The organism is Paracoccus panacisoli (assembly GCF_042435015.1).
GTDB lineage: Bacteria > Pseudomonadota > Alphaproteobacteria > Rhodobacterales > Rhodobacteraceae > Paracoccus > Paracoccus panacisoli.
Genome location: NZ_JBHMQU010000033.1, coordinates 1 through 40,690, shown reverse-complemented (window position 1 = coordinate 40,690; position 40,690 = coordinate 1). Strand labels below are relative to the sequence as shown.

The window sequence follows — 40,690 nt, the reverse complement described above, 5'->3', positions numbered from 1 at the left end:
CCGGCCGCGCCCCGGCCGCTGGCGCCCGCCCCGCTCGCGCCCGAACCCGTGGCCGCGCCGGGGGCCGAGGCGCCCATCCCGGTTGCCCCGCCCGGTCAGGTCGTGGTCCCGAGCCTCGACCGCCTGCCCGAGCGCAGCGCCGCGGCCGAGCAGCTGCCCGCGCCCGTCGCGCGGGACGCCTCGCCCGATCCGGGTGCCCCTGCGGACGTCGCCCTTGAGAGCCGCACGCCGGACTCGTCCACCGACCGCTCCGCCGCCGTGACCGATACCGCGCCGACCCCCTCGGCCGCGTCACCGGCGCCCGATGCGGCCCCGCAGGCCGACCCGACCGCCACGGACCCGGCCGCGCGCCCCGACGTCACCGCCCCGCGCCCGCTCACCGCGCCCGCGACCCCCGGCGCCACCCCGGTCCCGCTGCCACGCGACGTGCCGCGCCCGGCACCAGACCTGTCACTCCCGTCTCTGCCGCTGACCGCCACCACGCGGAAGGCGCCGACTCTGGCCCGGCCCTCGGGCGAGACCCCCGCCCAACCCGACCTGACCGACCTCGCCCCCCTCGCTGCGCCCGGAGCCTCGAACTGATGCTGCCCCTGAACCCCGCCCTCGCCGCCACCTTCCGCCCCCCGGTGATGGAGGCGCGGCGCTGGCTCGAGGGGGTCAGCTTCCCGCCCGACCGCCCGCTCATCAACGTGAGCCAGGCCGCCCCCGTCGATCCCCCGCCCGAGGCGCTGCGCGCCGCCATCGCCGAGGCAGCGCTGAACCAGGCCGCGGCGCATCTCTATGGCCCCGTCCTCGGCAACACCGACCTGCGCGAGGCGGTCGCCGCCGAATGGTCCCGCGCCTACGGCGGCCGGATCGAGGCCGGGAACGTCGCCATCACCCAGGGCTGCAACCAGGCCTTCTGCGCCGCCATCGCCACACTCGCCGGGCCGGGGGATGAGGTCATCATCCCGGTGCCGTGGTATTTCAACCACAAGATGTGGCTCGACATGCAGGGCGTCCGCGCCGTGCCGCTCGGCTGCGGGCGGGGGATGGTGCCCGACCCCGAGGCGGCGGCCGCGCTGATCTCGCCCCGGACCCGCGCCATCGTGCTGGTCAGCCCCAACAACCCCTCGGGTGCCGAGTATCCGGCCGAGGTGCTCGCGGGCTTCCGCGACCTCGCCCGCGCGCACGGGCTGGCGCTGGTGGTGGACGAGACCTACCGCGACTTCGACTCGCGCGAGGGCGCCCCGCACGGGCTCTTCGCCGACCCGGATTGGGACGACACGCTGATCCAGCTCTACAGCTTCTCCAAGGCGTTCCGGCTGACCGGGCACCGGGTCGGCGCGCTGGTGGCCAGCCCCGCGCGGCTGGTCGAAGTCGAGAAGTTCCTCGACACCGTGGCGATCTGCCCCGGGCAGCTGGGCCAGATCGGCGCGGTCTGGGGGATGGCGCATCTGCGCGACTGGCTGGCCGGCGAGCGGGCCGAGATCCTGCGCCGCCGCGACGCGATGGCGCAGGTCATGGCCGGCCTGCCGGGCTGGCGGGTCAAGGGCTGCGGCGCCTATTTCGCCTGGGTCGAGCATCCGTTCGCGGAAAGCTCGGCCACGCTCGCCCGGCGGCTGGTGGCCGAGGCGGGGGTGCTGCTCTTGCCGGGGACGATGTTCATGCCCGAGGGCGACCCCGACGGGCCGCGCCATGTCCGCATCGCCTTTGCCAACGCCGACGCAGACGGCATCGCCGCGCTGGGCCAGCGGTTGGCCGCGGTGACGCCCCCGGCAAGCGGCCTTGCCGGCCCGGCGGGCTGCGCCTAAACACGCCGGGCCGGGCGCAGGGCGTCCCGGGTCGGGCCGCCACAGACGCGGCCGGCAGGAACACGGGGGCACGGGGGCGACCGAATGACCAGTTTGCGAACCAAGGGCAAATCCACCATCGTCTGGATCCTGCTGGGGATGCTGCTGCTGGGCCTCGGCGGCTTCGGCGTGCGCAACTTCTCGGGCGGGGCGGTGGGCAGCATCGGCTCGGTCGGGGATACCGACATCGGCACCGACGACTACCTGCGCGGCATCCGGTCCGAGATGCAGGGCTTCGCCGCCCAGACCGGGCAGAACATCACCGCCGAGCAGGCGCGCACCATGGGCCTGCCGCAGACCGTGCAGGCGCGGCTCTTCACCGCCGCGGCGCTCGAGGACGAGGCGCGGCGGGTCGGCCTGTCGGTCGGCGACGAGGCGGTGCTGCGCCAGCTGACGCAGGCCCCGGGGTTCCAGGGGCAGGGCGGCAACTTCGACAACGCCCGCTATACCGACGTGCTGCGCCGCGAGGGGCTGACCCCGGCGGCGTTCGAAGAGCAGGTGCGGATGGACGAGGCGCGGATGATCCTACAGCGCGCCGTGATCGGCGGGCTGGGCGCGCCGATCACGCTGCGCGATCGGACCGCCGGCTGGCTGCTCGAGACCCGCGACCTGTCCTGGGCCGAGCTGACGCCCGCGCAGCTCAAGAGCCCGGTGACCCAGCCGGACGAGGCGACGCTCGAGGCCTGGCACCAGGCCAATGCGGCCGAGTTCACCGCCCCCGAGGTCCGCAAGATCACCTATGCCTGGCTCACGCCCGAGATGCTGGCCGACACCGTGCAGCTGGATGAGGCCGCGCTGCGCGAAATCTATCAGCAGCGCATCGCCGAGTTTCAGCAGCCCGAGCGGCGGATGGTCGAGCAGCTCGTCTATCCCGACGCCGCCGCCGCCACGGCCGCCAAGGCGCGGCTCGACGCAGGGCAGGCGAACTTCGAGCAGCTGGCGGCCGAGCGCGGCCTGCAGCTCTCGGACATCGACCTGGGCGAGATGACCGAGGCGGCGCTGGGCGCCGCCGGGCCGGCGGTCTTCGCGCTCGACCAGCCGGGCGTGGTGGGCCCGGTCGAGACGGCGCTCGGCCCGGCGCTGATCTCGATGAACGCCATCCTCGAGCCGGTGAATATCCCCTTCGAGCAGGCCCAGGCCGACCTGCGCGCCGAGGCCGCGGCCGACCGCGCCAAGCGGCTGATCGAGGATCAGGCCGCGCAGCTCGAGGACCTGATCGCCGGGGGGGCGACGCTCGAGGATCTGGCCAAGGACACGCCGATGGAGGTGGGGAGCATCGACTTTTCCGCCGACACCCCGGCGGGCGGGATCGCTGCCTATCAGAGCTTCCGCGAGCGCGCCGCGCAGCTCACCGACAAGGATTTCCCGCAGATCTACCCGCTCGATGATGGCGGCGTGTTCGCGCTGCGGCTCGACGCGGTGGTACCGCCGACGCTGCGGCCGTTTGCCGAGGTCCGCACCGCGGTGCTCGACGACTGGACCGCGGCCGAGACGCGGCGCCAGCTCAAGGCGCTCGCGCAAGAGGAAGAGATGCAGCTGAGCATGGCGCCCGCCGCCGACGGCGCCGCTGCGCCGGGCCTGCCGGTGACCCTGACCCCGGCCCCCGCGGTCGAGCGCGACACCGGGATCGAGGGCGTGCCGGGCGATGTGACCGCCGCCGCCTTTCGCCTCAAGGCGCCGGGCGACACCGGCGTGGTCGAGGCCGACGGGCGGGTGTTCGTGATCCGGCTCGACGCGGTGCACCCGGCCGACCTCGGGACGGTCGAGGCCGCGCCGGTGCTCGACGGCGTCTCGCGCCGGCTGGGCGAGTCGCTGCAGGGCGACGTGTTCGAGGCCTATGCCCGCGCGCTGCAGACGACGCTGGGGGTGACGATCAACACGCCCGCCATCGCCGCGGCCAACGCCCGGATCCAGTGATGGACCTCGCGCCGGATTTCGACGCCTTCGCGCAGGGCTGGGCGGCGGGGCAGAACCAGCTGGTGACGATCCGGCTGGCCGCCGATCTCGACACGCCGGTGAGCCTGATGCTCAAGCTGGCCGAGGCGCAGCCGCTGTCCTTCATGCTGGAAAGCGTGACCGGCGGCGAGGTGCGGGGGCGCTATTCCATCGTGGGGATGAAGCCGGACCTCGTGTGGGACTGCCGCGACGGGCGCGCCCGGATCAACCGGCAGGCCCGCTATGCCGAAAGCTTCGAGGACGATCCGCGCCCGCCGCTCGAGAGCCTGCGCGCGTTGATCGCGGAAAGCCGGATCGAGATGCCCGAGGGCATCCCGCCGGTCGCGGCGGGGCTCTTCGGCTATCTCGGCTATGACATGATCCGGCTGGTCGAGCATCTGCCGGACGTGAACCCGGACCCGCTGGGGGTGCCGGATGCGATGCTGATGCGGCCCTCGGTGGTCGCGGTGCTGGACGGGGTGAAGGGCGAGGTGACGCTCTGCGCGCCGGCCTGGCACGACCCTGCGGTGCCGGCACGGGCCGCCTATGCCCAGGCTGCCGAGCGTGTGATGGAGGCGCTGCGCTCGCTCGACCGCCAGCCCGCTGAGCCGCGCGCACTGGGGCAGGGGGGCGCGGTGGGCGAGCCGCGCTCGAACTTCTCCCGCGCGGGCTATGTCGCCGCGGTCGAGGCCGCCAAGGACTACATCCGCGCCGGCGACATCTTCCAGGTGGTGCCCTCGCAGCGCTGGGCCATCGACTTTCCGCTGCCGCCCTTCGCGCTCTACCGCTCGCTCCGGCGCACCAACCCCTCGCCGTTCATGTTCTTCCTCAACATGGGGGGGTTCCAGATCGTCGGTGCGTCGCCTGAGATCCTCGTGCGGGTCCGCGACGGCGAGGTGACCATCCGCCCTATCGCCGGCACCCGCCCGCGTGGGGCGACGCCGGAAGAGGACCGCGCCAACGAGGCGAGCCTGCTCGCCGACGAAAAGGAGTTGGCCGAGCACCTGATGCTGCTCGATCTGGGCCGGAACGACGTGGGCCGGGTGGCGCGCATCGGCACGGTGCGTCCGACCGAAGAGTTCATCATCGAGCGCTATTCCCACGTCATGCACATCGTCTCGAACGTGGTGGGCGAGCTGAACGAGGGCGAGGACGCGCTGTCGGCGCTGCTCGCGGGGCTGCCGGCGGGCACCGTCTCGGGCGCGCCCAAGGTCCGGGCGATGGAGATCATCGACCAACTCGAGCCTGAAAAGCGCGGCATCTACGGCGGCGCAATCGGCTATTTCGCGGCGAACGGCGAGATGGACATGTGCATCGCGCTGCGGACCGGGGTGGTCAAGGACGAGACTTTGTATGTGCAGGCCGGAGGTGGGGTCGTCTACGACAGCGACCCCGAAGCCGAGTTCATGGAGTGCGTGCACAAGTCCAAGGCGATGATCCGGGCCGCCGAAGGGGCGGCGCGGTTCGTGCGGGGGAACTGAGGGGCCGCGGCCCGGGCTCACTCGGGCTTCGGTGCCTTGGCGGCGGCGGCCTGGTTCTGGCGACGCAGGCGCTGCGCCTCCTCGATGCGCATCTGCTGCTTCATCTTGCCGGCCTCGTCCTCGTCGGTGCCCTCGACCAGCTCGTGGCTGCGAATGTCCTTGGTCATCGGATCTCTCCCTCGGGAATGGCATCCTGCCGAGGTAGAACCGATCATCCGGCGGTCGGGTTCCGGTCGGAACCGTGGCGGTCCCGGGGCGGTTGACCCGGCATCAGCGACGTTCGTGGCCCGTGAGGCCCCGTCGCGCCCCATTCAAACGGAGCGATGCCATGAGCATGAAGCACAACCCGGCCGTCTATAACCCCGTCGAGCACGTCACCCCCGACGAGGCCGAGCGTAACAAGCGCATCATGGGCAAGAACCAGGCCCATCAGGACGGCAAGCAGGAAGACGACATTCCCGGCACCGACAAGTCGGTGAAGACGCCGGATACGGGCAAGGCGACCGCCTGAGCCCACTTCGAGACGATCATGACGGCCGCCGCTCGCCCGGCGGCCGTTCGCATGGCGGCCCGCCGTCAGGCCCGGCCGGACCGATGCCGCAGCTTGCCGGCGCCGGCCAGCCGCCACTCGCGCCAGGTCAGCGCGATCACCACCGCGTCCAGCGCCGACAGCGCCAGCATCGCGGGCGAGCCGCTGATCTGCCAGCGATGCATCTGGTAGACCACGAACCCGCCGAACACGGCGAGCGCCAGCGGATAGGCAAAGGCCACCCCGCGCGCGAGCAGCGTCACCACCGCCAGCTTCACCAGCCCATGCGTGAGCAGGTAGAGTGCATAGAACTGCTGGCTGCCCGGGTCGATGTGGCTCGCCGCGGCGAGGATGCGGCGCACCAGCGGGTCCGAGGGATCCTCGATCAGCTCGGCATGGGTCAGCCAGATCATCCCGCGATGCAGCGCCGCGTTCGGGACGAAGATCAGCGCTGCGCCCGCCATCGCCTCGATGGCCGCGAACACCGCCTTGGCGCCGAGGCTCAGCTCGAACAGTCGATGCAGCAGACCGTCGTCGTGGGGCAGGTGGCGGACCAAGGCGCGCGCGGCGTCAGTCGGTGCCGCGATAGGGCTCGACATACTGCAGCGCCATGTCCCACGGGAAGAAGATCCAGGTGTCCTGGCTGACCTCGGTGATGTAGGTCTCGACCATCGGCTGGCCCTTGGGCTTGGCGTAGACGGTGGCGAAATGCGCCTTGGGATACATCTGCCGCACCAGCTCAAGCGTGCGGCCGCTGTCCACGAGGTCATCGACGACCAGCACGCCCTCGCCGTCGCCCATCATGCCCGCGTCGGGGGACTTGAGCACCTGAAGCTCGCCCTGCACGCCCTTGGCGCCGTCGCCCTTGTAGGACTTGATCGAGATCGTGTCGATCGTGCGGATGTCGAGTTCGCGCGCGACGATCATCGCCGGCACCATGCCGCCGCGGGTGATCGCCACCACGGCGCGCCATTCGCCGCCCCCCGCCGGGGCCTTGTCCTGCAACCGCCAGGCCAGCGCGCGGGCATCGCGGTGCAGCTGGTCCCAGCTGACGTGAAAGCCGCGCTCGTGCGGCAGGCGGTCGGTGGCGGGGGTGCGGGCCATGGTCTCCTCGGGGGCGGGGTCGGGGGCGGGGGCAGAAGCGGGGGCGTCTAGTGACGCAGGATCAGCGACACCCCTAGCGCACCAATCAGCCCCCCCGCAATGCGGTCGATCCACGGCTTGGCCGCGATATATCGCCGCCGCACCGGCCCCGTGGCCATGAGCGTGGTCACCGCGACGTAGAAACTCAGCTCGACCGACAGCGCGACGAGATAGATCACCGCCGGCGCCGCCCCGTGCAGGGCGGGAAAGATCGACATGATGACGCTGGCGTAGAAGAGCGCCGGCTTGGGGTTCGAGAGGTTGAGCGCGATCCCCTGCCAGAAGCCGGGGCCGCTCACCGTCTCGCCGCCCATCGCCAGCGGATCGGCCGCGTGGCGCCACATCTGCACCGCGATCCAGATCAGGTAGACGCCGCCCGCAAGCTTCATCGCCACGAAGAGCTGCGGCATGGCACGGAACAGCACCGTCAGCCCGAAGAGCGCGAAGAGACACCAGAGCGAGGCGCCCGTGGCGAGCCCCAGCGCATAGGGCATCGACGCCTGCCGCCCGCGCGCCGCCGCCGATCGGCTGGCCGCGATGATCGCCGGTCCGGGCGACAGGATCGCCACCGCCAGCGTGCTGACGAACAGCGCCAGCTGCGGCAGGGTGACCCCGTCGAGGGCCAGCGCCTCGAAGGCCGAGCCGGCCAAGGCGGGTTACTCGGCCGCCTTGCGGTTGGCGGTGGCGTCGATGTCGGGGGCGTCCACGGCCTTCATGCCGACGACGTGATAGCCCGCGTCGACGTGATGCGTCTCACCCGTGACGCCCGAGCCGAGGTCCGACAGCAGATAGAGCGCGGACTTGCCCACGTCCTCGGTGGTCACGTTGCGGCGCAGGGGCGAGTTCAGCTCGTTCCAGCGCATGATGTAGCGGAAATCGCCGATCCCCGAGGCGGCGAGCGTCTTGATGGGCCCGGCCGAGATGGCGTTGACTCGGATGCCGTCCTTGCCGAGGTCCTCGGCGAGATAGCGCACCGACGCCTCGAGCGCGGCCTTGGCGACGCCCATCACGTTGTAATGCGGCATGACCCGCTCGGCGCCGTAGTAGGTCAGCGTCAGAAGGCTGCCGCCCTCGGGCATCATCGCGGCGGCGCGCTGCGCCACGGCGGTGAATGAATAGACGGAGATGTCCATCGTCATCAGGAAGTTGTCGCGGCTGGTGTCGACGTAGCGGCCGCGCAGCTCCTCCTTGTCCGAGAAGACGATGGCGTGGACGAGGAAGTCGAGCTTGCCCCAGCGCTCACCCAGTTCGGCGAACAGCGCATCGACCGAGGCCATGTCGGCCACGTCGCAGGGCAGCACGATGTCGGACCCGAGCTGCTGGGCGAGGGGTGCCACCCGCTTCTTCAGCGCCTCGCCCTGGTACGAGAAGGCGAGTTCCGCCCCCTGGTCAGCCAGCGCGCGGGCGATGCCCCAGGCGATGGATTTGTCGTTCGCCAGCCCCATGATGAGGCCGCGCCGGCCTGCCATCAGCCCGCCCGCAGTCCGCTCGCTTGACATGAGTCATTCCCCGCGCTCTCAACTCACGCGAGGATTATGCCAAACCCGTGAGGGCGTCAAGATGAGCGACCGCAACGGAATTTTTGCCGGGGACGACCCGTTCGCCATCGCCCGGGCGTGGCTGGACGAGGCAGCGGCGACCGAGATCAACGATCCCAACGCGATGGCGCTGGCGACGGTGGATGCGGACGGGATGCCGGACGCGCGGATGGTGCTGCTCAAGGACATCGAGACGGGGCCCGCGGGTGGGTTCGTGTTCTACACCAACTACGACAGCGCCAAGGGCCGCCAGATCGCCGCGACGGGCAACGCGGCCTTCGTGATGCACTGGAAATCGCTGCGCCGGCAGGTGCGCGCCCGCGGCACCGTGACCCGCGAGGAAGGGCCGCAGGCCGACGCCTACTACGCCAGCCGGGCGCTGCAATCGCGGATCGGTGCCTGGGCGAGCCGGCAGAGCCAGCCGCTCGACAGCCGCGCCACGCTGATGGCCGAGGTCGCTCGCCAGGGGCTGCGGCACGGGGTGAACCCGGCCCGTCCGCCGTTCTGGGGCGGGTTCCGGATCACCCCGCTCGAGATCGAGTTCTGGGCTGACGGGGCGTTCCGCTTGCACGACCGCTTCCGTTGGGCGAGACGCTCCGTTCACGCCGAATGGGATGTGACCCGCTTGCAACCCTAAGGCGAATTTGCCGGGCAAAGGAACTCTCCACCTCGACTGAACGTACTTTTGCGTGAAGTCTGGACAGGCGAGTTGACGTTAGGTCAGGTATCCTGCAGTATTTGCAATCCGGCGCAGGATTATTCTGGTTTGCATCTCTGAGGAGAGCGAAGGGACGACGATGGACGCAGATTCGACCCAGGCTTTGGTGGTCGTACAGGGACCGATCAAGTGGTTCGATCCGATCAAGGGCTTCGGGTTTCTTGCCGATTCGGCCGGAGGCGCCGACGTGCTGATACATGCCAATGTCCTGCGGAACTTTGGTCAAAGCTCGGTCGCCGAGGCCGCGATGGTGGTCGTGCGCGCGATGAGTACGGCTAGGGGGCGTCAGGCCACCGAGGTGCTCTCGATCCAGCCGCCCCCATCGGATGGGCAGGCACCGATTGCCGATCTGGCCATGCTGCCCCCCCACCAGCTGGACCAACTGCCGTTATTGCCGGCGCGGGTGAAGTGGTTCGACAAGGCCAAGGGATTCGGCTTTGCAAACGTCTTTGGGCAGCGCGGCGACGTCTTCCTCCACATCGAGGTGCTGCGGCATTGGGGATTTGCCGACCTCGTGCCGGGTGAGGCTGTGGGCCTGCGGATAGTGCCCGGTCCGCGCGGGGCAATCGCCGCTCAGATCCTCGCATGGGACCGCGCCATCGCGATCTTGGAGCCGGGTGGAAACGGCAGCGCACCTGCGACTGGCAGCAATGGAAGCAACGGCAAGGCGTCCTGTGATCATGGCCCGGGCTTTGCACCCGGCCGCCTGTTCGGCCCGGGGTTTGCTGCCTCTCTTTCTGCATCGGTTTCACCCTCGCTCGTCGCCACGCTGGCTGCGGCTGGATGATGGGCCGCGCCGCTGCGCCTGCGCGGGGTCTGATGGCTTCGGCAGCGGTTGCTTTGCTGCTGATCGATCCTGCGGCGGCGAATGCCGCGTCCTGCTCGCCGGGCACGGCGCTTCTCACCACCGCCGAAGGCCGCGCCATCCCGGTTACCGTCGAGATCGCTGACGACGCCGCCGAGCGGGCGCAGGGGCTGATGGGCCGCCGGACGCTGCCCCCAGGTCACGGGATGCTCTTCGTCTATGAGACCCCGCGGCCGGCGAGCTTCTGGATGAAGGACACGCTGATCCCGCTGGACATGCTGTTCTTCGACGCCGCCGGGCGTCTGCGCCACGTCCACCCGCAGGCCACGCCGCGGGACCTGACCCCCATTTCCGGCGCCGCCCCCGGCGATCCCGACCCCGACCGGCTGCTCGTGCTCGAACTCGGCGGCGGCGAGGCGGCGCGCCTCGGCCTCGCGCCCGGTGCGGTGCTGACCCACCCGGCGGTGCCGCAGGCCGGGGCCGCCGCCCCGTGCCGCTGACCCCCCGTCCCGCCGCTCAGCCTGCGCGGTTTCGTCTTTCGCCCCGCCGCATTGCGGGATAAGAGACCGGCGGTCCGGGGCGTGGCGCAGCCTGGTAGCGCGACGGTTTTGGGTACCGTAGGCCGGAGGTTCAAATCCTCTCGCCCCGACCACATACTTTCCCCGCTGGGCAGAGGCCCGCGCAGTCCGGCCGGACAGGCCCCTGCCGCGCCGGTGCCTGTGCCCCACCCGCGGTGCGCGGGGCCGGGCCGAGGGGCCGCTCCGCCAGGCATGGCGGGCCGCGCGGCCCCGACGCCTGCCCGCCACCCCCCATGTGGCGGATGACCCGCCAGCCAGAGGACCACGATGGCCGCCGAACCGCGCATCATCACCACCACCGAAGAGCTCGCCGACATCTGCGCGCGGGCCAAGTCCCAGCCCTACGTCACGCTCGACACCGAGTTCCTGCGCGAGCGCACCTATTACTCCAAGCTCTGCCTCGTGCAGATGGCGCTGCCGCCGGCCTCGGGGCCGAAGGCGCCGGGGGGCGAGGCGGTGCTGATCGACCCGCTCGCCGAGGGGCTGTCGCTCGAGCCGCTCTACGACCTCTTCCGCCACGAGGCGACGGTGAAGGTCTTCCACGCCGCGCGCCAGGACCTCGAGATATTCTTCCACGACGCGGGCGTGTTCCCGACGCCGCTGTTCGACACCCAGGTCGCGGCGATGGTCTGCGGCTTCGGCGAGCAGGCGGGCTACGAGACGCTGGTCAAGCGCATCGCCAAGGCGCCGCTCGACAAGTCCTCGCGCTTCACCGACTGGTCGCGCCGGCCGCTGACCGCGGCGCAGGCGGATTACGCGCTGGCCGACGTGACCCATCTGCGGGCGATCTACGAATACCTGCGCGCGCAGCTCGACAAGACCGGCCGCGCCCCCTGGGTGGCCGAGGAAGCCGCGGTGCTGGTCGATCCCGAGACCTACATCGTGCGCCCCGACGAGGCGTGGGAGCGGGTGCGGACACGCTCGGGCTCGCCGCGGTTCCTGGCCGTGGTGCGCGAGCTGGCGAAGTTCCGCGAGAGCTACGCCCAGTCCCGCGACGTGCCGCGCTCGCGGGTGTTCAAGGACGACGCGCTGATCGAGCTCGCCTCGACCAAGCCCCTGACCGACGACGACCTGTCCAAGTCACGGCTTCTGCTGCGCGAGGCGCGGCGGGGCGAGATCGCGCAGGGAATCCTTGCCGCGGTCAAGGCGGGGGTCGAGGCGACCGACCTGCCGAAGCCCGCCCCCGACGAGCCGGGGCGGCAGGGCAACGGCGCGCTGTCCGAGCTGCTCAGGGTGCTGCTCAAGGCCAAGGCCGACGCCGAGGGGGTCGCGCCGCGGCTGATCGCGTCCTCGGCCGAGCTGGACGCCATCGCCTCGGGCGGGCGCGACCTGCCGGCGCTGACCGGCTGGCGGGCCGAGGTGTTCGGCAACGACGCGCTGCGCCTCGCGCAGGGGCGGATCGCGCTGTCGGCGTCGGGTGGGGCGATCAAGGTGGTGCCGGTTGGCTGACTCCTTCCGGCTCGTCACGCCGCGCACGCTGATCCGCAGCGTCGCGGCGGCGGACCTGGCCACGCTTTACGCCATCGCCACCCGCCCCGAAGTGGCGCGGATGCTGTTCGTCTTTGCCCCGGACATGGGGCGGGCGGCGTTCGACGCGATGTTTCCGCCCGGCGCGCAGATGCCGCCCTTCCGGGCGGCGATCGAGCGCGACGGGCGGGTGATCGGCTCGATCGGGATCGGCGCGGGCGCCGCGCCGCCCGTCTACTACTTCCTCGCCCCCGAGGCCGCCGGGCAGGGGCTTGCCACCGAAATCGTGGGCGCCTTTGCCGCCGAGATGGTCGCCCGCCACGCGCCGGCGGGGCTGACGGCCGAGGTCTTTGCCGACAACCCCGCCTCGGCCCGGGTGCTCGAGAAATGCGGCTTCGCGCGGGTCGAGGCGCGCAGCCTCTCGTCCGCCGCGCGGCCCGGGCCGGCGCCGGGGTGGCTGTTCCGGCGGTCGGGCGCGCCCGGGCTCTAGTCGTCCGCGCGGGTGTCGTCCTGCATCCGCTCGGCCACCGGGCTCACCAGATGGTGGATCAGCCACAGCACGACCATTGCCAGCACCGTGACCAGCACCGCCAGCTTGATGTCGCCCACCCCGCAGCAGAGCCCGATCGCCCCGCAGAGCCACATCGAGGCCCCCGTCGTCACCCCCCGCACGTTCGCCCCGTTGATGACGATCGACCCGGCGGCGAGGAACGCCACGCCCGACGTCACCGCCTCGATCAGGCGCAGGGGATCGGTGTTGAGCTGGGTGCCGGGGGCGCCCTCGAAGCTCGTCAGCTCCATCGCCACCAGCGCGAAGACGGCGGCGGCGAGCGCGATCAGCATATGGGTACGCAGCCCGGCGGCGCGGGCGTTCACCTCGCGCTCCCACCCGATGATGCCGCCGAGCAGCATCGCGGTGACGAGCCGCAGCACCGCGACGCCCAGAGGCACCGAGGTCATCGGATCGGTGAAGTCCTGCAGCAGGTTCATGGGCCGGCCCCTCGTCGGTGTCGGACCGTGTTAGCCCGTCGCGGCGCGGGTGTCATGGGGCTGTCACACGCGCGTCAGCGCGGGCGCGCGGCCTTCTCCTCGACGCCCGAGCGGCCCTCGCGGCGGTCGAGTTCGGCCAGCACGTCGGCCAGCGGCACCTCGCGCGCACTCAGCATGACGAGCAGGTGATAGAGGACGTCGGCGGCCTCGGACGTGAGGCGGGCGCGGTCGCCGCGGACCGCCTCGATGATCGCCTCGACGGCCTCCTCGCCGAACTTCTCGGCGCATTTCTCGGGGCCTTTGGCCAGCAGCTGCGCTGTCCAGCTCGACGCGGGGTCGGCGCCGCGGCGGGCGTCGATGGTGGCGGCGAGGCGGGTCAGCGTGTCGGTCATCGGCGGGCCTCAGCTCAGGCGGACGGGGATGCCGGCGGCCGCCATGTGGGCCTTGGCCTCGCCGACGGTGAAGGTGCCGAAGTGGAAGATCGAAGCGGCGAGGACGGCGCTCGCGTGGCCCTCGGTCACGCCCTCGACGAAGTGATCGAGCGTGCCGACCCCGCCCGAGGCGATCACCGGGATGTCGACCGCGTCGGCGATGGCGCGGGTCAGAGGAATGTTGAAGCCCGCCTTGGTCCCGTCGCGGTCCATCGAGGTGAGCAGGATCTCGCCCGCGCCCTGGGCGGCCACGGTCCGGGCGAAGCCCACGGCGTCGATGCCGGTCGGCTTGCGGCCGCCGTGGGTGAAGATCTCCCACCGGCCGGGGGCGACGGTTTTGGCGTCGATGGCGCAGACGATGCACTGGCTGCCGAAGCGGTCGGCGGCGGCGGCGATCACCGTGGGGTCGGCGACGGCGGCCGAGTTGAACGAGACCTTGTCGGCCCCCGCGAGCAGCAGGTCGCGCACGTCCTGCGGGGTCCGCACCCCGCCGCCCACGGTCAGCGGGATGAAGCACTGCTCGGCGGTGCGTGTCACGAGGTCGTACATCGTGCCGCGATTTTCGTGCGTGGCGTGGATGTCGAGGAAGCACAGCTCGTCGGCGCCCGCCGCGTCATAGGCGGCGGCCGCCGCCACCGGGTCGCCCGCGTCGATCAGGTCGACGAAGTTGACGCCCTTGACCACGCGCCCGTCGGCGACGTCGAGGCAGGGAATGATGCGGGTCTTGAGCATGGCGCCTGATTAGCCGCGCGGGCTGCGGGGGGGAAGGGGGGACAGGAGGGGCGTTGCCCCTCGGCGCGTGCCGCGCCTCACCCCAGGATATTTGCGCAAGGGAGAGGGGGGAGGGGGGCGCGTGCCTTTGTCCTGCAAGCAAGCGGGGCTCGGTCGCGGGTGTGGGCGACGGGAGCGGCGCGGCTTCGCAGGAGGGGGTAGCACGCGGGCGACGCCTGTGCGGGGCGGTCTCGGGAGCGCGTGGTCAGCCCGTGAGGCCGACCGGCGCCGGCGTCACCAGCGCAGGAGGACGCTGCCCCAGCTCATCCCGCCGCCGATCGCCTCGAGCACCAGCACGTCGCCCTCGGCGAAGCGCCCCTCGCCGTCGGCGACCGACAGCGCGAGCGGGATCGAGGCGGCCGAGGTGTTGCCGTGGTCGGCCACCGTCAGGACCACCTTGTCCATCGGCAGCTGCATCTTCTGCGCGGTCGCGCCGATGATCCGGAGGTTGGCCTGGTGCGGCACCAGCCAGTCAACATCCGCGGGCGTGAGGCCGGCCTTGTCGAGCGCCTGATGGGCGGTCTTGGCGAGCTTCTCGACCGCGTGGCGGAAGACGAGGTTGCCCTGCATCCTGAGGCAGCCCGCGGTGCCGGTGCGGCTGACCCCGCCGTCCACATACAGCAGGTCGCGCAGCGTGCCGTCGCTGTTGAGGTCGGTGGACAGCACACCGCGGTCGGCGGTGGTGCCCTCGCCCTCGACCGCCTCGAGGATCACGGCCCCCGCGCCGTCGCCGAAGAGGACGCAGGTGCCGCGGTCGGTCCAGTCCATGATCCGGCTGAACGTCTCGGCCCCGATCACCAGCACCCGGTCGGCCTGGCCCGAGCGGATCAGCCCGTCGGCGTTGGCCATGGCGAAGACGAAGCCCGCGCAGACGGCCTGCACGTCATAGGCAAAGCCGCGGGTCATCCCGAGCCCGGCCTGCACCATCGTGGCGACCGCCGGAAAGGTCAGGTCGGGGGTCGAAGTCGCCACGACGATCGCGTCGATGTCGTCGGCAGCCATCCCGGCGCGATCCAGCGCCGCGCGGGCCGCGGCGGTGGCGAGGTCCGAGGTGAACTCGCCCTCGGCCGCGAAATGGCGCCGCTCGATCCCGGTGCGCTCGCGGATCCAGGCGTCGCTGGTGTCGAGCGTCGCCTCGAAATGGCTGTTCTCGACCACGCGGGCGGGCAGGTAATGGCCGGTGCCCCGGACGACCGCGCGGCGCATCAGCCGTTGTCCCCGGACGGGCCCGGCGTGGGCGCGGCGGCAGTGGCGGCAGTGGCGGCCTGCTCGGCGGCTTGGGCCACGCGGGCGGCGAGCCGGTCCTGGAACCCCGACTTGGCGAGCTGGAACGCCAGCTTGATCGCCGCCGAGACGCCCGTCGCGTCGGCCGAGCCGTGCGACTTGACCACGGTGCCGTTGAGTCCAAGGAACACGCCGCCGTTCACCCGGCGCGGGTCGATGCGCTTTTGCAGGCGCTTGAGCGAGGTCATCGCGAGCAGGGCGGCAAACTTGGACATGATCGAGTTGGCGAAGGCGTCCTTGAGGAAATCGCCGACCAGCTTGGCCGTGCCCTCGCCAGTCTTCAACGCGATATTCCCGGTAAATCCGTCGGTGACGATCACATCCACGCGGTCACCCATCAGGTCGCCGCCCTCGACGAAGCCGACATAGTCGAAGCGCGCCGAATCTGCCGCCGCGGCGATCAGCTCCTGCGCCTCCTTCAGCTCTGACCGGCCCTTGTGCTCTTCCGTCCCGACGTTGAGCAGCCCGACGCGCGGCCGCTCGAGCCCGAGGCCGTTGCGGGCGTAGGAGGCGCCCATCATCGCGTATTGCAGCAGGTCGGTCGAATCGGCGCGGATGTCGGCGCCCACATCCAGCACAACGTTGAACCCCGAGGGGTTGCGCGAGGGCCAGAGGATGGCGATCGCCGGGCGCGCCACGCCGGGCAGCTTGCGCAGCCGCAGCATCGACATCGCCATCAGCGCCCCGGTGTTGCCGCATGAGACGGCGACCGTCGCCTCGCCCTGGCGGACCGATTCGATCGCCGACCACATCGAGGTGCCCTGTGCCGACCGGATCACCTGGCTCGGCTTGTCGTGCATGGTCACGACGCCGGGCGCGTCGCGGATGTCGCAGCGCGCGGCGATCTCGCGGCGCTTGCCGATCAGGCGGCGCAGCTCGGCCTCGGGGCCGTGGACGATGAAGCGGATCTCGGGGTTCTTGTCGGCGCTCTTCTCGATTCCGGCCACGACGGCGGCGGGACCGCGGTCCCCGCCCATCGCGTCAACGGAAATCACCACCGCGCTGCCGTTGCCGGCAGCCGCCTGGGGCGCGACCGGGGCCGCGTCGGAAGGGGAAAACGCCGTCGGCATCCCTGTGCGCCGTCAGCCGGATCAGGCCGCGTCGTCGTCCAGGTCGATGTCGTTCGCTTGCGCCACGACTTCGCGGTCGGCGTAGTGGCCGCAGGACGGGCAGACGTGGTGCGGACGCTTCAGCTCGCCGCAGTTCGGGCATTCGTTGGGGTTCCCGGCAACCAGCGCGTCATGCGAGCGGCGCATATTGCGGCGGGACCGGGTAACTCGGTTCTGGGGGACGGCCATGGGACAACCTTCGAGTGCAGGGGGCTGGGCGATTGTTGTCCCGGCCCGTTCGTGTTTCGGATCGAACCGGGCAGATACGTCACAAAACTGCGCGCCGCAAGGCCCAAGGGGCAATCGGCGCGCGCCGGGGCGACGGGTCAGCCGCCGTCGCCCGGCGGATCGTCGCGCCGCCCGAGCAGCGCGGCAAGGCCCGCGAAGGGCCGCCGTCCGGGGTCGTCGTCGGCGTCGGCGCCGGCCTCTCCGGGTGCCTCGAGCGCCGCGCCGGGGGCGCGCGGATAGAGCGGCAGCGCCAGCGCCAGCGCCTCGACCAGCACCGCGCCGGGGTCGATCACGCTGCCCAAGGGCTCGACCTCGTCGTCGGGCATCTCGATCTCGGCCCCCTCGGGCAGGTCGCCGCCGCTGTCGGCATAGGGGGACCAGACGCGGCGCACCGGCTCGTCGATGGCGGTCTCGACCGGGGCGAGGGTCACAACGCAGGGCTGCACCACCCGCGCGGTCAACCGCCCGGTCAGCGTCCAGGCCTCCTGCCCGGTGGCGGCGATCGTCGCCTCGAGCCGCGCGGCGGGCAGGCGCGAGAGCCCCAGCGCCGCGGCGATCCGGGCGCGGGCGGCCTCGTCGGGGGCGACCGTGACGGGGTTCGGGCGGCGGGGGTTCAGCTGCGTCACGCGCAGCGGCTGGGAGAAGGGGGCAGCGGTCATCAGGCTCGTTTCCGGCAAGGGGTGGGGGACCGGCAAGCTGCCGTGTCACCGACATTCTTGAGCGCCCGGTCCGAGTTTGCTAAGCGGGTCCGGCGGCGTCAACCGCCCGCGGCGCGAGGGCGCGACTGGGCGCGACAGGACGCGGCTTGAACCAGTGGGCGGAAGGTATCCGATGGCAACGACCCGGCGGCGTCTGATCGCCCTGACCCTTGCGCTGCCGCTGGCGGCGGCCACCGCGGGCTGCACCCGGATGTACCGCAACCACGGCTATGTCCCCACCGACGACGAGCTGGCGATGGTCGTCGTCGGCCAGACCAGCCAGGCGGAGCTCGAGGGGCTGATCGGCCGTCCGGGGGCGCAGGGGCTGCTGACCGGCTCCGACTGGTACTACGTCGGCTCGCGGTGGGAGCGGTATGGCCTCAACCCCCCGCGCGAGATCGAGCGTCACGTCGTGGCGATCAGCTTCGACCCGGCCGGCACCGTCACCAACGTGCAGCGCTTCGGGCTCGAGCAGGGGCGGATCGTGGTGCTGTCGCAGCGCGTGACCGACACCGGGGTGTCCTCGGCCTCGGTGCTGCGGCAGCTCTTTGCGCGGATCGGCCGGTTCAATCCGGGGCAGATGTTCGGCAACTGATTCGGCCGGCACGGTCGGGGCGCGCGTCAGGCGGCGTCCGGCACGAAGCGGATGGCGACCCCGTTGATGCAGTAGCGCAGGCCGGTCGGCGGCGGGCCGTCAGGAAAGACGTGGCCCAGATGCGCGTCACAGCGCTCGCACGTCACCTCGGTCCGAATCATGCCGTGGCTGCGGTCCACCGTCTCGCCGATCGCGCCGCCGGCGCGGGAAAAGCTGGGCCAGCCGCAATGGCTTTCGAACTTCTGGTCGCCGTCGAAGAGCCGCGCGCCGCAGCAGGCGCAGACATAGTGGCCCGGTCCCTTCGGAAACCCCTCGTGCGAGAACGGCCGCTCGGTCCCCGCCTGTCGGGTCACGCGATAGGTCTCGGGGTCGAGCAGCGCCCGCCACTCGGCGTCGCTGCGGGTGATCTTTTCGCTCATGGTGCATCCGATGTTGCGTTAGATTTACAAGGTAGGGCGAGTTTGGCGCCGGGCAAGGCGGGCGGGCATCGCCGGCCCACCGGGATCGCCGGGCACGGCGGATGGCCCGGTCGGCGGGCAAGGGGGCGTGATGCGCGAGATGCGGAAGGGGCGCTGGCGGGTGCGCCCGGCCACGACCGAGGACGACCTGAGCGCCGCGCAGCGTCTGCGCTGGCTTTGCTTTCTCGGCCCCCAGCGCGCGGGCGACGGCGCCGAGCCTGCGGCCGAGGCGGCACCGCGGGACGCCGATGCGCATGACGCGCTCTGCACCCACGTGCTGATCGAGGACGGGCGCAGCGGCCAGCTGGTCGCCTGTTTCCGGCTCATGGACCTTTCCTCCGGGGCCGAGATCGAGCGCAGCTATTCGGCCCAGCACTATGATCTGGGCGGGTTGCGGGACTTTCCTGCGCCAATGGTCGAGCTGGGACGGTTCTGCGTCCATCCCGCCCATTCCGATCCCGACATCCTGCGTGCCGCATGGGCGGCGCTGGCCGACCACGTCGCGGCGACGGGGGCCGAGCTGCTCTTCGGCTGCTCGTCGTTTCTGGGCACCGACACCGCCCGCCACCGCGACGCCTTCGCCATGCTGCGCGACCGTCATGTGGCGCCGCGCCGCTGGCTGCCGCGGGTCAAGGCGCCCGAGGTCTTCCGCTTCGCCCGCCTCATCGGCCGGCCCGACCCGCGCCGGGCGATGGCGGCAATGCCGCCGCTGCTGCGCACCTATCTGATGATGGGCGGCTGGGTCAGCGACCACGCGGTGATGGACCGCCAGCTCGGCACGATGCACGTCTTCACCGGGGTCGAGATCAACGCGATCCCCCCGGCGCGCGCCCGGGCGCTGCGGGCGCTGGCGGGGTAGGGCGCTGGCAGGATAGGGCGGCCTCACCGCCCCGGCCCGAGCGCATCAAACCGCAACGCGGCGGAACCGGGGGTTGTGCGCCGGGGCCTGCCGACCCATGCTGGCCCGAAGCGCAACCCGAATGGCGGATGTCCCATGCTGTCCCTTGATCTGAGCGGGATTTACTGCGGCGCCCCGCCGCTGCCGGCCGAGATCTGGCAGCGCTGGAACCTCGACCCGGTGCTGCTGGCCGCGCTCGCGGGGGCCGCGGTCGCGCTGCGACGCTCGGCGGTGGGGCTCGCGGCGGTCGGCGTGCTGGTGCTGGCCTTCGTCTCGCCGCTCTGCGCGCTGTCGGCGGCGCTGTTCTCGGCCCGGGTGGTTCACCACATCCTGCTGGTCGCGGTGGCGGCGCCGCTGCTGGCGCTGGCGCTGCCCGCCCGGCGGCCGTTGCCCACGGTGCCGCTGTTCGTGCTGGCGACGCTGGTGCTGTGGGGCTGGCACGTGCCCGCGGCCTATGACGCGGCGATGGCCAACCACGCGGTCTACTGGGTGATGCAGGCGACGCTGCTCGGCTCGGCCTGGCTGTTCTGGCGGGCGGTGCTCGCCCCCGCCCAGGCGGTCGGCAGCGCGCTGCTTTCGATCCTCGGGGCCTACATGCAGATGGGCTTCCTCGGTGCGCTGCTGACCTTTGCGCCGCGCGGGCTCTACGCCATCCACGCCACCGCGCCGCTCGACTGGGGGTTCACGGCGCTTTCGGACCAGCAGCTCGGCGGGCTGATCATGTGGGTGCCGGCGGGGCTGCCCTATGCGGCGCTCGGCCTGCTCGTGGCCCGGCGCGGCTGGCGCGCGATGACTGTGGCGCACAGCGCATGAGCGCGTGGCTTCTGACCCTCATCCCCTATCTCAAGGCGGTCCACATCAGCATGATCGCGGTGTGGACGGCGGGACTCTTTGCCCTGCCGATGATGATGGCGCGGCACGAGAACGCCGTCGGGCAGGCCGACTTCAGCCGCATCCGCCAGGCCACGCACCGCAGCTATACGCTGCTCGTCACCCCGGCGGCGGTGATCGCCATCGCCACCGGGACGGTGCTGATCTTTTTGAGCGAGGCCTTCACGCTCTGGATGTTCGCCAAGCTCGTCTGCGTGGCGCTGATGGTGGCGTTCCACGCCTGGATCGGCGGCACGCTGGTCGAGGTGGCCGAGACCGAGGGCTCGCACGCCCCGCCCGCGCCGGTGCTGCCGCTGGTGCTGGTCATGGTGCCGATCCTCGGCGTGCTGACCTTCGTGCTGGCCAAGCCGGATCTGTCGGGCGTACCGGTGCCGGACTGGCTGACCCGCCCGGTCGGGGTTCATTTGCCCTTGGATGTCCCCAGGTGATAATCGAACACGAGCTTGCCGCCATGCCATCCGGTCGCCGACACCATCACGACGATGAACGCCGAGAGCATGATGCCGTAAGGCAGGACCGCGCTTTCGTAGCCCTGCATCCGGAAGCCCCAGTTCAGCCCCAGGACCGACAGCAGCAGCACGGCGATGACGAAATGCGTCCAGGCCGCGGCGCGGGCGCGGATGCCGGGCACCAGCAGCAGCTCGACCGTGCCGATCAGCCCGGCGAGCAGCCCGAAGAGGAAGGCCGTGCCCGCCGACCACACCCCGGCGCGCGCCCAGAACACGTCGCCGGTCAGCCAGTAGAGCCCGTCGGCGCCGAAGTTGCAGAACGACAGCGCGATCGGGAACGACACCGACATGGCGTGCAGCGGATGGCCGAGGATGGCGATGCGCGACTCGGTCTCGTGGAACTCGGGGTCGGCGCTGATCGGGTCGATCAGCTCGGGGTTCGGGGTCTCGATCTTCTGCTCGGCCATCGCGCGGGGCGCCTTTCCGTCCGGTCTGTGTGGCTCGCGGCCCCGCTGGGGCTCGCGGCGTGCGAGGGGTCGCTCTCTACCCTGCAACCGGCGGGGCCTGCGGCGCAATCCATTGCGACGATGTGGTGGGTGCTGATCGGCGGCGCGGCGGCGATCTTTGCGCTGGTGATGGTACTGCTGGTGCTGGCTTTCCGCGCCGGCCACCCCGGCGCGGGCCACCCCGAGGACGGCACCGACGCGGCCGATCTGGCACAGGCCGATGTTGCAAGAGCCGAGCGGCGCTGGCTCGGCGGCATGGGGCTGACCTTCTCGCTCGTGGTGCTGGGCGCGCTCACCGCCTATGGGCTGGTCGTGGGCGAGCGGCTGATGCCGCGGCCGCACGACGACCTGGTGACCGTGCGCGCCGAGGGCCGCCAGTGGGAGTGGCGCTTCGGCTACGCCGACGCCCCGGGGCGCGAGACCCGCGACATGCTGCACATCCCCGCCGGCCGCCCGGTCGATGTCGAGATCACCACCGCCGACGTCATCCACAGCTTCTGGGTGCCGCGGCTCGCCGGCAAGCTCGACGCGATCCCCGGCCACGTCAACGTGCTGCGGATCGAGGCCGACGGCCCGGGCGAGTTCAAGGGCGTCAGCGCCGAATTCAACGGCACCGGCTACCTCGCCCACCGCTTCCGCGTCATCGCCCACGACCCTGCCGGCTGGCAGCAATTCCTTGCAGGAGCGACCGAGTGACCGAGCCCCGCCAGCCCGCGCCGCACCCGTCCCCCCTCGGTGGCCCGGCGCCCGAACTGACCGCGCTCAGGCTGCACCGGCGGCTGCTGCCGGTCTGGGACAACGAGCCGGGGCTGCGCGGCTGGCTGAAGACCACCAGCAACACCCGGCTGGGCCGGATGTTCCTGATGACGGCGACGTGGATGTTCGTGGTCGGCGGCATCCTTGCCATGCTGATCCGGGCCCAGCTCGCCACCCCCGACAGCGCCTTCGTCGGGCCGGAGATCTACAACCAGATCTTCACCATGCACGGGACCATCATGATGTTCCTGTTCGCCATCCCCTTCTTCGAGGCGCTGGCGATCTACATCCTTCCCGGGCTGCTGGGCAGCCGCGACCTCGCCTTCCCGCGGATCGGGATGTTCGCCTTCTGGTGCTACTTCATCGGTTCGGGGACGATGGTGCTGGCGCTGCTGGCCGGGGTCGCGCCCGACAGCGGGTGGTTCATGTATCCGCCGCTGAGTTCGGCCATCCACGCGCCGGGCATCAACTCGGACGTCTGGCTGCTCGGCATCGCCTTCATCGAGATTTCCGCCATCGCCACCGCGGTCGAGGTGGTGGTGACCATCCTGCGCTTCCGCGCCGCGGGGATGTCGCTCGACCGGATGCCGATCTTCGCGTGGTACATGCTCGTCGTGGCGGTGATGATCCTGACGGCGTTCCCGCCGATGATCCTCGGCTCGCTGCTGCTCGAGCTCGAGCGCGCCTTCGGTCTGCCGTTCTTCCAGCCGGCCGAGGGGGGCGACTCGCTGCTGTGGCAGCACCTCTTCTGGCTCTTCGGCCACCCCGAGGTCTACATCATTTTCCTGCCCGCGGCGGGCGCGATCTCGACGATCCTGCCTGTGATGGCGCGGACCCATCTGCTCGGCTACGGCTGGATCGTGGCGGCGGCGGTGTCGCTTGCGGTGCTCAGCTTCGGGCTGTGGGTGCACCACATGTTCACCACCGGCATCCCGCACATGGGGCTCGCGTTCTTCTCGGCCGCCTCGACGCTGGTGGCGGTGCCGACGGGGGTGCAGATCTTCGCCTGGATCGGGACGCTCTGGCGCGGGCGGCCGACCATGTCGCTGCCGATGCTGTGGCTGATGGGGTTCTTCGTCACCTTCGTGATCGGCGGGCTGACCGGGGTGATGGTCGCCATGGTGCCGTTCGACTGGCAGGTGCACGACACCCAGTTCATCGTGGCGCATCTGCACTACGTCCTCGTCGGCGGCTTCGTCTTCCCGATGATCGCCGCGATCTACTATTGGCTGCCGATGTTCAGCGGCCGCACCCGGTTCTTCCGCACCGGCGAGGCGGCGTTCTGGCTGACCGTCCCCGCCTTCCACGTCACCTTCCTCGCGCTGCACTGGGCGGGCCTCTTGGGCCAGCGCCGCCGCATCCACAGCTACGAGGGCGGCCACGGGTGGGAGTGGATCAACCTGGTCGCCTCGATCGGCGGCTTCGTCATGGCGGCGGGCTTTGCGCTGGTCATCATCGACGTCGCCGTGAACGCGCTGATGGCCGCGCGGGGCCCGCGCAACCCGTGGGGCGCGGGGACGCTGGAATGGGCGACCGCGCGGCCGGCGCCGCCCTACAACATCGCCTCGATCCCCACGGTGCACGGCCGCTATCCGCTCGAGGACGACCCGACGCTGCCGGCGCGGATCGCCCGCGGCGAGGGCTACCTGGGCGAGCCGCTGCGCGGCCGGCGCGAGACGCTGACGGTGCGGACCGCCGACGGGGCGCCGGCCTATATCGTGCCGTTCCCCGGCAACACGATCGAGCCGCTGATCGTCGCCGCGGTGACCGGGTTCATGTTCATGATGCCGGTCTTCAAGCAATGGCTGCTGGCCGGGCTGGCCGTGCCGGTCGTCACGGCGTTGGCGCTGCGCTGGGCGTGGCGGATGGGCGAGCGCGCCGACACCGGCCCGCTGGACGCAGGGCACGGGGTGATGCTGCCGACCGCGGCCGAGGTCGCCGACCCGCCGGGCTGGTGGGGCTCGCTGTTTCTGCTGCTGGCCGACAGCGTGCTCTTCGGCTCGCTGCTCTTCGGCTATGCGTTCCTCTGGACGGTGGCGCCGAACTGGCCGCCGCCCGCGTTCCTCGCGCTCGACCGGCTCGGCCCGGCGCTGGCGCTCGGCGCGCTGCTGCTGACGCTCGCCGGCCCGCGGCTGGCCGAGGTGCAGCTGCGCCGCGGCGGGACCCCGTGGCTGGGGCTGGTCCTCGCCGCGCTGGGGCTGCTGGGCTGGATCGCGGCGGCGGTGACGGTGATGCGCGGGGTGGGGGCGCCCGCGGCCCACGCCTATGACGCGACGGTCTGGGTGATCGCGGGCTACGTGGCCTTCCACGCCGGGGTGGCGCTGGTGATGACGGGCTTCGTCATGGCGCGCCAGCGTGCCGGTTACCTCTCGGCACGGCGCTTCAACCCGGTGCGGGTGCTGCGGCTCTGGGTGGATTACGCGGCGCTGGTCGGGACCGTGGGCCTCGCCGCCGCCTGGCTGCCGGGGGCGTTCTGATGCGGGACATCCTGCGCATCGCCGCGCCCTTCACCCTCTGGATCGTGGCGTTCAGCGCGATCTACGGGCTCGAGGGGCTGGTCTGCTCGCGCCACGGCGCGCATCTGGACGCCGCGACCGGCCGGCTGATGCTGCTGGCCGCCTGGGGCGTCGCCATCGCGGGCCACCTGCTGCTCGCCCACGCCTACCGCGGCCCGCTGGGCGGGGACACGCGGTTCCACCGCCTCGTCGCGATGACTCTGGCGCTGGCGGCGCTGGCAGCGACCGTCTGGACGCTGATGCCGGTGGCGACCATGTCGATGTGCCTCTGACCGCGGCGGTTCCCCCCGCCCGCGCGCCCGGCTAGGGTGCGGCCGAACCGCCCCTCGCGAGGCCCCCGATGCCGAACCCCCATGCAATCAGGCCCCATGCCCTGAGGATCGAGCGTGCCGAGCTGCGCATCGTCCGGCTGCCGCTGCTGACGCCCTTCACCATCGCTACCGGGACGATGACCGAGAAGCTGTTCCCGCTGCTGATCCTGCACGCGGACGGGGTCGAGGGGGTGGCCGAGGGGGTGATGGACCCGCTGCCCGACTATCTCGAGGAAACCCTGCCCGCCGCCCTCTCGCTCTTGCGCGAGGTGCTGCTGCCGGGCCTCGTCGGCCGCGCGCTCACCGCGCCGCAGGACATTGCCGCGGGGATGGAGGGGTGGCGCGGCCACCGCATGACCCGCGCCATGGTCGAGATGGCGGCCTGGGACCTCTGGGCGCGCAGCCTGAACGTGCCGCTCAAGGCGCTGCTCGGCGGAACGCGGGATGCGGTCGAGGTCGGGGTCTCGCTCGGGATCGGCGACATCCCCGGCACGGTCGAGCGGGTCGGCGCGCATCTGGCGCAGGGCTACCGGCGCATCAAGCTCAAGATCATGCCGGGCCACGACCTCGCGGTGCTCGACGCGGTGCGGGCGGCGTTTCCCGACGCGCATCTGACGGTCGATGCCAACGCCTCGTACCGGCTGGCCGACGCCGCGCATCTGGCCCGGCTCGACCGCTACGGGCTCGACTATATCGAGCAGCCGCTGGCCTTCGACGACATGGTGGACCACGCCGCCTTGCAGGCGCGGATGGCGACGCCGATCTGCCTCGACGAGAGCCTGCGCTCGGCCGCCGACACCCGCCGGGCGCTGGTGATGGGGGCGGCGCGGGTCGTCAACATCAAGGTCGGGCGCGTCGGCGGGCACCTCGAGGCGCGCCGGATCCACGATCTCTGCGCCGCCTTCGACGTGCCGGTGTGGTGTGGCGGGATGCTCGAATCGGGGATCGGGCGGGCGCACAACCTGCATCTGTCGAGCCTGCCGGGCTTCACCCGCCCCGGCGACACCTCGTCCTCGAGCCGCTATTTCGCCCGCGACATCGTGGCCGAGCGGCTCGAGGCGGCGGACGGAATCATGCCGGTGCCGCCCGGTCCGGGGACCGGCGTGACGCTTGACCGCGCCTTCCTCGACAGCGTGACGGCGAGCCGCGAGGTCTTCGGCGCATGAGCGAGGCGCCCGTCATCCGCGCGGTCGGCGACATCGCCACCCTGCGCCGGCTCGAGGCGTTGCAGGTCGCCGTCTGGGGCGAGGGCGACCTGCCCGACCCCGCCGACCTGATGGCGGCGGTGGTCGAGGCGGGGGGGCTTGTCGCCGTGGCGAGCGACGCCGAGGGCGAGCCGGTCGGCTATCTCTTCGGCTTCCCGACCCGCGATCCGGCGCGCCAGCACTCGCACCGGCTGGGGATCAGGCCCGACTGGCAGGGGCGGGGCCTGGGCAAGCGGCTCAAGCTCTTCCAGCGCGACTGGTGCCTGGCGCAGGGCATCCGCCTCGTCACCTGGACGTTCGATCCGGCCCGCAAGCCGAACGCGGCGCTCAACATTGGCGTGCTGGGGGCGAGCGCGCGGACCTATCTGCGCGAATATTACGGCGAAATGGCGGGGATCAACGCCGGCGTGCCTTCGGACCGGCTGCTGGTCGAATGGCACTTGCCGACGCCCGACCCGATCCGCCCCGAGGCCGCCGCGCGGATCGTCCCGCTGGACGCGGGCGGGGACGACCCGCTGGCCCGGCGGCTGGCGCTGCGCACGGCGCTGGAGGGGGCCTTCGCCGAGGGGCTGGCGATCCGCGGCTTCGACCCGGCCGGCGGGGGCCGCTACCTGCTCGCGCCCTGAGGCGTCAGGCCGAAACGCACTCCGTCTCCCACCCCGCGCAGCGTTCGCGCAGCGCGTCGGGCAGGGGGGCCTCGGTCACGATCGCGTCGAGTTCGGCGAGCGACACCACCTTGATCGGCGCCGACCGGCCCAGCTTGCTCAGGTCCGTCACCAGCAGCCGCGACCGCGCCTGCCGCAGGATCGTGCGGCTGACCCGCACCTCGGCCAGGTCGTAGTCGAGCACGTCGCCGTCCGCATCCATCGCCGAGCAGCCGATCACCGCGAAATCGACCTTGAAGTTGGTCATCAGCTCACTCGTCAGATCGCCCACCAGCCCGCCGTCCGAACGCCGGACCGCGCCGCCCGCCACGATCACCTCGCAGCTGTCGTTGTGGATCATGATGTTGGCGACGTTCATGTTGTTGGTCACCACCGTCAGGTTGCGGTGCCCGAGCAGCGCCCGCGCCACCGCCTCGGTCGTGGTGCCGATGTTGAGGATCAGCGAGGAGTTGTCGGGGATCCGCGCGGCGCAGAGCCGGCCCACGGTCTCCTTCGCCTCCTGATGCAGCAGGCGCCGCGCCTCGTAGCCGAGGTTGGCGACGCCGCTCGGCAGCACCGCGCCGCCGTGGACGCGGTCGACCAGCCCCTGATCGGCGAGCTCGCCCAGATCGCGCCGGATCGTCTGCACCGAGACGTCGAAGCGGCTGGCAAGGTCATCGACCTCGACCCGGCCCGAGGCCTTGGCGAGGTTCACGATATCCATCTGGCGGATGCTGAGAGCCATGCGCACTCCCTTTCGGGTCGAAGCTAGCGCGCGCGGGTGACGCGCGCAAACGACAAATATCGCGCGAAAGCGAAAATAGGTTTTGACAGCGCACACGCGGATATGATCGTTTGTGCCATGCTTCAGAGGCGCGAGACGGATGGCTGAAACCACGGACCTGTTCATCATCGGCGGCGGCATCAACGGCTGCGGGATCGCCCGCGACGCCGCCGGGCGCGGCCTGTCGGTGCGGCTGGCCGAGCAGGGCGACCTCGCCCAGGCGACCTCGTCGTCCTCGACCAAGCTCTTCCACGGCGGGCTGCGCTATCTCGAGTTCCTCGAGTTCCGGCTGGTGCGCGAGGCGCTGCGCGAGCGCGAGGTGCTGCTGCGCGCGATGCCCCACATCAGCTGGCCGATGCGCTTCGTGCTGCCGCTCGACCCCGAGATGCGGTTCGAGGGCGGCACCCCGGTCTCGCGCATGGTGCCGTTCCTGCGCGGCCGTCGGCCGGCGGCGATGATCCGGGCCGGGCTGTTTCTCTATGACCACCTCGGCAGCCGCGCGATCCTGCCCGGCACCTCGTCGCTGGACCTGACCCGCGGCCCCGAGGGCGCGCCGCTGCAGCCGCGGCTGCGCCGGGCCTATGAATATTCCGACTGCTGGGTGGACGACGCCCGGCTGGTGGTGCTGAACGCCCGCGACGCGGCCGCGCGCGGCGCCGACATCCTGACCCGCGCCCGGGTGACCGAGGCGCGGCGCGAGGGCGAGCTGTGGGCCGTGCGCCTGGCCGACGGGCGCAGCTTCCGCGCCAAGGCGCTCGTCAACGCCGCCGGCCCGTGGGTCGGCAAGGTCATCGCCGACGTGGCCCACATCGTCACGCCCGAGCGCATCCGCCTCGTGCGCGGCAGCCACATCGTGACCCGGCGCCTCTTCGACCACGACAAGGCGTATTTCTTCCAGGGGCCGGACGGGCGGATCGTCTTTGCGATCCCCTATGAGACCGACTTCACCCTGATCGGCACCACCGACGTGGACCACCAGGGCGCCCCGGGCGAGGCGGTCTGCACCCCGGCCGAGATCGACTATCTCTGCACCTTCGCCTCGCGCTATTTCCGCCAGCCGGTGACGCCGGCGGATGTCGTCTGGACCTATTCCGGCGTGCGCCCCCTCTATGACGACGGGGTGTCCTCGGCCACCGCCGCGACCCGCGACTATGTGCTGTCGCTGGACCGCAAGGGGGCGCCCTGCCTCAACGTCTTCGGCGGCAAGATCACCACCTATCGCCGGCTCGCCGAGGCGGCGATGGGCAAGCTCGGGCCGCTGCTGCCCGGGACCGGGGCGGACTGGACCGCGGGCGTGGCGCTGCCGGGCGGGGATTTCCCCGTCGACGGCGTGCAGGCGCAGGTCGAGGCGCTGCGTGGCGCGCATCCCTTCCTGACGCCCCGTTGGGCGTTGCGGCTGGTGCGCGCCTACGGCACCGAGGCGCGGGTGATGCTGGACGGCGCGCAGACCGCGGCCGACCTTGGGCGCGACTTCGGCGCGACGTTGACCGAACGGGAACTGGACTGGATGATGACGCGGGAATGGGCGCGCGAGGCCGAGGATGCGCTCTGGCGCCGCTCGAAACTGGGGTTGAGGATGACCGCCGACGAGGTGGCCGAGGTCGGCCGCCACATGAGCCGCGCGAGGGTCGCGGCATGACGCTGGAACTTGCGGGGATCGGCAAGGAGGTCGGAGGCCAGGTCTGGATCCATCCGACCGACCTGACGCTCGCGCCCGGGACCATGAACGTGCTGCTCGGGCCGACGCTCTCGGGCAAGACCACGCTGATGCGGCTGATGGCGGGGCTCGACCAGCCCACCCACGGCCGGGTGCTGTGGCAGGGCCGAGACGTGACGGGCGAGCGCGTGCAGGACCGCGGCGTGGCGATGGTCTATCAGCAGTTCATCAACTACCCGGCGATGAGCGTCTATGACAACGTGGCCTCGCCCTTGCGCCTCAAGGGCGTGCCGCGGGCCGAGATCGACCGCCGGGTGCGCGAGACGGCCGAGCTCATGCGGCTGACGCCCTATCTGGCGCGCAAGCCGCTCGAGCTGTCGGGCGGCCAGCAGCAGCGCACGGCGCTGGCCCGGGCGCTGGTCAAGGACGCGGGGCTGGTGCTGCTGGACGAGCCGCTCGCCAACCTTGACTACAAGCTGCGCGAAGAGCTGCGGGCCGAAATCCCGCGCATCTTCGCCGAAAGCGGTGCGATCTTCGTCTATGCGACGACCGAACCCGAAGAGGCGCTGCTGCTCGGCGGCAACACCGCCACCATGTGGGAGGGTCGGATCACCCAGTTCGGCCCCACGCCCGAGGTCTACCGCGCCCCCCGCGACGCCACGACCGCGCGGGTGTTCTCGGACCCGCCGATGAACTTCAAGTCGATCGAGGTGCGCGGCGGCCAGGCGGTGCTGGACGGCGCGGGCTTCGCGGTCGCGGGCCTCCCCGACGGGCGCTACGCCGCGGGCTTCCGGCCTGGGCACCTGCGGCTGGCGCAGGGGCCGGGGGCGATCCCGCTGCTGGCGCGGCTCGACGTGACCGAGATCACCGGGGCCGAGACCTACCTGCACCTGACCCACGGCCACGACCGCTGGGTGGGGCTGGTCGAGGGGGTCCGCGACCTGCCCGCGGGCGAGCCGCTGACCGTCTGGCTCGACCCCGCCCATGTCTATCTGTTCGACGCCCAAGGGCGGCTGGCGCGTCCGGCCCCCTACGCGGCCGCGGCGTAAGAGAGGGGAGCCCGCATGGCCCGCATCACGCTGGACGACCTCGCCCACAGCTACAACCCCGCGCCGCGCTCGGACGCCGACTACGCGCTGAAGCCCATGACCATGACCTGGCGCGACGGCGGCGCCTATGCGCTGCTCGGCTCGTCGGGTTGCGGCAAGACCACGCTGCTCAACATCATCTCGGGGCTGGTGACGCCGTCGCGGGGCCGGGTGCTGTTCGACGACCGCGACGTGACCCGCAGCCCCACCGCCGCGCGCAACATCGCGCAGGTGTTCCAGTTCCCGGTCGTCTACGACACCATGACGGTGCGCGAGAACCTTGCCTTCCCGCTGCGCAACCGCGGCGTCCCGGCGGCCGAGATCGCCGCCCGCGTGGCCGAGATCGCCCGCATGATCGGGATGGAGGCCGAGCTGGATCACCGCGCCCGCGGGCTGACGGCGGACGCCAAGCAGAAGATCAGCCTTGGCCGCGGCATGGTGCGGCAGGACGTGAACGCGATTCTCTTCGACGAGCCGCTGACCGTGATCGACCCGCAGATGAAGTGGGAGCTGCGCACCCAGCTCAAGGCGCTGCACCGCGACTTCGGCCACACCATGATCTACGTGACCCACGACCAGACCGAGGCGCTGACCTTTGCCGACGAGGTGGTGGTGATGTCCGACGGCCGTGTCGTGCAGGCGGGCACGCCGCAGGCGCTGTTCGAGACGCCGGCCCACACCTTCGTCGGCCATTTCATCGGCTCGCCGGGCATGAACCTGCTCGACGCGCAGGTCGAGGGGGCGACGGCCCATGTCGCGGGCGCCGCCGTCCCGCTGGGCGCGGCCTATGCGCCGGGCGCGGGCCGGGTGCAGATCGGCATCCGCCCCGACGCCGCCCACCTTGCCACCGCGGGCGCGGGCCTGCCGTTCCGCATCGAGCGGATCGAGGACGCCGGCCGCCACCGCATCGTCCGCGGCCGGGTCGGCGCGGCCGCCTTCAACCTGACCGTGCCCGAGGGTGAGCCTATCCCCGCGGGCGCCGACCGCGTGGTGCTGGACCCCGCCCGGATCGGGGTCTTCGTCGATGACTGGCGCATTGCGCCCCTGACCCAAGCGAGCGCCGCCTGATGGACAAGCCCGTCAACAACCGCGCCTGGTTCCTCGTCCTGCCGGTCCTCGTGCTGGTCGCCTTTTCGGCGGTGATCCCGCTGATGACGGTGGTGAACTATTCGGTGCAGGATACCTTCGGCAACAACCAGTTCTTCTGGAACGGCCTCGGCTGGTTCCAGGAGGTGCTGGCGAGCGACCGCATCCGCGCCGCCCTCGGCCGGCAGATCCTGTTCTCGGCCATCATCCTCGTGATCGAGATCCCGCTCGGCATCTTCATCGCGCTGAACATGCCGAAGAAGGGCTTCTGGGCCTCGGTCTGCCTCGTCCTCATGGCGCTGCCGCTGCTCATTCCGTGGAACGTCGTCGGCACCATCTGGCAGGTGTTCGGCCGCGTGGACATCGGCCTTCTGGGCCGCACGCTCGCGGCGCTGGGGATCGACTATAACTACGTCAGCGACGCCTTCGACGCCTGGGCCACGATCATCGTCATGGACGTGTGGCACTGGACGAGCCTCGTGGCGCTGCTCTGCTATGCCGGGCTGCAGTCCATCCCGCAGGCCTTCTATCAGGCGGCCGAGATCGACCAGGCGAGCCGCTGGAGCGTCTTCCGCTACATCGAGCTGCCCAAGATGCGGGGCGTGCTGCTGATCGCCGTGCTGCTGCGCTTCATGGACAGCTTCATGATCTACACCGAACCGTTCGTCGTGACCGGCGGCGGACCCGGCAACGCCACCACCTTCCTGTCGATCGACCTGGTCAAGATGGCCGTGGGGCAGTTCGACCTCGGCCCGGCGGCGGCGTTCAGCCTGATCTACTTCCTCGTGATCCTGCTGATTTCCTGGGTCTTCTACACCGTCATGACCGCCGAGAACGAGGCCCCGAGATGAGCACCCGCTCCCCCCGCTATGGCGCGGCCGTCGTGATGACGCTGTACCTGCTGTTCCTGCTGATCCCGATCTACTGGCTCGTGAACATGAGCTTCAAGACGAACACCGAGATCACCGGCAGCTTCACCCTGTTCCCGCACGCGCCGACGCTGGCCAACTATCGGACCATCCTGACGGATGCGAGCTGGTACATGGGATACGTCAACTCGCTGACCTACGTGCTGCTGAACACCGCGATCTCGATCGGGGTGGCGCTGCCGGCGGCCTATGCCTTCTCGCGCTACCGCTTCCTCGGCGACAAGCACCTGTTCTTCTGGCTGCTGTCGAACCGGATGGCGCCGGCTGCGGTCTTCGCGCTGCCGTTCTTCCAGCTCTATTCGGCGGTCGGGCTCTTCGACACCCACATCGCGGTGGCGCTGGCGCACTGCCTCTTCAACGTGCCGCTGGCGGTCTGGATCCTCGAGGGCTTCATGTCCGGCGTCCCGCGCGAGATCGACGAGACCGCCTATATCGACGGCTATTCCTTCCCGCGCTTCTTCACCCGCATCTTCGTGCCGCTGATCGCGAGCGGCATCGGGGTCGCCGCGTTCTTCTGCTTCATGTTCTCGTGGGTCGAGCTGCTGCTCTCGCGCACCCTGACCAGCGTCAACGCCAAGCCGATCGCGGCCACCATGACCCGGACCGTCTCGGCCTCGGGGATGGACTGGGGGGTGCTGGCGGCGGCGGGGGTGCTGACGATCCTGCCCGGCGCGCTCGTGATCTGGTTTGTGCGCAACTACATTGCCAAGGGCTTTGCCCTGGGGAGGGTGTGATGGCCCTGACGCCTGTTCCCGAAGCCGCCGCCCCGAAGCCCGCGCCCGTGCCGCGGTCGCGTTCCGGGGCCGTGACGGCGGGGTTCGCCGCCGCCGCCGCCGCGATGCTCGCCGTGCTCGCCTGGCTCGTCACCCTCGTGCCGGTCAAGGATGGGGTGCGCGACTGGACCGCATCGCTCTCGCCCGGCAACTGGATGGCGTGGACTTTTCCGACCGCGCTCTTCTACTGGATTATCGCGGCGCTGCTGCTGACGCTGATCTGGCTGGCGATCCGCTTTCCCGAGACGCCGCGGCGCGGCGTGCTGGGGATCATGACGACCCGCGGCGACCGGCTGTTCATCAGCCTGCTCGGGTCGGCATTCATCAACCTCGCCTGGGTCGGGCTGGGCGCCAGCCCGGTCTGGGGCGGGCTGGTCGTTGCGATCATCTACGCCGCGGCGGTGTTCCGCTGGGTGTGACAACCGGGCCGAAAAGGGGCCCTTGAGGGAGGAAGACCATGAGACTGCACCTGACCACCGCCATCGCGCTTGCGCTGATGGCAACCGGCGCGCAGGCCGGCATCGAGGAGGCGAAGGCCTTTCTCGACAAGGAAATCGGTGATCTCTCGACCCTGTCCCGCGCGGATCAGGAAAAGGAGATGCAGTGGTACATCGACGCGGCCAAGCCCTTCGCCGGCATGGACATCAAGGTCGTGTCCGAAACGATCACCACCCACGAATACGAATCCAAGGTGCTGGCCCCGGCCTTCACCGCCATCACCGGCATCAAGGTCACCCATGACCTGATCGGCGAGGGCGACGTGGTCGAGAAGCTGCAGACCCAGATGCAGTCGGGCGAGAACGTCTATGACGCCTACGTCAATGACAGCGACCTGATCGGCACCCACTGGCGCTATCAGCAGGCCCGCAACCTGACCGACTGGATGGCGAACGCCGGCAAGGACGTGACCTCGCCCACGCTCGACATCGACGACTTCATCGGCAAGTCCTTCACCACGGCGCCGGACGGCAACCTCTACCAGCTGCCCGACCAGCAGTTCGCCAACCTCTACTGGTTCCGCAAGGACTGGTTCGACGACCAGAAGAACAAGGACGACTTCAAGGCCAAGTACGGCTACGACTTGGGCGTTCCGGTCACCTGGTCGGCCTATGAGGACATCGCCGAGTTCTTCACCGGCCGCGAGATCGACGGCAAGAAGGTCTACGGCCATATGGACTATGGCAAGAAGGACCCCTCGCTCGGCTGGCGCTTCACCGATGCGTGGCTGTCGATGGCCGGAAACGGCGACAAGGGCATCCCGAACGGCAAGCCGGTCGACGAATGGGGCATCCGCGTGGACGAGAACGACCGCCCGGTCGGCTCGTGCGTGGCCCGCGGCGGCGACACCAACGGCCCGGCGGCGGTTTATGCGATCCAGAAGTACCTCGACTGGCTCAAGGCCTATGCGCCGCCCGCCGCGCAGGGGATGACCTTCTCGGAAAGCGGCCCGGTGCCGAGCCAGGGCGAAGTCGCCCAGCAGATGTTCACCTACACCGCCTTCACCGCCGACTTCGTCAAGGACGGCCTGCCGGTGGTGAACGAGGACGGCACGCCGAAATGGCGCTTCGCCCCCTCGCCGCACGGCGCCTACTGGAAGGACGGCATGAAGCTCGGCTACCAGGACGCCGGCTCGTGGACGCTGCTGAAGTCGACGCCGGATGACCGCGCCAAGGCCGCGTGGCTCTATGCGCAGTTCGTCACCTCGAAGACGGTGGACGTGAAGAAATCCCACGTCGGGCTGACCTTCATCCGCCAGTCGACCATCGACGACAAGTCGTTCACCGAGCGCGCGCCGAAGCTGGGCGGCCTGATCGAGTTCTACCGCTCGCCCGCCCGCCTGCAGTGGTCGCCCACGGGCACCAACGTGCCGGACTATCCGAAGCTCGCGCAGCTCTGGTGGCAGGCGATCGGCGATGCCTCGTCGGGCGCCAAGACCGCGCAGGAGGCGATGGACAGCCTGTGCGCCGAGCAGGAAAAGGTGATGGCGCGGCTCGAGAAGGCCGGGGTGCAGGGCGACATCGGCCCGAAACTGGCCGAGGAGCATGACCTCGCCTACTGGAACGCCGAGGCCGTCAAGGCCGGTAACCTCGCCCCGCAGCTCAAGCTCGAGAACGAGGACCCGGCGCCCGAGACCGTCGACTACGACGAGCTGGTGAAGAGCTGGCAGAAGTAAGCCCGCGCGCCACCTGACCACCGCGAAAGGCCCGCACGCCGCGGGCCTTTCGTCACCCGTGCGGCGGCATGGCCCGCACCCCCAACCCCCGACCCCTCCGCGCCCCCTCGCGCGGACCCGCAGCAGGAGGCCGCGCATGAGCATTCTCGCCATCGACCAGGGCACCACCTCGTCGCGCGCGCTGGTGCTGACCGATGATCTGCGCATCCAGTCCATCGCCCAGCACGAGATCCGCCAGCATTTCCCGAACTCGGGCTGGGTCGAGCATGACCCCGACGAGATCTGGTCCTCGACCGCCGCGGTGGCGCGCGAGGCGATCGAGAAGGCCGGGAACCCGCCCTTGGCCGCCATCGGCATCACCAACCAGCGCGAGACGACCGTGGTCTGGGACCGCCGCACCGGCCAGCCGATCCACCGCGCCATCGTCTGGCAGGACCGCCGCACCGCCGACACCTGCGCCGCCCTCAAGGCCGAGGGGCACGAGCCGCGGGTGACCGAGACGACCGGGCTTCTGCTCGACCCCTATTTCAGCGCCACCAAGATCGCCTGGATCCTCGACCACGTGGACGGCGCCCGTGCCGCGGCCGAGCGGGGCGATCTGGCCTTCGGCACCGTGGACAGCTGGCTGATCTGGAAGCTGACCGACGGGCTCTGCCACCTGACCGACGCGACCAACGCCTCGCGCACCATGCTCTATGACATCCGCGAGGGCGAATGGTCGGACGAGATGTGCGCCCTCTTCCGGGTGCCGCGCGCGATGCTGCCCGAGGTCCGCGACTGCGCCGGCAGCTTCGGCGAGGCCCGCCCGGACCTCTTCGGCCGCGCCGTGCCGATCATGGGCGTGGCCGGCGACCAGCAGGCCGCGACCGTAGGGCAGGCGTGCTTCGATCCCGGCATGACCAAGGCCACCTATGGCACCGGCTGCTTTGCGCTGCTGAACACCGGCGACCGGCCGGTGTGGTCGCAGAACCGGCTGCTCACCACCATCGCCTATCGCCTGAACGGGCGCCCGACCTATGCGCTCGAAGGGTCGATCTTCGTCGCCGGCGCCGTGGTCCAGTGGCTGCGCGACGGGCTGGGCGTGATCGCCAGCGCCGACGAGACGCAGGCGCTGGCCGAGCGCGCCGACCCCGCGCAGGATCTGGTGCTGGTCCCCGCCTTCACCGGCCTCGGCGCGCCGCACTGGCGGCCCGACGCGCGCGGCGCGATCTTCGGCCTCACCCGCTCGACCGGGCCGGCGGAACTCGCCCGCGCGGCGCTGCAGAGCGTCGGCCACCAGACCCGCGACCTGATCGAGGCAATGCGCGCCGACGGCGCCACGGTCGAAAGCGCGGTGCTGCGGGTCGATGGCGGCATGACCCGCAGCGACTGGACGATGCAGTTCCTGGCCGACATCCTCGGCGTGCCGGTGGACCGGCCGCGGATCACCGAGACGACGGCGCTCGGCGCCGCCTATCTGGCCGGCCTCGGGGCCGGGCTCTGCCCGGAGCCCGCCGAGTTCCAGAAGGTCTGGACCCTCGACCGCCGCTTCAGCCCCCTGATGCCCGAGGATGAGCGCGCCGCCCGCCACGACCGCTGGCAGCGCGCCGTCGCCTGCACGATTTAAGCGGCAGTCAGGCGGCGGCGACGGCGACCTCGGCCCGGAAGCCCCGGTCGCTGCCCGGAATGGGCGAGGCGAGGCGCAGTTCGGACCCGATGGCCGCCGCGATCGAGGCGGCGATGGTCAGCCCCAGCCCCGAGCCGTCGGCGCGGCTGCCGCCGCGCTCGAACCGCTGGGTCAGGCGGGCGAGCGCCTCGGCCGCGACCGGTGGGGCGTCGTTCTCGACCCGCAGCACCCCGGCGGGGGACAGCGTGACCGCCACCGGCGTGCCCGGCGCCCCGTGCCGCAGGGCATTCTCGATCAGGTTGCGCGCCAGCACCGCGAAGGCATCGGGGTCGAGGCGCGAGGCGACCGCCCCCTCGGGTAGCGTCACCGCCACCCGGCCCTCGGGCAGGTCGCGCGCGATGTCGTCGGCCAGCGCTGCGAGGATCGGCACCACGTCGCCCGGCGCCGCGCGGACCACGCCGCCGCCCTCGGCGCGGGCCAGCTGCAACAGCTTCTCGGACAGCCGCGCCATCCGCTTCAGCTCGCCCTCGACCCGCATCGCCCGCTCGCGCAGCGGCCCCTCGGGTGCCTCGGCCACCAGCCGCTGGGTGTGGGCGAGCGTCGCCGCGATGGGGGTGCGCAACTCATGCGCGGCGTTCGAGGCGAAGTCGCGCTCGGCCGCCAGCGCATCGCCCATCCGCGCCATCAGCCGGTTGGCCTGCCCGCGGATCGGTTCGAGCTCCGCCGGCAGCCCGGTGTCCGGGACCGGCGACAGGTCCTGCGCCCCGCGCCGCCCCAGCGCCGCCGACAGCCCGTCGAGCGGCGCCAGCCCCCGCCGCACCAGCCACGAGATGCCCAGCAGCGCGATCGGGATCAGCGCCGCGAGCGGCAGCAGCATCAGCCCCAGCGTGGCGAACATCGCGCTGCGCCGCACCGCCAGCGGCTCGGCCGCCTGGATCGTGTAGCGCCCGCCCTCGGCGCTGCGGGTGTAGAGCTGGTGGTCGCGGGCCGCGCTGAACCCTTCGGGCGCGCCGGGCGGGAACACCGCGGGATCGGCGTCGTGCGACAGGACCAGCACCGCGCCGGCCCGGTCGCGCAGCAGGTAGGTGAGGTATTCGTCATGCGGCGCCGCCTGCGCGGTGCGCGGCACCACGCGGGGGCGGTGGTCGTCGTCCTCGTCGTCCTCGTCATCCTCCTCGTCGTGGTCCCCCCCGTCGCTGCGCCGCGCGCGCCGGTCCTCGCGGTCGTGGTCGCGGCGATAGCGGTCGGCCTCGATCTCGAGGATGGCGAGCGGCAGGATGCGCTCGGCGGTCTCCTGCAGGGCGCTGTCGAAGATGCGGTCGGTGCGCGCCTTGAGCGCCAGCCCCGCGCCCCCCACCGCGGCGAGCCACGCCAGAACCAGCCCCAGCGACAGCCGCAGCGCGAGGTCGCGGCGCAGGCTGGCCGGGCGGCGGGACGCCGGCCGGGGGGGCAGGGCGCTCACGGCTGGCCGAGCCGATAGCCGACGCCGCGCACCGTCTCGACCGCCGCGGGGCCCAGCTTCTTGCGCAGCCGGCTGACGTAGACCTCGATGGTGTTGCTCTCAACCTCGGCGTCGAAGCTGTAGAGCCGCTCTTCCATCTGCGCCTTCGACAGGATCGCCCCGGGACGGGCGAGCAGCGCCTCGAAGATCGCCCATTCGCGGCCCGAAAGGTCGATGCGCCCGCCCGGCCCGATGATCGAGCGCGCGGCGACGTCGATCGACAGCGCCCCCAGCTCGACCAGCGGGTTGGGGTTGCCGCTGTAGCGCCGCGCCACCGCGCCGATCCGGGCCGAGAGCTCCGCGAGGTCGAAGGGCTTCACGATGTAGTCGTCGGCCCCTGCGTTCAGCCCGTCGATCCGCTCGGTGATGCGGTCGCGGGCGGTCAGGATGATGACCGGGGTGGCCGAGCCCTCGGCCCTGAGCCGCCGCAGCAGCGTCAGCCCCGATCCGTCGGGCAGCATCAGGTCGAGCAGGATCAGGTCATAGGGCACCACCCGCGCCGCGTCGCCCGCGTCGGCGAGCGTCTGCACCCAGTCGGGGCTGTGACCCTCGGCCTCGAGCTGGTCGCGCACCGCCGAGCCGAGGCCGCTGTCGTCTTCGATGAGAAGGATGCGCATCGCTGGCCCCCCGTGGTCCCGTTCCGGCCTTATCACGCGCTGGCGCGGCTGACATCCGCCTGAACGCCGCGGGCCGGGGCGTTCAGGCCGCTGTCAGCGCCGGGGGCGAGACGGGGGCATCGATCCACCCGAAGACCCGGAGGCCCAGATGCCCGACCCCACCCTTTCCCGCCGCCGCCTGCTGCTGATGGCCGCCGTCGCGGGGCTTGCCGTTCCCGCCGCCGCAGGGGCGGCCTTTGCAGCCCGCGAGGGGCGCGCCGCCGAGCCCACGGGCGATGACCCGGCGTGGCTGCGGCTGGCCGACGACGACCGCCGCCGCGGGCGCGGCCGCCACCGCGAGGACGACGACGATGACGACGAGCGCGGCGACGATGACGACGACGACGATGACGATGATGACGACGACGACTGCGACGACGACGCGGCCGGCCGCTGCGGCGCGCCCGCCCGCCTCGCAGGCCCGGCGCCCGCGCAGAACCCGCTGATCGGCGCCCCCCGCGCCGTCGTGAAGTAAGGAGACCGACGATGCAGCACTCCACCGCCCTGGCGCTCAGCCTCGCCGCGCTGATCCCCGCCACCCTCGCCCCCGCCGCCGCCGATGCGCGCGAGGTGAGCCTGTCCACCACCCTCACCAACTATGGCGGTGAGGGCGCCTATCTCGCCATCTACGTCACCGACGCGGCGGGCGCCTATCAGGGCACGCTGTGGCTTGCGGGCGGCAAGTCGAAATGGTGGCCGCACCTGGCCGACTGGCACCGGGCGACCGGTGGCGCGGTGCCGGACGGCGTGACCGGCGCCTCGGTCGGGTCGGGGCGCACGCTCGACGTGACGGTCGATCTGGCCGACGCGCTTTTTGACGCGGGCTACCAGATCCGCATCGACTGCTCGGTCGAGGACATGGGCGATGCCCCCGCCGACGTGGTGGCCGAGCTGACCTCGGCCGGCGCCGGCAAGCCCGTGCCGGGCAACGGCTACGTCCAGTCCCTGACCTACCGCTGAACCGGGCGGGCGGCGGCTACGTTGCCGCCGCCCCGCTGCCCGTGCCGTCGCCACCGCGCGGCCCTGCCTTCGAGGACACCCCCCATGCTTCGCCGCATCCACTCCCTGCCGGGCCTCGTGCTCGGCCTGCTGCTCGCGCTGATCGCGGGCTCGGGCGCCGTACTCTCTGTCCAGCCCGCGATCGAGCGCGCCGCCGCGCCCCCCCAGTCCCTGACCATCGCCGAGACCGCCGCCGCAATCACCGCCGCCGCGCCCGGCACCCAGGCGATCACCCGCAGCGCCAACGGCGTCGTGACCGCGCAGGTCCGCGACACCGCGGGCCGGCGCGTCCTGACCGTCGATCCGGCCAGCGGCGCGGCCCTGCCCGAGGTCGCCGAGGGGCCGGTCATGCGCGCCGTCAAGTCGTTCCACCGCTCGCTGCTGCTCGGCGACGGCGGGCGGGCCGCGGTGGGGGTCATGGCCGGGGCGATGGCGCTGGTGCTGGGGTCCGGCCTCTGGCTGATGCTGCGCGCGCTCGGCGGCTGGCGGCGCGCGGCGGCGCCGGTCCACGCGCGGGGCGCCAAGGGGTGGCACGCGCGCATCGGCCGGGTGGCGCTCGTCGGGCTCGGGGTGTCGGCGCTGACCGGGGCGTGGCTTTCAGCCGCGACCTTCGGCCTTGCCCCGGACGGCAGCGCCGCCCTGCTGCCCCGCGCCACCGCGGCGGCCGGGGCG

45 protein-coding genes, 1 tRNA gene and 2 pseudogenes are annotated in these 40,690 nt (G+C 71.6%); 31 read left to right on the top strand and 17 right to left on the bottom strand.

Features of this window, described 5'->3' with window-relative positions; all coding sequences use genetic code 11:
* The 4 genes and pseudogenes from ACFHYO_RS08260 to trpE form a co-directional block, all read left to right on the top strand.
* A pseudogene (locus tag ACFHYO_RS08260) lies at window positions 1-582 on the top strand (hypothetical protein); the annotation flags it as partial.
* Window positions 579-1,793 (top strand): aminotransferase, encoded by a 1,215-nt coding sequence (locus tag ACFHYO_RS08255; protein WP_394319652.1) that lies wholly within the window; start codon window positions 579-581, stop codon window positions 1,791-1,793. The pseudogene ACFHYO_RS08260 and the gene ACFHYO_RS08255, both read left to right, overlap by 4 nt.
* An 84-nt stretch (window positions 1,794-1,877) precedes the next feature.
* Complete coding sequence (locus ACFHYO_RS08250) at window positions 1,878-3,749, top strand: peptidylprolyl isomerase (RefSeq protein ID WP_394319648.1); 1,872 nt, start codon at window positions 1,878-1,880, stop codon at window positions 3,747-3,749.
* Window positions 3,749-5,248, top strand: coding sequence for an anthranilate synthase component I (gene trpE / locus ACFHYO_RS08245; RefSeq protein ID WP_394319646.1), 1,500 nt, complete (start codon window positions 3,749-3,751; stop codon window positions 5,246-5,248). Before ACFHYO_RS08250 ends, trpE begins: the two co-directional genes overlap by 1 nt.
* Window positions 5,249-5,265: 17 nt before the next feature.
* Here trpE and ACFHYO_RS08240 read toward each other — a convergent pair whose 3' ends face one another.
* A complete protein-coding gene (locus ACFHYO_RS08240; protein ID WP_156113622.1) occupies window positions 5,266-5,415 on the bottom strand; it encodes a hypothetical protein in 150 nt (49 codons plus the stop codon).
* A 161-nt stretch (window positions 5,416-5,576) separates the two neighbouring features.
* Between ACFHYO_RS08240 and ACFHYO_RS08235 the strand changes: the two genes are divergently transcribed.
* Window positions 5,577-5,759 (top strand): hypothetical protein, encoded by a 183-nt coding sequence (locus ACFHYO_RS08235; protein ID WP_036705010.1) that lies wholly within the window; start codon window positions 5,577-5,579, stop codon window positions 5,757-5,759.
* A gap of 65 nt (window positions 5,760-5,824) precedes the next feature.
* Here the strand turns inward: ACFHYO_RS08235 and ACFHYO_RS08230 are convergent, their stop codons facing one another.
* The 4 genes from ACFHYO_RS08230 to fabI are packed head-to-tail and all read right to left on the bottom strand — an operon-like array spanning window position 5,825 to window position 8,419.
* Complete coding sequence (locus tag ACFHYO_RS08230; RefSeq protein ID WP_081969608.1) at window positions 5,825-6,376, bottom strand: DUF2127 domain-containing protein; 552 nt, start codon at window positions 6,374-6,376, stop codon at window positions 5,825-5,827.
* Window positions 6,348-6,881 (bottom strand): xanthine phosphoribosyltransferase, encoded by a 534-nt coding sequence (gene gpt / locus ACFHYO_RS08225; protein ID WP_036705016.1) that lies wholly within the window; start codon window positions 6,879-6,881, stop codon window positions 6,348-6,350. The genes ACFHYO_RS08230 and gpt overlap by 29 nt, the downstream gene beginning before the upstream one ends.
* A gap of 47 nt (window positions 6,882-6,928) precedes the next feature.
* A complete protein-coding gene (locus ACFHYO_RS08220; protein WP_253270395.1) occupies window positions 6,929-7,570 on the bottom strand; it encodes a LysE family translocator in 642 nt (213 codons plus the stop codon).
* Window positions 7,571-7,576: 6 nt separating this feature from the next.
* Window positions 7,577-8,419, bottom strand: a complete 843-nt coding sequence (fabI, locus tag ACFHYO_RS08215) for an enoyl-ACP reductase FabI (RefSeq protein WP_394319644.1) — start codon at window positions 8,417-8,419, stop codon at window positions 7,577-7,579.
* Between the two features lie 61 nt (window positions 8,420-8,480).
* On the opposite strand from fabI, the gene pdxH reads away from it, so the two are divergent.
* The 6 genes and pseudogenes from pdxH to ACFHYO_RS08185 all read left to right on the top strand — a co-directional run bounded on the left by pdxH (window position 8,481) and on the right by ACFHYO_RS08185 (window position 12,516).
* On the top strand, window positions 8,481-9,095 hold the full coding sequence (gene pdxH / locus ACFHYO_RS08210) for a pyridoxamine 5'-phosphate oxidase (protein ID WP_394319642.1): 615 nt from the start codon (window positions 8,481-8,483) through the stop codon (window positions 9,093-9,095).
* Between the two features lie 160 nt (window positions 9,096-9,255).
* A pseudogene (locus tag ACFHYO_RS08205) lies at window positions 9,256-9,777 on the top strand (cold-shock protein); the annotation flags it as partial.
* A gap of 239 nt (window positions 9,778-10,016) precedes the next feature.
* A complete protein-coding gene (locus ACFHYO_RS08200) occupies window positions 10,017-10,481 on the top strand; it encodes a DUF192 domain-containing protein (protein ID WP_394319640.1) in 465 nt (154 codons plus the stop codon).
* Between the two features lie 75 nt (window positions 10,482-10,556).
* Window positions 10,557-10,633 (top strand) — tRNA-Pro (locus tag ACFHYO_RS08195).
* Between the two features lie 193 nt (window positions 10,634-10,826).
* On the top strand, window positions 10,827-12,008 hold the full coding sequence (gene rnd / locus ACFHYO_RS08190) for a ribonuclease D (RefSeq protein ID WP_036711325.1): 1,182 nt from the start codon (window positions 10,827-10,829) through the stop codon (window positions 12,006-12,008).
* Complete coding sequence (locus ACFHYO_RS08185) at window positions 12,001-12,516, top strand: GNAT family N-acetyltransferase (protein ID WP_394319638.1); 516 nt, start codon at window positions 12,001-12,003, stop codon at window positions 12,514-12,516. Before rnd ends, ACFHYO_RS08185 begins: the two co-directional genes overlap by 8 nt.
* Here the strand turns inward: ACFHYO_RS08185 and ACFHYO_RS08180 are convergent.
* The 7 genes from ACFHYO_RS08180 to ACFHYO_RS08150 all read right to left on the bottom strand — a co-directional run bounded on the left by ACFHYO_RS08180 (window position 12,513) and on the right by ACFHYO_RS08150 (window position 17,498).
* Window positions 12,513-13,016: an MgtC/SapB family protein gene (locus tag ACFHYO_RS08180; protein WP_043133978.1), complete on the bottom strand. Its 504-nt coding sequence runs from the start codon at window positions 13,014-13,016 to the stop codon at window positions 12,513-12,515. The two genes, ACFHYO_RS08185 and ACFHYO_RS08180, sit on opposite strands and share 4 nt — an antisense overlap.
* Window positions 13,017-13,090: 74 nt before the next feature.
* On the bottom strand, window positions 13,091-13,408 hold the full coding sequence (locus tag ACFHYO_RS08175; protein WP_394319636.1) for a phosphoribosyl-ATP diphosphatase: 318 nt from the start codon (window positions 13,406-13,408) through the stop codon (window positions 13,091-13,093).
* A 9-nt stretch (window positions 13,409-13,417) separates the two neighbouring features.
* Window positions 13,418-14,179, bottom strand: coding sequence for an imidazole glycerol phosphate synthase subunit HisF (gene hisF, locus ACFHYO_RS08170; protein WP_036711327.1), 762 nt, complete (start codon window positions 14,177-14,179; stop codon window positions 13,418-13,420).
* 273 nt (window positions 14,180-14,452) lie between these two features.
* Complete coding sequence (locus ACFHYO_RS08165) at window positions 14,453-15,424, bottom strand: beta-ketoacyl-ACP synthase III (protein WP_394319633.1); 972 nt, start codon at window positions 15,422-15,424, stop codon at window positions 14,453-14,455.
* A complete protein-coding gene (gene plsX / locus ACFHYO_RS08160) occupies window positions 15,424-16,572 on the bottom strand; it encodes a phosphate acyltransferase PlsX (protein ID WP_394319631.1) in 1,149 nt (382 codons plus the stop codon). The genes ACFHYO_RS08165 and plsX overlap by 1 nt, the downstream gene beginning before the upstream one ends.
* Before the next feature lie 21 nt (window positions 16,573-16,593).
* The gene (rpmF, locus tag ACFHYO_RS08155; protein ID WP_036704393.1) at window positions 16,594-16,800 is read right to left on the bottom strand and encodes a 50S ribosomal protein L32; all 207 of its coding nucleotides are present in this window, start codon (window positions 16,798-16,800) and stop codon (window positions 16,594-16,596) included.
* Window positions 16,801-16,937: 137 nt separating this feature from the next.
* The gene (locus tag ACFHYO_RS08150; protein WP_394319629.1) at window positions 16,938-17,498 is read right to left on the bottom strand and encodes a YceD family protein; all 561 of its coding nucleotides are present in this window, start codon (window positions 17,496-17,498) and stop codon (window positions 16,938-16,940) included.
* Window positions 17,499-17,670: 172 nt separating this feature from the next.
* Between ACFHYO_RS08150 and ACFHYO_RS08145 the strand changes: the two genes are divergently transcribed.
* Window positions 17,671-18,132: an outer membrane protein assembly factor BamE gene (locus tag ACFHYO_RS08145; RefSeq protein ID WP_394319628.1), complete on the top strand. Its 462-nt coding sequence runs from the start codon at window positions 17,671-17,673 to the stop codon at window positions 18,130-18,132.
* A gap of 26 nt (window positions 18,133-18,158) precedes the next feature.
* On the opposite strand, the gene msrB is transcribed toward ACFHYO_RS08145, so the two are convergent.
* A complete protein-coding gene (gene msrB / locus ACFHYO_RS08140; protein WP_036736543.1) occupies window positions 18,159-18,551 on the bottom strand; it encodes a peptide-methionine (R)-S-oxide reductase MsrB in 393 nt (130 codons plus the stop codon).
* Between the two features lie 130 nt (window positions 18,552-18,681).
* On the opposite strand from msrB, the gene ACFHYO_RS08135 reads away from it, so the two are divergent.
* The 3 genes from ACFHYO_RS08135 to ACFHYO_RS08125 all read left to right on the top strand — a co-directional run bounded on the left by ACFHYO_RS08135 (window position 18,682) and on the right by ACFHYO_RS08125 (window position 20,807).
* Window positions 18,682-19,449, top strand: a complete 768-nt coding sequence (locus tag ACFHYO_RS08135) for a GNAT family N-acetyltransferase (RefSeq protein WP_394319625.1) — start codon at window positions 18,682-18,684, stop codon at window positions 19,447-19,449.
* Window positions 19,450-19,584: 135 nt separating this feature from the next.
* Window positions 19,585-20,301 carry a cytochrome c oxidase assembly protein gene (locus ACFHYO_RS08130; protein ID WP_394319623.1) on the top strand — a complete coding sequence of 239 codons (717 nt, stop codon included), beginning with the start codon at window positions 19,585-19,587 and terminating at the stop codon, window positions 20,299-20,301.
* Window positions 20,298-20,807, top strand: a complete 510-nt coding sequence (locus ACFHYO_RS08125) for a CopD family protein (protein WP_394319621.1) — start codon at window positions 20,298-20,300, stop codon at window positions 20,805-20,807. The genes ACFHYO_RS08130 and ACFHYO_RS08125 overlap by 4 nt, the downstream gene beginning before the upstream one ends.
* Here ACFHYO_RS08125 and ACFHYO_RS08120 read toward each other — a convergent pair.
* The gene (locus tag ACFHYO_RS08120; protein ID WP_052172001.1) at window positions 20,780-21,295 is read right to left on the bottom strand and encodes a DUF2231 domain-containing protein; all 516 of its coding nucleotides are present in this window, start codon (window positions 21,293-21,295) and stop codon (window positions 20,780-20,782) included. The two genes, ACFHYO_RS08125 and ACFHYO_RS08120, sit on opposite strands and share 28 nt — an antisense overlap.
* Window positions 21,296-21,322: 27 nt before the next feature.
* On the opposite strand from ACFHYO_RS08120, the gene ACFHYO_RS08115 reads away from it, so the two are divergent.
* From ACFHYO_RS08115 to ACFHYO_RS08095, 5 genes are all read left to right on the top strand, one after another.
* On the top strand, window positions 21,323-22,030 hold the full coding sequence (locus ACFHYO_RS08115) for a cytochrome c oxidase subunit II (protein WP_231565711.1): 708 nt from the start codon (window positions 21,323-21,325) through the stop codon (window positions 22,028-22,030).
* 56 nt (window positions 22,031-22,086) lie between these two features.
* Window positions 22,087-24,567, top strand: coding sequence for a cytochrome c oxidase subunit I (gene ctaD, locus ACFHYO_RS08110; protein ID WP_394319650.1), 2,481 nt, complete (start codon window positions 22,087-22,089; stop codon window positions 24,565-24,567).
* Window positions 24,567-24,878, top strand: a complete 312-nt coding sequence (locus ACFHYO_RS08105; RefSeq protein ID WP_036710250.1) for a hypothetical protein — start codon at window positions 24,567-24,569, stop codon at window positions 24,876-24,878. The genes ctaD and ACFHYO_RS08105 overlap by 1 nt, the downstream gene beginning before the upstream one ends.
* Before the next feature lie 68 nt (window positions 24,879-24,946).
* Complete coding sequence (menC, locus tag ACFHYO_RS08100; protein WP_394319619.1) at window positions 24,947-26,083, top strand: o-succinylbenzoate synthase; 1,137 nt, start codon at window positions 24,947-24,949, stop codon at window positions 26,081-26,083.
* Window positions 26,080-26,748, top strand: coding sequence for a GNAT family N-acetyltransferase (locus ACFHYO_RS08095; RefSeq protein WP_394319617.1), 669 nt, complete (start codon window positions 26,080-26,082; stop codon window positions 26,746-26,748). Before menC ends, ACFHYO_RS08095 begins: the two co-directional genes overlap by 4 nt.
* 4 nt (window positions 26,749-26,752) lie before the next feature.
* Here the strand turns inward: ACFHYO_RS08095 and ACFHYO_RS08090 are convergent, their stop codons facing one another.
* Window positions 26,753-27,511 (bottom strand): DeoR/GlpR family DNA-binding transcription regulator, encoded by a 759-nt coding sequence (locus tag ACFHYO_RS08090; RefSeq protein WP_036710259.1) that lies wholly within the window; start codon window positions 27,509-27,511, stop codon window positions 26,753-26,755.
* A gap of 139 nt (window positions 27,512-27,650) precedes the next feature.
* On the opposite strand from ACFHYO_RS08090, the gene glpD reads away from it, so the two are divergent.
* From glpD to glpK, 8 genes are all read left to right on the top strand, one after another.
* Window positions 27,651-29,189: a glycerol-3-phosphate dehydrogenase gene (glpD, locus tag ACFHYO_RS08085; RefSeq protein WP_394319615.1), complete on the top strand. Its 1,539-nt coding sequence runs from the start codon at window positions 27,651-27,653 to the stop codon at window positions 29,187-29,189.
* Window positions 29,186-30,256, top strand: coding sequence for an ABC transporter ATP-binding protein (locus ACFHYO_RS08080; protein ID WP_394319613.1), 1,071 nt, complete (start codon window positions 29,186-29,188; stop codon window positions 30,254-30,256). The genes glpD and ACFHYO_RS08080 overlap by 4 nt, the downstream gene beginning before the upstream one ends.
* 15 nt (window positions 30,257-30,271) lie before the next feature.
* Entirely contained in the window at window positions 30,272-31,363 is a 1,092-nt protein-coding gene (locus ACFHYO_RS08075) for an ABC transporter ATP-binding protein (RefSeq protein WP_168783587.1), read from the top strand.
* Entirely contained in the window at window positions 31,363-32,232 is an 870-nt protein-coding gene (locus tag ACFHYO_RS08070) for a carbohydrate ABC transporter permease (protein ID WP_036710269.1), read from the top strand. Before ACFHYO_RS08075 ends, ACFHYO_RS08070 begins: the two co-directional genes overlap by 1 nt.
* Window positions 32,229-33,044 carry a carbohydrate ABC transporter permease gene (locus ACFHYO_RS08065; RefSeq protein WP_036704411.1) on the top strand — a complete coding sequence of 272 codons (816 nt, stop codon included), beginning with the start codon at window positions 32,229-32,231 and terminating at the stop codon, window positions 33,042-33,044. The genes ACFHYO_RS08070 and ACFHYO_RS08065 overlap by 4 nt, the downstream gene beginning before the upstream one ends.
* Window positions 33,044-33,502, top strand: coding sequence for a DUF2160 domain-containing protein (locus tag ACFHYO_RS08060; protein WP_394319611.1), 459 nt, complete (start codon window positions 33,044-33,046; stop codon window positions 33,500-33,502). Before ACFHYO_RS08065 ends, ACFHYO_RS08060 begins: the two co-directional genes overlap by 1 nt.
* Window positions 33,503-33,540: 38 nt before the next feature.
* Window positions 33,541-35,256 (top strand): ABC transporter substrate-binding protein, encoded by a 1,716-nt coding sequence (locus tag ACFHYO_RS08055; protein WP_394319609.1) that lies wholly within the window; start codon window positions 33,541-33,543, stop codon window positions 35,254-35,256.
* Window positions 35,257-35,392: 136 nt separating this feature from the next.
* Window positions 35,393-36,862 carry a glycerol kinase GlpK gene (gene glpK, locus ACFHYO_RS08050; RefSeq protein ID WP_394319607.1) on the top strand — a complete coding sequence of 490 codons (1,470 nt, stop codon included), beginning with the start codon at window positions 35,393-35,395 and terminating at the stop codon, window positions 36,860-36,862.
* A 7-nt stretch (window positions 36,863-36,869) separates the two neighbouring features.
* On the opposite strand, the gene ACFHYO_RS08045 is transcribed toward glpK, so the two are convergent.
* A complete protein-coding gene (locus ACFHYO_RS08045) occupies window positions 36,870-38,324 on the bottom strand; it encodes an ATP-binding protein (RefSeq protein WP_394319605.1) in 1,455 nt (484 codons plus the stop codon).
* Window positions 38,321-38,980, bottom strand: coding sequence for a response regulator transcription factor (locus tag ACFHYO_RS08040; protein WP_043133599.1), 660 nt, complete (start codon window positions 38,978-38,980; stop codon window positions 38,321-38,323). Before ACFHYO_RS08040 ends, ACFHYO_RS08045 begins: the two co-directional genes overlap by 4 nt.
* Window positions 38,981-39,128: 148 nt before the next feature.
* On the opposite strand from ACFHYO_RS08040, the gene ACFHYO_RS08035 reads away from it, so the two are divergent.
* The 3 genes from ACFHYO_RS08035 to ACFHYO_RS08025 form a co-directional block, all read left to right on the top strand.
* The gene (locus ACFHYO_RS08035) at window positions 39,129-39,494 is read left to right on the top strand and encodes a hypothetical protein (RefSeq protein ID WP_394319603.1); all 366 of its coding nucleotides are present in this window, start codon (window positions 39,129-39,131) and stop codon (window positions 39,492-39,494) included.
* A gap of 11 nt (window positions 39,495-39,505) precedes the next feature.
* A complete protein-coding gene (locus ACFHYO_RS08030; protein WP_074826347.1) occupies window positions 39,506-39,979 on the top strand; it encodes a DUF2271 domain-containing protein in 474 nt (157 codons plus the stop codon).
* An 84-nt stretch (window positions 39,980-40,063) separates the two neighbouring features.
* The coding region (locus ACFHYO_RS08025) for a PepSY domain-containing protein (protein WP_394319601.1) at window positions 40,064-40,690 on the top strand (627 nt) is incomplete at its 3' end.

Bases quoted from the DNA above. Each gene is read 5' to 3' on its own strand.
- ACFHYO_RS08095 (WP_394319617.1), top strand. From the start codon at position 26,080: ATGAGCGAGGCGCCCGTCATCCGCGCGGTCGGCGACATCGCCACCCTG.
- ACFHYO_RS08240 (WP_156113622.1), bottom strand. From the start codon at position 5,415: ATGACCAAGGACATTCGCAGCCACGAGCTGGTCGAGGGCACCGACGAG.
- ACFHYO_RS08165 (WP_394319633.1), bottom strand. From the start codon at position 15,424: ATGCGCCGCGCGGTCGTCCGGGGCACCGGCCATTACCTGCCCGCCCGC.
- gpt (WP_036705016.1), bottom strand. From the start codon at position 6,881: ATGGCCCGCACCCCCGCCACCGACCGCCTGCCGCACGAGCGCGGCTTT.
- pdxH (WP_394319642.1), top strand. From the start codon at position 8,481: ATGAGCGACCGCAACGGAATTTTTGCCGGGGACGACCCGTTCGCCATC.
- trpE (WP_394319646.1), top strand. From the start codon at position 3,749: ATGGACCTCGCGCCGGATTTCGACGCCTTCGCGCAGGGCTGGGCGGCG.
- ACFHYO_RS08055 (WP_394319609.1), top strand. From the start codon at position 33,541: ATGAGACTGCACCTGACCACCGCCATCGCGCTTGCGCTGATGGCAACC.
- fabI (WP_394319644.1), bottom strand. From the start codon at position 8,419: ATGTCAAGCGAGCGGACTGCGGGCGGGCTGATGGCAGGCCGGCGCGGC.
- ACFHYO_RS08060 (WP_394319611.1), top strand. From the start codon at position 33,044: ATGGCCCTGACGCCTGTTCCCGAAGCCGCCGCCCCGAAGCCCGCGCCC.
- glpD (WP_394319615.1), top strand. From the start codon at position 27,651: ATGGCTGAAACCACGGACCTGTTCATCATCGGCGGCGGCATCAACGGC.
- ACFHYO_RS08235 (WP_036705010.1), top strand. From the start codon at position 5,577: ATGAGCATGAAGCACAACCCGGCCGTCTATAACCCCGTCGAGCACGTC.
- ACFHYO_RS08040 (WP_043133599.1), bottom strand. From the start codon at position 38,980: ATGCGCATCCTTCTCATCGAAGACGACAGCGGCCTCGGCTCGGCGGTG.
- ACFHYO_RS08145 (WP_394319628.1), top strand. From the start codon at position 17,671: ATGGCAACGACCCGGCGGCGTCTGATCGCCCTGACCCTTGCGCTGCCG.
- ACFHYO_RS08230 (WP_081969608.1), bottom strand. From the start codon at position 6,376: ATGTCGAGCCCTATCGCGGCACCGACTGACGCCGCGCGCGCCTTGGTC.
- menC (WP_394319619.1), top strand. From the start codon at position 24,947: ATGCCGAACCCCCATGCAATCAGGCCCCATGCCCTGAGGATCGAGCGT.
- ACFHYO_RS08080 (WP_394319613.1), top strand. From the start codon at position 29,186: ATGACGCTGGAACTTGCGGGGATCGGCAAGGAGGTCGGAGGCCAGGTC.
- ACFHYO_RS08120 (WP_052172001.1), bottom strand. From the start codon at position 21,295: ATGGCCGAGCAGAAGATCGAGACCCCGAACCCCGAGCTGATCGACCCG.
- ACFHYO_RS08135 (WP_394319625.1), top strand. From the start codon at position 18,682: ATGCGCGAGATGCGGAAGGGGCGCTGGCGGGTGCGCCCGGCCACGACC.
- glpK (WP_394319607.1), top strand. From the start codon at position 35,393: ATGAGCATTCTCGCCATCGACCAGGGCACCACCTCGTCGCGCGCGCTG.
- ACFHYO_RS08125 (WP_394319621.1), top strand. From the start codon at position 20,298: ATGAGCGCGTGGCTTCTGACCCTCATCCCCTATCTCAAGGCGGTCCAC.
- ACFHYO_RS08030 (WP_074826347.1), top strand. From the start codon at position 39,506: ATGCAGCACTCCACCGCCCTGGCGCTCAGCCTCGCCGCGCTGATCCCC.
- rnd (WP_036711325.1), top strand. From the start codon at position 10,827: ATGGCCGCCGAACCGCGCATCATCACCACCACCGAAGAGCTCGCCGAC.
- hisF (WP_036711327.1), bottom strand. From the start codon at position 14,179: ATGCTCAAGACCCGCATCATTCCCTGCCTCGACGTCGCCGACGGGCGC.
- plsX (WP_394319631.1), bottom strand. From the start codon at position 16,572: ATGCCGACGGCGTTTTCCCCTTCCGACGCGGCCCCGGTCGCGCCCCAG.
- msrB (WP_036736543.1), bottom strand. From the start codon at position 18,551: ATGAGCGAAAAGATCACCCGCAGCGACGCCGAGTGGCGGGCGCTGCTC.
- rpmF (WP_036704393.1), bottom strand. From the start codon at position 16,800: ATGGCCGTCCCCCAGAACCGAGTTACCCGGTCCCGCCGCAATATGCGC.
- ACFHYO_RS08065 (WP_036704411.1), top strand. From the start codon at position 32,229: ATGAGCACCCGCTCCCCCCGCTATGGCGCGGCCGTCGTGATGACGCTG.
- ACFHYO_RS08070 (WP_036710269.1), top strand. From the start codon at position 31,363: ATGGACAAGCCCGTCAACAACCGCGCCTGGTTCCTCGTCCTGCCGGTC.
- ACFHYO_RS08180 (WP_043133978.1), bottom strand. From the start codon at position 13,016: ATGAACCTGCTGCAGGACTTCACCGATCCGATGACCTCGGTGCCTCTG.
- ACFHYO_RS08105 (WP_036710250.1), top strand. From the start codon at position 24,567: ATGCGGGACATCCTGCGCATCGCCGCGCCCTTCACCCTCTGGATCGTG.
- ACFHYO_RS08035 (WP_394319603.1), top strand. From the start codon at position 39,129: ATGCCCGACCCCACCCTTTCCCGCCGCCGCCTGCTGCTGATGGCCGCC.
- ACFHYO_RS08150 (WP_394319629.1), bottom strand. From the start codon at position 17,498: ATGACCGCTGCCCCCTTCTCCCAGCCGCTGCGCGTGACGCAGCTGAAC.
- ACFHYO_RS08130 (WP_394319623.1), top strand. From the start codon at position 19,585: ATGCTGTCCCTTGATCTGAGCGGGATTTACTGCGGCGCCCCGCCGCTG.
- ACFHYO_RS08090 (WP_036710259.1), bottom strand. From the start codon at position 27,511: ATGGCTCTCAGCATCCGCCAGATGGATATCGTGAACCTCGCCAAGGCC.
- ACFHYO_RS08175 (WP_394319636.1), bottom strand. From the start codon at position 13,408: ATGACCGACACGCTGACCCGCCTCGCCGCCACCATCGACGCCCGCCGC.
- ACFHYO_RS08075 (WP_168783587.1), top strand. From the start codon at position 30,272: ATGGCCCGCATCACGCTGGACGACCTCGCCCACAGCTACAACCCCGCG.
- ACFHYO_RS08250 (WP_394319648.1), top strand. From the start codon at position 1,878: ATGACCAGTTTGCGAACCAAGGGCAAATCCACCATCGTCTGGATCCTG.